Origin of the sequence: Streptomyces sp. CB02009, from assembly GCF_001905825.1 — a bacterium.
Classification (GTDB): domain Bacteria; phylum Actinomycetota; class Actinomycetes; order Streptomycetales; family Streptomycetaceae; genus Streptomyces.
The window spans coordinates 1,027,719-1,084,575 of the sequence record NZ_LIVV01000001.1 but is presented as its reverse complement, the minus strand read 5'-3'; the positions used below and the strand labels follow the sequence as shown (position 1 = coordinate 1,084,575).

50 protein-coding genes (2 of these 50 only partly in view) are annotated in these 56,857 nt (G+C 72.6%); 23 read left to right on the top strand and 27 right to left on the bottom strand.

Annotated elements, in window-relative coordinates; translation table 11 throughout:
• From AMK27_RS04805 to AMK27_RS04760, 10 genes are all read right to left on the bottom strand, one after another.
• Positions 1-903, bottom strand: partial view of an aldehyde dehydrogenase family protein gene (locus tag AMK27_RS04805; protein WP_107425472.1) — the 5' portion only. 483 nt of this gene lie to the left of the window's left edge; only the first 903 of its 1,386 coding nucleotides appear in the window; its start codon is at positions 901-903; its stop codon lies beyond the left edge, outside the window.
• Complete coding sequence (locus AMK27_RS04800) at positions 900-1,904, bottom strand: proline racemase family protein (protein ID WP_073902732.1); 1,005 nt, start codon at positions 1,902-1,904, stop codon at positions 900-902. The genes AMK27_RS04805 and AMK27_RS04800 overlap by 4 nt, the downstream gene beginning before the upstream one ends.
• A 45-nt stretch (positions 1,905-1,949) precedes the next feature.
• Positions 1,950-2,858, bottom strand: coding sequence for a dihydrodipicolinate synthase family protein (locus AMK27_RS04795; protein WP_073902731.1), 909 nt, complete (start codon positions 2,856-2,858; stop codon positions 1,950-1,952).
• Between the two features lie 82 nt (positions 2,859-2,940).
• Complete coding sequence (locus tag AMK27_RS04790) at positions 2,941-4,455, bottom strand: FAD/NAD(P)-dependent oxidoreductase (RefSeq protein WP_073902730.1); 1,515 nt, start codon at positions 4,453-4,455, stop codon at positions 2,941-2,943.
• A complete protein-coding gene (locus AMK27_RS04785) occupies positions 4,436-4,750 on the bottom strand; it encodes a (2Fe-2S)-binding protein (RefSeq protein WP_073902729.1) in 315 nt (104 codons plus the stop codon). Before AMK27_RS04785 ends, AMK27_RS04790 begins: the two co-directional genes overlap by 20 nt.
• A 32-nt stretch (positions 4,751-4,782) precedes the next feature.
• Entirely contained in the window at positions 4,783-5,940 is a 1,158-nt protein-coding gene (locus AMK27_RS04780; protein ID WP_073902728.1) for an NAD(P)/FAD-dependent oxidoreductase, read from the bottom strand.
• 123 nt (positions 5,941-6,063) lie between these two features.
• Positions 6,064-6,999, bottom strand: a complete 936-nt coding sequence (locus AMK27_RS04775; RefSeq protein ID WP_073902727.1) for an ornithine cyclodeaminase family protein — start codon at positions 6,997-6,999, stop codon at positions 6,064-6,066.
• Positions 6,996-7,919, bottom strand: coding sequence for a proline racemase family protein (locus tag AMK27_RS04770; RefSeq protein ID WP_073903953.1), 924 nt, complete (start codon positions 7,917-7,919; stop codon positions 6,996-6,998). Before AMK27_RS04770 ends, AMK27_RS04775 begins: the two co-directional genes overlap by 4 nt.
• A 166-nt stretch (positions 7,920-8,085) precedes the next feature.
• Entirely contained in the window at positions 8,086-10,431 is a 2,346-nt protein-coding gene (locus tag AMK27_RS04765; RefSeq protein ID WP_241847300.1) for a collagenase, read from the bottom strand.
• A gap of 202 nt (positions 10,432-10,633) precedes the next feature.
• Positions 10,634-11,164: a GNAT family N-acetyltransferase gene (locus tag AMK27_RS04760; RefSeq protein ID WP_073902725.1), complete on the bottom strand. Its 531-nt coding sequence runs from the start codon at positions 11,162-11,164 to the stop codon at positions 10,634-10,636.
• A 70-nt stretch (positions 11,165-11,234) separates the two neighbouring features.
• Between AMK27_RS04760 and AMK27_RS04755 the strand changes: the two genes are divergently transcribed.
• Positions 11,235-11,900, top strand: a complete 666-nt coding sequence (locus AMK27_RS04755) for a TetR/AcrR family transcriptional regulator (protein WP_073902724.1) — start codon at positions 11,235-11,237, stop codon at positions 11,898-11,900.
• Positions 11,901-11,980: 80 nt separating this feature from the next.
• Here AMK27_RS04755 and AMK27_RS04750 read toward each other — a convergent pair whose 3' ends face one another.
• The 6 genes from AMK27_RS04750 to AMK27_RS04725 form a co-directional block, all read right to left on the bottom strand.
• Positions 11,981-12,763, bottom strand: coding sequence for an SAM-dependent methyltransferase (locus AMK27_RS04750; RefSeq protein WP_073902723.1), 783 nt, complete (start codon positions 12,761-12,763; stop codon positions 11,981-11,983).
• 165 nt (positions 12,764-12,928) lie between these two features.
• Entirely contained in the window at positions 12,929-13,795 is an 867-nt protein-coding gene (locus tag AMK27_RS04745; protein WP_073902722.1) for a carbohydrate ABC transporter permease, read from the bottom strand.
• Positions 13,792-15,120 (bottom strand): ABC transporter permease, encoded by a 1,329-nt coding sequence (locus tag AMK27_RS04740; protein ID WP_073902721.1) that lies wholly within the window; start codon positions 15,118-15,120, stop codon positions 13,792-13,794. The genes AMK27_RS04745 and AMK27_RS04740 overlap by 4 nt, the downstream gene beginning before the upstream one ends.
• A 12-nt stretch (positions 15,121-15,132) precedes the next feature.
• The gene (locus tag AMK27_RS04735) at positions 15,133-16,464 is read right to left on the bottom strand and encodes an ABC transporter substrate-binding protein (RefSeq protein WP_073902720.1); all 1,332 of its coding nucleotides are present in this window, start codon (positions 16,462-16,464) and stop codon (positions 15,133-15,135) included.
• Positions 16,465-16,571: 107 nt separating this feature from the next.
• Positions 16,572-18,245 (bottom strand): glycoside hydrolase family 13 protein, encoded by a 1,674-nt coding sequence (locus AMK27_RS04730; RefSeq protein WP_073902719.1) that lies wholly within the window; start codon positions 18,243-18,245, stop codon positions 16,572-16,574.
• Between the two features lie 225 nt (positions 18,246-18,470).
• The gene (locus AMK27_RS04725; protein ID WP_073902718.1) at positions 18,471-19,742 is read right to left on the bottom strand and encodes an ABC transporter substrate-binding protein; all 1,272 of its coding nucleotides are present in this window, start codon (positions 19,740-19,742) and stop codon (positions 18,471-18,473) included.
• A gap of 162 nt (positions 19,743-19,904) precedes the next feature.
• Between AMK27_RS04725 and AMK27_RS04720 the strand changes: the two genes are divergently transcribed.
• From AMK27_RS04720 to AMK27_RS04705, 4 genes are all read left to right on the top strand, one after another.
• The gene (locus AMK27_RS04720; protein WP_073902717.1) at positions 19,905-20,411 is read left to right on the top strand and encodes a PadR family transcriptional regulator; all 507 of its coding nucleotides are present in this window, start codon (positions 19,905-19,907) and stop codon (positions 20,409-20,411) included.
• A complete protein-coding gene (locus tag AMK27_RS04715; RefSeq protein WP_073902716.1) occupies positions 20,408-21,175 on the top strand; it encodes an ABC transporter ATP-binding protein in 768 nt (255 codons plus the stop codon). The genes AMK27_RS04720 and AMK27_RS04715 overlap by 4 nt, the downstream gene beginning before the upstream one ends.
• 11 nt (positions 21,176-21,186) lie before the next feature.
• Positions 21,187-23,520, top strand: coding sequence for an ABC transporter permease (locus AMK27_RS04710; protein WP_073902715.1), 2,334 nt, complete (start codon positions 21,187-21,189; stop codon positions 23,518-23,520).
• Between the two features lie 170 nt (positions 23,521-23,690).
• Entirely contained in the window at positions 23,691-24,446 is a 756-nt protein-coding gene (locus AMK27_RS04705) for a DUF4232 domain-containing protein (protein ID WP_073902714.1), read from the top strand.
• Between the two features lie 82 nt (positions 24,447-24,528).
• Here the strand turns inward: AMK27_RS04705 and AMK27_RS04700 are convergent, their stop codons facing one another.
• Entirely contained in the window at positions 24,529-24,876 is a 348-nt protein-coding gene (locus AMK27_RS04700; RefSeq protein ID WP_073902713.1) for a hypothetical protein, read from the bottom strand.
• Between the two features lie 330 nt (positions 24,877-25,206).
• Here AMK27_RS04700 and AMK27_RS43430 point away from each other — a divergent pair, with 330 nt between their 5' ends.
• The gene (locus AMK27_RS43430; RefSeq protein ID WP_073902712.1) at positions 25,207-25,755 is read left to right on the top strand and encodes a rhodanese-like domain-containing protein; all 549 of its coding nucleotides are present in this window, start codon (positions 25,207-25,209) and stop codon (positions 25,753-25,755) included.
• Between the two features lie 24 nt (positions 25,756-25,779).
• On the opposite strand, the gene AMK27_RS04690 is transcribed toward AMK27_RS43430, so the two are convergent.
• Positions 25,780-27,204, bottom strand: a complete 1,425-nt coding sequence (locus AMK27_RS04690) for a uracil-xanthine permease family protein (RefSeq protein WP_079188190.1) — start codon at positions 27,202-27,204, stop codon at positions 25,780-25,782.
• Positions 27,201-28,325 (bottom strand): arylsulfotransferase family protein, encoded by a 1,125-nt coding sequence (locus tag AMK27_RS04685; RefSeq protein WP_073902711.1) that lies wholly within the window; start codon positions 28,323-28,325, stop codon positions 27,201-27,203. The genes AMK27_RS04690 and AMK27_RS04685 overlap by 4 nt, the downstream gene beginning before the upstream one ends.
• Positions 28,326-28,526: 201 nt before the next feature.
• On the opposite strand from AMK27_RS04685, the gene AMK27_RS04680 reads away from it, so the two are divergent.
• The 7 genes from AMK27_RS04680 (at position 28,527) to AMK27_RS04650 (ending at position 34,625) form a co-directional block, all read left to right on the top strand.
• On the top strand, positions 28,527-29,087 hold the full coding sequence (locus AMK27_RS04680) for a helix-turn-helix domain-containing protein (RefSeq protein ID WP_073902710.1): 561 nt from the start codon (positions 28,527-28,529) through the stop codon (positions 29,085-29,087).
• Between the two features lie 242 nt (positions 29,088-29,329).
• A complete protein-coding gene (locus AMK27_RS04675) occupies positions 29,330-29,941 on the top strand; it encodes a histidine phosphatase family protein (RefSeq protein ID WP_073902709.1) in 612 nt (203 codons plus the stop codon).
• 79 nt (positions 29,942-30,020) lie between these two features.
• A complete protein-coding gene (locus AMK27_RS04670) occupies positions 30,021-30,953 on the top strand; it encodes a tellurite resistance/C4-dicarboxylate transporter family protein (protein WP_079188267.1) in 933 nt (310 codons plus the stop codon).
• Between the two features lie 483 nt (positions 30,954-31,436).
• Positions 31,437-32,090 carry an HdeD family acid-resistance protein gene (locus tag AMK27_RS04665; RefSeq protein ID WP_073902708.1) on the top strand — a complete coding sequence of 218 codons (654 nt, stop codon included), beginning with the start codon at positions 31,437-31,439 and terminating at the stop codon, positions 32,088-32,090.
• Positions 32,091-32,259: 169 nt separating this feature from the next.
• On the top strand, positions 32,260-32,673 hold the full coding sequence (locus AMK27_RS04660) for an SHOCT domain-containing protein (RefSeq protein WP_073903949.1): 414 nt from the start codon (positions 32,260-32,262) through the stop codon (positions 32,671-32,673).
• A 44-nt stretch (positions 32,674-32,717) separates the two neighbouring features.
• Positions 32,718-33,137 carry a DUF7144 family membrane protein gene (locus AMK27_RS04655; RefSeq protein ID WP_073902707.1) on the top strand — a complete coding sequence of 140 codons (420 nt, stop codon included), beginning with the start codon at positions 32,718-32,720 and terminating at the stop codon, positions 33,135-33,137.
• Positions 33,138-33,461: 324 nt separating this feature from the next.
• Complete coding sequence (locus tag AMK27_RS04650; RefSeq protein WP_241847299.1) at positions 33,462-34,625, top strand: esterase-like activity of phytase family protein; 1,164 nt, start codon at positions 33,462-33,464, stop codon at positions 34,623-34,625.
• Positions 34,626-34,665: 40 nt separating this feature from the next.
• Here AMK27_RS04650 and AMK27_RS04645 read toward each other — a convergent pair whose 3' ends face one another.
• The 4 genes from AMK27_RS04645 to AMK27_RS04625 form a co-directional block, all read right to left on the bottom strand.
• Positions 34,666-35,046 (bottom strand): hypothetical protein, encoded by a 381-nt coding sequence (locus tag AMK27_RS04645; protein WP_073902705.1) that lies wholly within the window; start codon positions 35,044-35,046, stop codon positions 34,666-34,668.
• 63 nt (positions 35,047-35,109) lie between these two features.
• Positions 35,110-37,497: an ABC transporter substrate-binding protein gene (locus AMK27_RS44310; protein WP_079188189.1), complete on the bottom strand. Its 2,388-nt coding sequence runs from the start codon at positions 37,495-37,497 to the stop codon at positions 35,110-35,112.
• A gap of 112 nt (positions 37,498-37,609) precedes the next feature.
• A complete protein-coding gene (locus AMK27_RS04630) occupies positions 37,610-38,785 on the bottom strand; it encodes a cytochrome P450 family protein (protein ID WP_073902704.1) in 1,176 nt (391 codons plus the stop codon).
• A 143-nt stretch (positions 38,786-38,928) separates the two neighbouring features.
• Positions 38,929-42,612: a S8 family peptidase gene (locus AMK27_RS04625; RefSeq protein ID WP_073902703.1), complete on the bottom strand. Its 3,684-nt coding sequence runs from the start codon at positions 42,610-42,612 to the stop codon at positions 38,929-38,931.
• Between the two features lie 258 nt (positions 42,613-42,870).
• On the opposite strand from AMK27_RS04625, the gene AMK27_RS04620 reads away from it, so the two are divergent.
• Positions 42,871-43,986, top strand: coding sequence for a helix-turn-helix domain-containing protein (locus AMK27_RS04620; protein ID WP_338014283.1), 1,116 nt, complete (start codon positions 42,871-42,873; stop codon positions 43,984-43,986).
• A 708-nt stretch (positions 43,987-44,694) separates the two neighbouring features.
• Positions 44,695-45,066 (top strand): DoxX family protein, encoded by a 372-nt coding sequence (locus tag AMK27_RS04615; RefSeq protein ID WP_073902701.1) that lies wholly within the window; start codon positions 44,695-44,697, stop codon positions 45,064-45,066.
• A gap of 57 nt (positions 45,067-45,123) precedes the next feature.
• Here AMK27_RS04615 and AMK27_RS04610 read toward each other — a convergent pair whose 3' ends face one another.
• Positions 45,124-45,465 carry a DUF5713 family protein gene (locus tag AMK27_RS04610; protein ID WP_073902700.1) on the bottom strand — a complete coding sequence of 114 codons (342 nt, stop codon included), beginning with the start codon at positions 45,463-45,465 and terminating at the stop codon, positions 45,124-45,126.
• Positions 45,466-46,010: 545 nt separating this feature from the next.
• On the opposite strand from AMK27_RS04610, the gene AMK27_RS04605 reads away from it, so the two are divergent.
• From AMK27_RS04605 to AMK27_RS04595, 3 genes are all read left to right on the top strand, one after another.
• Positions 46,011-48,008: an ABC transporter ATP-binding protein gene (locus tag AMK27_RS04605; protein ID WP_073902699.1), complete on the top strand. Its 1,998-nt coding sequence runs from the start codon at positions 46,011-46,013 to the stop codon at positions 48,006-48,008.
• 159 nt (positions 48,009-48,167) lie between these two features.
• On the top strand, positions 48,168-49,688 hold the full coding sequence (locus tag AMK27_RS04600) for an NUDIX domain-containing protein (RefSeq protein ID WP_073902698.1): 1,521 nt from the start codon (positions 48,168-48,170) through the stop codon (positions 49,686-49,688).
• Entirely contained in the window at positions 49,676-50,467 is a 792-nt protein-coding gene (locus AMK27_RS04595) for a methyltransferase domain-containing protein (protein ID WP_241847298.1), read from the top strand. Before AMK27_RS04600 ends, AMK27_RS04595 begins: the two co-directional genes overlap by 13 nt.
• Before the next feature lie 163 nt (positions 50,468-50,630).
• On the opposite strand, the gene AMK27_RS04590 is transcribed toward AMK27_RS04595, so the two are convergent.
• On the bottom strand, positions 50,631-51,464 hold the full coding sequence (locus AMK27_RS04590) for an SDR family NAD(P)-dependent oxidoreductase (protein ID WP_073902696.1): 834 nt from the start codon (positions 51,462-51,464) through the stop codon (positions 50,631-50,633).
• A gap of 176 nt (positions 51,465-51,640) precedes the next feature.
• On the opposite strand from AMK27_RS04590, the gene AMK27_RS04585 reads away from it, so the two are divergent.
• The 3 genes from AMK27_RS04585 to AMK27_RS04575 all read left to right on the top strand — a co-directional run bounded on the left by AMK27_RS04585 (position 51,641) and on the right by AMK27_RS04575 (position 53,970).
• A complete protein-coding gene (locus AMK27_RS04585; RefSeq protein WP_073902695.1) occupies positions 51,641-52,084 on the top strand; it encodes a MarR family winged helix-turn-helix transcriptional regulator in 444 nt (147 codons plus the stop codon).
• A 92-nt stretch (positions 52,085-52,176) separates the two neighbouring features.
• Entirely contained in the window at positions 52,177-52,704 is a 528-nt protein-coding gene (locus AMK27_RS04580) for an NUDIX hydrolase family protein (protein ID WP_073903945.1), read from the top strand.
• A 225-nt stretch (positions 52,705-52,929) separates the two neighbouring features.
• A complete protein-coding gene (locus tag AMK27_RS04575) occupies positions 52,930-53,970 on the top strand; it encodes a vWA domain-containing protein (protein WP_073902694.1) in 1,041 nt (346 codons plus the stop codon).
• 48 nt (positions 53,971-54,018) lie between these two features.
• Here the strand turns inward: AMK27_RS04575 and AMK27_RS04570 are convergent, their stop codons facing one another.
• Entirely contained in the window at positions 54,019-54,510 is a 492-nt protein-coding gene (locus AMK27_RS04570) for a PH domain-containing protein (RefSeq protein ID WP_143204809.1), read from the bottom strand.
• A gap of 112 nt (positions 54,511-54,622) precedes the next feature.
• On the opposite strand from AMK27_RS04570, the gene AMK27_RS04565 reads away from it, so the two are divergent.
• Positions 54,623-55,444: an alpha/beta fold hydrolase gene (locus tag AMK27_RS04565; RefSeq protein WP_073902692.1), complete on the top strand. Its 822-nt coding sequence runs from the start codon at positions 54,623-54,625 to the stop codon at positions 55,442-55,444.
• Between the two features lie 360 nt (positions 55,445-55,804).
• On the opposite strand, the gene AMK27_RS04560 is transcribed toward AMK27_RS04565, so the two are convergent.
• Positions 55,805-56,452 (bottom strand): TetR/AcrR family transcriptional regulator, encoded by a 648-nt coding sequence (locus tag AMK27_RS04560; protein WP_073902691.1) that lies wholly within the window; start codon positions 56,450-56,452, stop codon positions 55,805-55,807.
• A gap of 79 nt (positions 56,453-56,531) precedes the next feature.
• On the opposite strand from AMK27_RS04560, the gene AMK27_RS04555 reads away from it, so the two are divergent.
• A protein-coding gene (locus tag AMK27_RS04555; RefSeq protein ID WP_073902690.1) for an oxygenase MpaB family protein crosses the window boundary here: on the top strand, positions 56,532-56,857 show its 5' end (the start). The gene runs 736 nt beyond the window's last position; the window shows 326 of its 1,062 coding nt (coding positions 1-326); its start codon is at positions 56,532-56,534; the stop codon falls past the right edge of the window.

Genomic DNA, 56,857 nt, shown 5'->3' with positions numbered 1-56,857 from the left:
CGGATCGGCGGGGTCGCCGACCCGGACGGCCCGGAAGGCCTCGGAGAGGGCTTCGCGCAGCGGGTCCAGGGCGGCCCCGACCGCGACGATCCGGCTGGTGGCGGTGCACTTCTGGCCCGCGAACCCGGCGACGGCGGCGGCGATGTGGGCCGCCGCCTGCCCGATGTCCGCGTCGGGCAGGACGATCGCCGCGTTCAGGCCGCCCATCTCGGCCTGGACGGGGACGCCCCGGGCCGTCGCCGCGTGGACGACGGCCCTGCCCACGGGCGTGGAGCCGGTGAAGGAGACGATGTCGGCCGCGGAGACGAGGGCGTTGCCCTCGGTGGGACCGCCCGGCAGGACGGTGAACACGCGGTCCGGCAGGGCCTGTCGGACGATCTCCGCGAGTCGCAGGGCGCACGCGGTGGCTTCGGGGGCCGGTTTGAGGACGACCGTGTTGCCGACCGCGAGGGCCGGGGCCGCCTTCCAGCTCGGAATCGCGAAGGGGAAGTTCCAGGGTGTGACGAGGCCGGCCACGCCGTGGGGGCGGCGCCGGTCGAGGAGCAGTCCGGGGCCTGCCGCGGTCTCGTGGACGGAGCCGGTGGGCTCGAAGGGTGCCTGGGCGTAGTAGCGCCAGATCGCGACGGTGCGCGCGATCTCGGCCCTGGCCTCGGTGAAGGGCTTGCCGACCTCGCGTACGGCGAGGGCGGCGAGTTCGTCGGACGCGGCCTCCAGGGCCGCGGCGACGGCGCCGAGCGCGGCCGAGCGGGCGGCGGCTCCGGCGCGCAGCCAGCCGGGCTGGGCGGCGCGGGCCCGCTCGACGGCGTCGGCGGCCGCGAAGGCGCCGGGGGCCGGGAGGCTGACGAGCACGTCGGTCGGGTCGGCCGGGTTGCGCGAGACGAGGGTGGTCACGTCGGTGATCACAGGAGGAAGCCTCCGGGGAAGGGGTCGTCCGGGTCGAGGAAGTACTGCGCGGTGCCGGTGATCCAGGCGCGGCCGGTGACGGTGGGGACGACGGCGGGCAGGCCGCCGACCTCCGTACCGGCGGTGAGGCGGCCGGTGAACCGGGTGCCGATGAAGGACTCGTTGACGAAGTCGCGGCCGAGCGGGAGTTCGCCCCGGGCGTGGAGCTGGGCCATGCGCGCGCTGGTCCCGGTGCCGCACGGGGAGCGGTCGAACCAGCCCGGGTGGATGGCCATCGCGTGGCGCGAGTGCGTGGCGTCGGAGCCGGGGGCCGTGAGGTAGACGTGCTTGAGTCCGGCGATCTCGGGCCGGGTGGGGTGCACGGGGCGGTCCGGGGAGGCGTTGATCGCGTCCATGATCGAGAGTCCGGCGGCGAGGAGGTCGTCCTTGCGGTCGCGGTCGAAGGGCAGTCCGAGGTCGTCGAGGTCGACGAAGGCGTAGAAGTTTCCGCCGAAGGCGAGGTCGTAGGTGACCTTGCCGAGTCCGGGGACGTCCACCGCGCGGTCCAGGCCCACGCTGAAGGCGGGCACGTTGGTGAAGGTGGCGGACTTCGCCGCGCCGTCCTCCACCTGGACGTCGACGGAGACGAGACCGGCCGGGGTGTCCAGGCGGACCGTGGTGACGGGTTCGACGACCGGCACCATGCCGGTCTCGACGAGGACGGTGGCGACGCCGATGGTGCCGTGGCCGCACATCGGCAGGAGGCCCGACACCTCGATGTAGAGGACGCCGTAGTCGGCGTCGGGGCGGGTGGGCGGCTGGAGGACGGCGCCGCTCATGGCCGCGTGGCCGCGCGGCTCGAACATGAGGAGGGTCCTGAGGTGGTCGAGGTGCTCGATGAAGTGGAGCCTGCGCTCGGCCATGGTGGCCCCGGGGATCACGCCGACGCCTCCGGTGATGACCCGGGTGGGCATGCCCTCGGTGTGGGAGTCGACGGCGTGGAAGACATGACGCGTACGCACGCGGAGTTCCTTTCGGTCCGGTCGGTGGGTCCTTGGGCGGTCCGGTCAGCGGTGACCCTCGGCGACGGCCTTCTCGGTGGCGGTCCGCACGGCGGTCTCGGTCGCCCCGGTGAGCGGGAGGCGCGGGGGGCGGGTGGGGCCGCCGGTGCGCCCGGCGATGTCCATGGACAGCTTGATGCACTGGACGAACTCGACCTTGGAGTCCCAGCGGAGCAGGGAGTGCAGCGAGGCGTAGAGCGGCCGGGCGGTCGCCAGGTCGCCCGCCACGGCGGCCCGGTACAGCTCGACGCAGCTCGCCGGCAGGGCGTTGGGGTAGCCGGCGATCCAGCCGACCGCACCGGCCGTGGCCAGTTCCAGGAGGACGTCGTCCGCGCCGATCAGCAGGTCGAGTTCCGGGGCGAGTTCGGCGATCTCGTACCCCCTGCGGACGTCGCCGCTGAACTCCTTCACGGCGACGATGCTGCCGTCGGCGTGCAGCTTCGCCAGCAGGCTCGGGACGAGGTCGACCTTGGTGTCGATGGGATTGTTGTACGCGACGACCGGGATGCCGACCCCGGCCACGTCCGCGTAGTGGGCGATGACGGAGCGCTCGTCGGCGCGGTAGGCGTTGGGCGGCAGCAGCAGGACCGATCCGCAGCCGGCCTCGGCGGCCTGTTCGGCCCAGCGGCGGGACTCGGCGCTGCCGTAGGCGGCGACGCCCGGCATGACCCTGGCACCGTCGCCCGCGGCCTCGACGGCGGTACGGACGACCCGGGCGCGCTCGTCGGCGGTGAGGGTCTGGTACTCGCCGAGGGAGCCGTTCGGGACGACGCCGTCGCAGCCGTTGGCGATCAGCCAGGCGACGTGCTCGGCGTAGGCGTCGTAGTCGACGGAGAGGTCGTCCTTGAAGGGCAGGGTGGTGGCGACCATGATGCCGCGCCAGGGGCGTTCGGTGGTCCAGGCGGTGGTGTTCATCTCGGCGACCTTTCGGTGGGGTGTGCGGGGTACGACAGGTGGGGCGGTGGTGCGATGGTGCGAGGAGGACGGGTGCGACGGCTCACGAGGCGGCCGGGTCCGTCGCGGCGTCCGGCGCGGGCGTCGGGTCCGACGGCGGACCGTCGAGCGCGGCCAGTGTCGACAGTGGGACGGGGACGGCGAACGGGCGCCGTTCGGCGGGCGGTTCGGGGGTTCCTCCGGCGGCTGCGAGGCACGCCACGGCCGTCCCGCACATCCGGCCCTGGCACCAGCCCATGCCGGCCCGGGTGAGGAGTTTGACGGTCCGGGCGTCACGGGCGCCCAACTCGGCGACCGCCTCGCGGACCCTGCCCGCGGGGACCTCCTCGCAGCGGCACACGTCCGTGTCGTCGGTCAGCCAGCCGGTCCAGCCGGGGCCGGGGGCGTGCGCGGCCGCCATGACGTCGGCGAAGGCGCGCATGCGGTCCCGGCGCCGCCGGAGTCCGGCGGTCGCACCGGCGCGGGCAGGGTGGCCGAGGAGTCGCGCGGCGATCGCCCGGCCCGCCGTCTCGCCCTCGGTCCTGGCGAGTTCGGCGCCGCCGACGCCTCCGGTCTCGCCCGCGGCCCACAGGCCGGGCACCGAGCTCTCCTGGAGGTCGTCCAGGGCCAGGCCCAGGGTGCCGTCGGGCAGCGACCGGGTGGCGCAGCCGACCGCCACGGCCAGCTCGATCTGGGGCACGAGGCCATGGCCGACGGCGAGGGCGTCGCAGGCGATCCGGCGGCCCGTCCCCCGTACGGGCCGCCATGCGCGGTCGAGGCGGGTCACCGTGACGGCCTCCACCCGGTCGGTTCCGTGCACCTCGGTCACCGCGCTGCGCAGCCGTACGGGCACCCGGTGGCGGGCCAGGGCGGCCGTGTGGACGAGGGCCTCGACCGCCTTGCGCGGGTTGGTGACGAGCGCCCGGGGAGAGCGCGCGTACCGCAGGTACCCCGCCGCCTCGACCACCGCGGGCACCCGCGCACCGGCCGCGGCCAGGGACGAGGCGACGGCGAGGAGCAGCGGGCCGCTGCCGGCCACGACGACGCTGCGGCCGGGCAGGACGAGCCCGGACTTGAGCATGGCCTGCGCTCCTCCCGCGCCCACCACACCGGGCAGGGTCCAGCCGGGAAAGGGCAGGTGGCGCTCGTAGGCGCCGGTGGCGAGGAGCAGGGCGCGGGCCCGGATCCGGACGGGCGCGTCCGCGCTTCCGTCCGTGCCGGCGAGGGCGTGGGCCGCCCATGTGCCGTCGTTCTCCTGGACGACGGACCACACATGATGTCCGGTCAGGTGGTCGGCGCCACTCCCGTCCAGGCGCCGGCGCAGGTCGGCGAAGGCGGCCCAGTCGTGGTGGAGGGCCTCGGGCCGGCGGGCTCCGAGGGCGGGTGCGGGGTGCCGGTAGAACTGTCCGCCGGGCCGGGTCGAGGAGTCCAGCAGGGCGACGGAGAGGCCGAGTTCGCCGGCGGCGACGGCTCCTGCGAGCCCTGCGGGGCCCGCACCGACGACGACCAGGTCGTACGGCTCACCCGTCGGCCGGCCAGGGCCGGCCGTGTCGTCGGGTTCAGACGCCGAGGCGGTCATGGCCGTGGCCCTCCTGGGTGGTGATCGCGTCGCCGGGTCGGGCCTCGACCAGGCAGGCGCGGCGGTTGGGCTCGCCGTTGACGGTGGCGAGGCAGTCGTAGCACTGGCCGATGCCGCAGAACGCGCCGCGCGGGCGGCCGCCGTCCCGCGTGGTGCGCCAGGCCAGGATGCCCGCGCCCCACAGGGCGGCGGCGAGGGTCTGGCCCGGCAGGGCGGGGAGGGGCCGGCCGTCGAAGGTGATCTCGAACGGCGGATCGGGTCGGGCCCCGACGAGGTCGATGGGGGTGCGGGCCACGGGCCCTCCTCTCGTGACGGTGGGTGCGCGCCTCAGGGTGCGGTGGCGTCGAAGCGCTCGGGGCGGAACGGGTGGAGGTCGAGGGGAGGTTCGGCGCCGGTGACGGCGGCGGCGATGATCTGTCCCGTCACCGGTGCCAGGCCGATTCCCGCGCCCTCGTGGCCGCAGGCGTGCAGCAGGCCGGGGACGCGCGGGTCGGGTCCGATGGCGGGCAGGTGGTCGGGCAGGTAGGGGCGGAAGCCGGGGTAGGTGCGGATCGCCCGTACGGTGCCGAGGACGGGGAACAGCCCGGTGGCTCCGGCGGCGAGGCGGCGCAGGACCTCGGTGGAGAGGGTGCGGTCGAAGCCGACGCGCTCGCGGCTGGCGCCGATGAGGACGGGTCCGGCGGGGGTGCCCTCGACGACGGTCGAGGTCTGGAGCGCGGCGGAGCCGCTGGCGACGTCGGCCACGTAGTCGGCGGCGTACACCTTGTGGCGGACGACGCGCGGCAGGGGTTCGGTGACGAGGACGAAGCCGCGGCGGGGCAGGACGGGCAGGTGGACGCCGGCGAGGTCGGCGACGGCGCCGCCCCAGGTGCCCGCGGCGTTCACGACGTAGGGGGCGTGGAGTTCGCGGGTGGCGGTCCGCACTCCGCGGACCGCTCCGCCCGCGCCGGTGAGGAGGCCGGTGACCTCCTCGCCCGGCGCGAGGCGGACCCGGTCGCCGGCGGCCCGGAGGAGCTGGGCGGCGGCGTGGGCGGGCATCACCTGGGCGTCCTGGGGGTAGTGGAAGCCGCCGGTGAGGCCCGGCGCGAGGTGGGGCTCCAGGTCGTGGAGCCGGTCACCGGGCACCTCGTGCGCGACGACTCCCGCCTTCTCCTGGCGGGCCGCGAACTCCCGCAGCGCGCGCAGTCCCGTCTCGCCGGAGGCGACGACCAGGCCGCCCTTGGCCTCGTACTCGACGGCGGGCGGAAGCCTGTCGGCGAGTTCGGTCCACAGCGCGGTGGAGAGGAGGGCGAGTTCGAGTTCGGGCCCGGGTTCCTTGTCGGAGACCAGGAGGTTGCCCTCGCCCGCTCCGGTCGTGCCGCCGGCGACATGGCCTCGGTCGACGACGGTGACGGAGAGGCCGGCGAGGGCCGCGTAGTGGGCGCAGGCCGCGCCGACCACGCCGGCGCCGATGACGATGACGTCCGAGGTTTCTCTCGTGGGCACGGCAGTAATATTTCACATTGCACAGTCACTGCCAAGACCTTCGCCGAGATCGCCGGGACATCTCCGGTCGTCCACGCGAACGCCCCGGTCCCGCGTGCGCGCGGGACCGGGGCGCCGGTGGCCTCAGGACGAACAGGCCGCCTCGTAGAGGGCGGTGGCGACGGCGAGATCCTCCCAGGCCATGCCCACGCTCTTGAAGAGGCGCGGGCGCCCGGCCGCCCGTTCCGCGCGACCGGTCACCAGATCGGCGAGGTCGCCGGCGATGTGGTCGGGCCCGATCGCCCCTTCGGCGATCGGGACGAGCAGGTCGCCCGCCTCGCGCAGCGCCGCGGTCCGCGCCTCGACGTGGACCTCGGACCTGACCACGAGCGCCGTGTCGGTCTCGCGGGCCGTCGGCTCGTGCGAGCCGACGGCGACGACGGTGGCGCCGGGTGCCACCAGGGTTCCGTCGAAGAGCGGTTCCCTGGCCGTGGTGCAGCAGACCACGAGGTCGGCGCCGGCGACCTCGTCGGGCGTGCCGGTGCTGGCGAGGACGCCGAGGGTCCGCGCGTACCCCGCGAGGGCGCGCCCGCCGACCGAGGCGCGCGCGACGACCACCGCCTCGGCGACCTCGCGGACGGCGAGGACGGCCTCCAGGTGGCCGTACGCCTGGGGGCCCGCCCCGAAGAGCACGAGGCGCAGGGGCCGCTCGGCCGGGGTGAGGGAGCGGACGGCGAGGGCGGAGACGGCCGGCGTGCGCAGCTCGGTGAGCGCGGCTCCGTCGAGGAGGGCGAGCGGCCGGAGGTCGGCGCCGTCGAGCAGGAGGTAGGAGCCGGTGATGCGGGGCAGGCCGCGCGCCGGATTGCCGGGGGCGACTCCGGCGACCTTGACACCGGCGAAGGAGCCGAAGGCCGCCGGCATCAGGAGGAGTTCACCGGCGTCGACGGACACGGCCGTGCGCGGGGGTCCTGCGTCGGGGTCGAGTCCGGCCCGCAGGACGTCGGCGAGGACGTCGGTCACCGCTGCGGGACCCATGAGGCGGGCCATCGTGGCGGCGTCGAGGAAGCGGGGCGGGCTCACAGGAGGAACCCCGCTCCCAGGTCGTCGTCCGGGTCGAGGACGAAGGCGTGGGTACCGGTGCGGTGGGTGGTTCCGCCGACCTCGGTGATTCCCGCCGGCAGGAGGCGTCCGGTGAACACGGTGCCGACGACGGACTCGTGCCGGAGGGTGTCCCCGGTGGCGAGGCGTCCGTCGTCGCCGAGCAGGGCGAGGCGTGCGGAGGTGCCCGAGCCGCAGGGTGAGCGGTCGATCTGCCCGTCGGCGAAGACGGTGACGTTGCCCTGGTGGAGTCCTTCGGGGGTGTCGGGGAGCTCCTCGTACAGGATGACGCCGTACACGTCGTGTCCGGGGAGCGCGGCGCGGATCTCCCGTCCGGCGCGGACGAGTTCGGGCAGGGCGCGGACGGAGACGTCGAGGCCGAGGTCGCGGGCGGCGACGGAGACGTAGAGGGCGCCGGAGTCGGCGAGGTCGGCGTCGACGGTGCCGAACGTGGTGCCGATCTTCACGGCGCGGGCGACGACACGGGTGGGGACGTTACGGAAGGTGACGCCGGTGGTGCGGCCGTCCGCGCGGTGCACGGTGGCGGTGACCCGGCCGGAGGGCACGTCGATCCGTACGGGGATGTCGCCGTCGTCGGGGGCGGGGACGCGTCCCGTGTCGACGGCCCAGGCGCCGAGGGCCATCGTGCCGTGGCCGCAGGCGGTGGAGTAGCCGTCCTTGTGCCAGAACAGCACGCCGAAGTGGGCGCCGTCGTCGTCGGGCGGCACGACGAAGCCGCCGTACATGCCCGCGTGGCCGCGTGGCTCACGGGACAGGAGGCGGCGCAGGTCGTCGAGGGGGCCGGGGCGCGGGTCCGTCCCGGAGCCGCCGGTCGTGAGGGCGGTGGCCCGGCGCTCGGCGACGGTGTCGCCGGGGATCGGGGGCAGGTCCTCGTCGACGATGCGGAAGGGTTCGCCGGCGGTGTGTAGTCGGTGGTGCGGACCGTGTGCGGGGTGGTGCTCACGAAGTACGGCCTCCGGAAGGGGATGTCGGGATGTGCGCCGGGCCGGTCCCTCCGCGGGGAGGGACCGGCCCGGACTGGACGGCCCGGGGGCGGGCCGGGGCGGGTCAGCTGCGGAGGGGGCCCTCACAGCTGAAGCCGGCCGTGCCGGCGACCCTGGTGGACCAGATGTCGATCGGTCCGAAGGAGCAGTTCATGTCGGCCAGGTTGTTGGAGGCGGCGCCGGCGCGGTCGAGGATGAAGTAGTCGACCGTCTCGGACATGTCCTTGAAGTTCTGGTCCGCGCTGGCCGCGTTGGACAGGTTGGCCGTGATCCGGCCGGTGCAGACGAAGCGGCGCTTGCCCGGCTCGCCGTTCTCGACGCAGTCGGGGGTGTTGTAGGTGGCGGTGGCGAAGGTGGACTTCACCGTGGCCAGGGCCGCGTCGCGCAGCTGGGCGTTGGGGGTGAACGTGGTGTGGGGGACGTACAGCGTGTCGACCTGGGCGATCTGGGTGTCGAGGAAGCGGTTGTAGTCGTTCTGGAGGCCCGTGTCGGCGCCGAGGCGGACACGCCAGGCGTCGTACGCCGCGACGTCGTTGTTCCGCAGGTGGGTGTACATCTCCCGGATCAGGGAGGGCTTCTCGTTCCAGAGGAACTCGAAGAACGTTCCCGCGTAGTTGTAGAAGCGGAAGCCGTCGCCGTCGTAGGTGGCGTTGAGGATCTGCCGGAGGTTCATCCGGGGGCCGCCGCCCGCTGTGTCGTTGATGATGCCGCGGACCAGGGACTTGCGGACCTTGATGCCGTCGCTGCGGGTGGCGCCGTCGAAGAACTCGGCGGTGCCCTCGTCCATGAAGGTGGTGCGGTCGCCCTGGTACCAGGGGCCCTCGCCGAAGAAGCCGGGGACGGCGTAGCGGCCGTTGAGGTAGTGGGTGTACTCGTGGCGGAAGAGCTCTTCGAGCGTCAGCGACGAGTCCTGCGGGACACGGCGCTGGTACGTGTAGAAGGTGGCGCCGCGCTCGATGTAGATGCCGCCGTTGTTGGTGTCCATCCCGGTGAGGATGGGGTGGTAGTTCTCGTAGTCGGCCCGCGAGCCGTACAGGACGATGGTGAGGGTGGTGTTGGGGTCGCCGGCGAGCGGCTGCTCGGTTCCGACCACCCGGTGAAACTGCGCCTTGACCTGCTTGCTCGCGTAGTAGAGCTGGTCGACGGTGGCCCGGTCGAGCCCCGTGCGGACCTTGATCGCGCCGTTGTCGTAGGTGTACGTGTACGGGAAGATCTGAGCTTCGATGTCGGCCTTGCAGACGCCGTACGGCCGGCACGCGTCGAAGTAGTTGAGCCAGGAGACGACCTTGGCCCACTGCTGGCTGCCGCGGCCGAAGGTGGTGACGGTCTGGCCGAGCAGGCCGCCGAGTCCGGCGGTGGTCTCCGACCGCAGGCTCGGGATCTCGCCGAAGCGGCCGTACTCGCCGAGGGCGTCGCGGGCGACCCAGTCGTTGGCGGTGCCCTTCAGGTGGCCGTAGCCGGCGAAGGCCTTGAAGACGGCGCGGTACGCCGGGTCGGCGGCGGCCGCGGCCTGGAAGGCGGCGTCCTGGTTGCCCGGGTAGACGCCGAGGTAGTTGACGGAGAGAGCGGCGAGCGCGGCCCCCGCCCAGGACGGGTCGAGGTGGGTGGCGGTGTGCGAGGGGTCCATGGTGGCGAGGACCCGCTTGATCAGGCCGAGCTGGTGCTGCCGGAGTCCGGGGGCGCTGGCCGCGTAGAGGGCCTCGCGCAGGGTGAGGGCGTTGTTCTTCGTGACGTCGAAGGTGCGGGCCGCGTTGCCGAAGTCGGCGACGGCCTGGCGGACGGCGTTCACGGTGGGCGCGTCGGTGGTGTCGATCTCGTCGCGGGAGTAGTCGTGGTACGCGACGGCGTGCAGGTAGGTGAACATCTCCTCCAGGTGGGAGGAGTTGCGGCCGTCGTGGGCGGCGGCCAGGCCGGATATGCGGCGGGCGACGGCCTGGACGTGGGCGTCGGACATGACGGGCGTGAGCCGGGCGTCCCAGGTCCAGATGAGCCCGCGCAGACAGCCGTCGGCGAGGACCGCGGGGTCGGCGAGGAAGTCGGCGAACTGCTCGGGGCCGAGCCCGGTGATCCCGTCGAGCGTGCAGGGGACGCCGGCGGCGGTCGTCATGCCCGCGGCGGAGAGGGCGGTTCGCGCGGCGGTGGCGGCGACCGGGGCCCGGCCGGGGACTCGGCCGGCGGCGAGGCTGCCGGGGGCGGGGGCGGGCCCGAAGGTCTTGCGGGGAGCGGTGGCGAGGCGCTCCACCTCGTCGAACGGGTTGGCTCCGTGCTCGGCCCGCGGGGCCGGGGCGCCGGTCGACGCGGCGGGGAGCGCGGTGGCGCGGGCGTCCGTGTCGGCCGCGGTGGCTCCGGCCTGGCCCGAGGAGGCCAGGAGGGTCACCGCGACGGCGGAGGTCAGCAGAGACGAACGCACACGTCTGTGGATGGACAACAGAACTCCATGAGTGGTGGGGGAACGTCATTGGGGATGACGAGAACTGTTGTGGTGCGCACGGTGTTTGACGGACGTTCATCGAACCGTGTGCGGTGTAACATAGTAATGTGAAATTGCACTGACAACCCCTGTGCGGCCATGAGTTCGACCTCGGTACGCCATGGCCGCCCGGGGCCGCAGGTCAGTGCGCGGCGTCCACTCCGCCGGCGCGCAGGTCGAGAGTCCAGTTCTGGCCGACGAGATCGTGGCCGTAGCTGTGATGGCGCTCCTCGTCGGCGAGGGTGAAGCCGAACCCCTGGTAGATCCTGCGCGCCGCCCCCAGCACGTCGTTGGTCCACAACGTCACCTGCGCGTAGCCCGCCCCGCGGGCGAAGCCGAGGCACTCCTCGACCAGCCGCGTACCGAGGCCGAGCCCCCTGCCGTCCGGGGTGACGAGCAGGATCCGCAGCTTGGCCACCCCCGGCCGGTCCCCCGCGACGAGGAAGACGCAACCCACGCGGCGGCCGTCGACCTCGGCGATCCAGCCCGCCTCGCGGGCCGGGTCGTGCCGGGCGCCGTAGTCGGCGACGATCCCGGCGACCAGCACCTCGAAGTCGGTGTTCCAGCCGAACTGCCGGTGGTACGACTCCCCGTGCGCCATGATCACCCACCCCAGGTCGCCGGGACGGTCGGCGCGGCGCACCACGACCTGCTTCTGATCCTGCTGCGACATGAGCTGCTCTCCCGGCCCCGCGATCGTTCCACCGCGCCACTGAAACACTTGTTTCAGCTAGGCTAACCGCATGCCCCAGGAAGCGCCAAACCCCTCCGCCCGACAGAACGAGCTGCTGGAAGCCGCGTACCGGTACGCGCTCACCCACGGCCTGACCGACCTGTCCCTGCGCCCGCTGGCCGAGGCCATCGGCTCCAGCCCACGGGTCCTGCTCTTCCTCTTCGGAAGCAAGGACGGCCTCCTCCGCGCGCTGCTCACGCGCGCGCGTGCCGACGAACTGGCGCTCCTGGACCGGGCCGGCGCACCCGTTCGGCCTGATGCATCCGATCCGTCCGGTCAGCCCGGTCACTCCGGTCAGCCCGGTCCGCCCGATCAGTCCGGTCAGCCCCCGGGGCTCGTCCCCGCCGTCCGACGCCTCTGGACCTGGCTCGCCGCGAAGGAGCACCGCCCGCTGCTGCGCCTCTGGGCCGAGGCGTACACACGCTCCGTCGTGCAGCCCGACGGGGCCTGGGCAGGTTTCGCCCGAGCGACGGTCGACGACTGGCTGCGCGTCCTGGCAGCCGTCCAACCGCCCTCGGAGAGGGACAGCGAAGCCGGCGCCACCCGCCGCACCCTCGCTCTCGCCCTGCTGCGGGGCGCCTTGCTCGACCTCCTGGCCACGGACGACGAGCAGCGGCTCACCGCGGCCGTCGAGCACCAACTGACCCTGCTGCACGCGGAAGACGAAGCCGGCTGACGGTCGCGGGATCGAGCAGGCGCCCGCCCGCGTTCACCTCCGTCCGGCGCCTGCGGTCATCCCCGTCCGACGCCCGCCCTTCACTTCCGTCCGACGCCCGCGTACATCGCGACGTCCGGAGTCGCGGTCTCCGGCCGCCACGCCGAGCAGGACACCACTCCGGGTTCGAGGAGCTCCAGGCCGTCGAAGTAGCGCGCGACGGCGGCAGGGGTCCGCTGGGTGAGCCGGGGCGTGCCGTGCTCGTTCCAGAACGCCACCGCGGCGTCGACGTCCGCCATGTCGGGGTGCGTGACCGTGTGGGACAGGACGAGGTGGCTGCCGGGCGCCAGCGCGTCCATGAGCCTGCGGACGATCGCGTACGACTCCTCGTCGTCCTCGACGAAGATGACCACCCCGAGCAGCATCAGGGCGACCGGCTGCGCGAGGTCGAGCGTCTTCGCCGCGGCGGTCAGGATCGTGTCGACGTCCCGGAGGTCGGCGTCCAGGTAGTCGGTGCGGCCCTCGGGCGTCCCGACCAGCAGAGCGCGGGCGTGCGCGAGCACGAGCGGGTCGTTGTCGACGTACACGACCCGCGCGTCGGGTGTGACGCTCTGGGCGACCTCGTGTGTGTTGTCGGCGCTCGGCAGCCCCGTCCCGATGTCCAGGAACTGCCGGATGCCCTCGTGCTCGGCCAGGTGCCGGACCGCCCGCCCCAGGAACAGCCGGTCCGCCTTCGCGTACGCACCGATCCCGGGGTGCAGCTTCCGGATCCGGTCGCCGGCCTCCCGGTCGACGGGGTAGTTGTCCTTGCCGCCGGTCCAGTAGTTCCAGATCCGGGCCGTGTGGGGCCGGGAGGTGTCGATGCGCGATTCGATGTCGGTCACCCCGTCAACCTATCGCGGCACTCCAGCAACTACCGTGCTCAGATGGGTCCTTGACCCCCAGTGTTCACGTCGGCGGGAGCCCGGCGACCAGGTGCCGACCGGCACGCCGCTGCCCGGCCCGGGCAGCGGGACTCCCCCACCGCCCGGGCCGAGGCCTCGTCCTCGCTACTTCACCGAGCCGGCCATCACGCCCTGGACGAAGTGCTTCTGGAAGGCGAAGAACACGACCAGCGGGACGACGAGCGACAGGAAGGCACCCGGCGCCAGGACGCCGATGTTGCTGCCGAACTGCCTCATCTGGGACTGGAGCGCCACGGTCAGCGGCTGCGACTCGCTGTCGGCGAAGAGCAGAGCCACGAGCATGTCGTTCCACACCCAGAGGAATTGGAAGATCGCCAGGCTGGCGACGGCGGGCCGGCCGAGCGGCAGGACCAGCCGCAGGAAGATCCGCCACTCGCTGCCGCCGTCCAGGCGTGCCGCCTCCAGCATCTCCTTCGGGATCTCCGCGAAGTAGTTCCGCAGCAGGAAGACGGCGAACGGGAGACCGTACGCCACGTGGAAGAGGATCACTCCGGCGACCGTGCCGAAGAGGCCGACCGCGCCGAAGAGTTTGGCCACCGGCAGCAGGCCGATCTGGACCGGCACCACGAGCAGGCCGACGACCACGAGGAACACCGCGTCCCGGCCCGGGAAGCTCAGCCAGGCGAAGGCGTAGCCCGCGAGGGCCGCGATGCCGACGACGAGCACCGTCGTCGGGACCGAGATCAGGACCGTGTTCCAGAAGGCCGAGACGAGACCGGAGTCCTCGAAGAGGGCGCGGTAGTTGTCGACCGAGAGCTGGGCGGGGTCGACGAGCGACGTCCACCAGCCGTCCGAGGCGTTGTCCTGCTCCGAACGCAGCGAGGAGAGGAAGAGCCCCGCGAGCGGGGTGATCCAGACCAGGGCGACGAGGACCAGGAACGCCTGGGCCACGGTGCTGCCCAGCCATCGGGTCGGCCCGGTCCGACTGCTCGTTCCGGTGTGGCCGCTCATGATCCGCCCTTCCGGAAGCGCCGGATGTTGAAGATCATCGCCGGTACGACGAGGGCGAGGAGCAGCACGCTGAGCGCGCTGCCGAGGCCCTGGTCGTTGCCGCCGCCGAAGGAGACCAGCCACATGCGGGTGGCCAGGACGTTGGCGTCCTCCTGTACGGGTCCCGGAGCGATGATGTAGACGAGGTCGAACACCTTCATGACGTTGATGACGAGCGTCACGAAGACGACGGTGAGTACGGGGGCGAGCAGCGGAACGGTGATCCTGCGGAAGATCTGGCCCTCGGTCGCTCCGTCCACGCGGGCCGCCTCCAGGGCGTCGCGCGGGATGGCCGCGAGTCCCGCGCCGATCAGGACCATCGAGAATCCGGTCCAGACCCACAGGTACGCGCCGATGATGGCCGCGGTGACCAGGCCGGGTCCGAGCCAGTCGACGCCGGTGTAGCCGGCGGCGAAGTTGGAAGCGGGGATCCGCAGCGTGTAGGCCTCGTCGCCGAGGTCGGCGAAGCGGAACGAGCCGTCGTCACCGGTCTCCGTGGATCCGACGACCGTGCCTCCGCGCAGCACCTCGACCGTCACGCCGGGAAGGCCCTTCTCCTTGGCGTCGATCTGGCCCTGCCGGCCGCCCGTTCCGGGGGTGAAGTCCAGGTAGACGGCTCCCGCCAGGCTTCCCGCCGCCGGCTCCGGCGTCCGCGCGGGTGCCGCCCGCGGTGGCACGGCCTGGGGGGCGACGCCGACGAAGGGCAGGGCGACGCCTCCTCCGGGACGGACCTCGGCGGTCGTGTAGCCCTCGCCCGGGCTGCCGTCGAGGCCCTTGCCCTCACGAGCCCGTGCCGTCGGGTACGGGGACGGTTCGACGAACGCGTCGTGGACGCCGACGACCGCCGCGTTGAGCACGCCCCGGTCGGGGTTCTGGTCGTAGGCGAGGCGGAAGATGATGCCCGCGGCGAGGAAGGACACGGCCATGGGGAGGAACAGGACGAGCTTGAACGCGGTGGCCCACCGCACCTTCTCGGTGAGGACGGCGAGGACGAGTCCGAGCCCGGTGAGGAGCACGGGTGCGACGACCACCCAGATCACACTGTTGCGGAGGGCCTTCCGCGTCGCCGGGTCCTGGAACATCTCCAGGTAGTTCCCGGCGCCCACGAAGCGGTCGCCGCTCGCGTCGAAGAGACTGCGCCCGACGGAGTACACGACCGGGTAGACGACCAGTGCTCCCAGGAGCAGCAGGGCCGGGAGGACGAAGAGCGCGCCGAGGAGGCGCCTCCTGCGCAGGGCACGGCGCCGCGGGTTCGCCGCGGCGCGTGCCTTCGGGGTGTCGGCCATGACCCGGCGGCCTCAGTTCCCGTACGCCTTGGCCGCCGCGGCCTCCAGAGCCGCCGCGGTCCCCTTCGGATTCGAGGGGTCGCGCAGGAAGTCCTGGAGGATCTTCCACTCGCCGGCGCCCTTGGTGCCGCCGAAGGCCGCGGGGGCCTGGTCGGACATGTCGAAGCGGACCGAGTCTCCGGCGGCGACGAGGGACGCGGCCGTGGCGCGTGTGGTGGCGTCGCCGTAGGCCTCGGGCTTGACGTTCTTGTTCGGGGAGAGGAAGCCGCCGGCCCCGGCCCAGACCTCGGCCGCCTCCGGTGTGGCGAGGAACTCGACGAGCTTCATACCGGCCTCGGCGTTCTTGGCGTCCTTGAGGACCACCGCGGCGTCCCCGCCGCTGACCACGGGCGGGGCGCCCGCGCCGACCGCGGGGAACGGGAAGAACTTGGCGTCCTCGCCGGGCTTCTTGCCGAACTCGTCCTTGGCGACACCGCCGACGAAGTCGCCCTCGTAGACCATGCCGGCCTCGGGCTCCGGCCCGAAGACCTTCTCGACGGAGCCGGGGAAGTCGGTCTGCAGGGCCCCCTGGGCTCCGCCGGCCACGAGTTGCTTGTCCTTGAAGACCACGGCGAGCGTCGACAGGGCCGTGACGACGCTCTCGTCCGTCCACTTGATCTTGTGCTGGGCGAGCTGGTCGTACTTCTCCGGTCCGGCCTGGGAGAGGTAGACGTTCTCGAACCAGTCGGTCAGCGTCCAGCCGTCCTCACCGGCGACCGCGAAGGCGGGCCGCCCGGAGTCGGCGAGCGTCCGTCCCGCCGTCAGGAGCTCGTCCCAGCTCTTGGGCTCGTTCACCCCGGCCTGGGACAGCGCCTCGGGGGCGTACCAGATGGTGGATTTGTGGGCGGCCTTGAAGTAGAGGCCGTAGTACTTCCCGTCGACCGTTCCGTAGTTCTTCCAGACGGGCGCCAGGCCCGCGGTGGCGGTCCCCGCGGTCTTCTCGGACAGCGGCCGGAGCCAGCCCGCCTTGGCGAACTGCTGGAGCACGCCGACCTGCGGGACGAGCACCACGTCGGGGGCGTTGCCGCCCTCGATCTTGCTGCCGACGAAGGTGGAGACGTTGTCGCCGGAGGGCACGAACACGGTCTTGGCGCCGGTCTTCTCGCTGAAGGCGTCGAGCACCTTCTTGAAGTTCTTCTGCTCGCTGCCGGTCCAGACACCGGCGACGGTGACGGTCTTTCCGCTGAGTTCGCCGTCGGCGGCGGGTTCGGCGTCTCCGCCGCAGGCGGTGACGGTGAGCGCCAGGGCCAGCACGACGGAGACACTGCCGGCGGTACGGACGGTTGTCGCGGCGGATCGTCTCATGACGGTCCATCCTTCCTTCGGGAGCGGGACGGGGCGGTGCGGTGCGGAGTGGCGCGGGTCGGGAGTCAGGGGTGTAGGGAGTCGGAGGTGTTCGGGAGTCGGGGGTGTCAGGAGTCGGGGGTGTCGGTGGACCACCAGGCGGCCGTCGCCCCGGGGAGTTCACCGGCCGGGCAGGGTCCGCTGGCGAGCAGCGGCGCACCGGGCACCGGGGCGGGGACCGTCTCGGTGCCGAAGTTCACGGCACAGACCAGTCCGTCGCCACGAACCATCGCGAGGACCTGGGGCGGCGCCTCCAGCCAGCGCAGCGGCCCCTCGCCCAACTGGGGCAGCACTCGCCGCAGTTGGAGCCCTTCGCGGTAGAGGTGCCAGAACGACCGGGTGTCGGCGAGGGCGCGGTCGGTGGCGTACTCGGCGAACCACTCCGGCTGCGGCAGCCAGGTGCGCACCCCGGCCGCGCCGTCGCTGAAGCCGAAGGGGGACGCCTGGCCCGACCAGGGAAGCGGGACGCGGCAGCCGTCCCGGATCCTGGCGCGGCTTCCCGTACGGCGGAAGATGGGGTCGGTCAGCACGTCGTCCGGCAGGTCGAGCACCTCGGGCAGTCCGAGTTCCTCACCCTGGTAGACGTAGGCGGCGCCCGGGAGCGCGAGCATGAGGAGCGCCGCGGCGCGGGCCCGTGCGGCGCCGACGTGTTCGGCGCCGGGGCCGCCCGCGTACCGGGTGACGGTGCGGACCTGGTCGTGGTTGTTGAGGACCCAGGTGACCGTCGAGCCCGTGCCGGCGATGTCGCGGAGGGCCTCGTCGATGACGGCGCGGAAGGCGGCGGCGTCCCAGGGAGCGCTGAGCAGGTCGAAGAAGAACGCCTGGTGCAGCTCGTCCGGCCGTACGTACAGGGCGTGTTCACGTGCGGTCGGCACCGACACCTCGCCCACGAGCAGGCGCTCGATGCCGTCGCGCGCGGTGTACTCCTCGCACACGGCGCGCCAGCGGCGCCACACGTCGTGGACCTCGGGCTGGTTCCACGCCAGGGGGTTGACCGAGTCGCGGGTGCGCTCGTCCGCCGTCGGGTCGTCCGAGTCGGGGAGAGCGGGGTCCTTGTAGAGGCCGGCGGCGACGTCGATGCGGAAGCCGTCCACGCCGCGGTCCAGCCAGAAGCGCAGCACCTGCTCGAAGTGCTCGCCCACGCGCGGGTCGCGCCAGTTGAGGTCCGGTTGTTCCGGGGTGAAGAGGTGGAGGTACCACTCGCCGGGAGTGCCGTCCGGTTCCGTGACGCGGGTCCAGGCGGGACCGCCGAACATGGCGTGCCAGTTGTTCGGCGGCTCGTCGCCGTTCGGTCCGCGGCCCGGTGCGAAGTGGAACCGTGACCGGGCGCGGCTCCCGGGTCCTGAGGCCAGGGCCTCGCGGAACCACCGGTGCTCGGCCGAGCAGTGGTTGGGAACGATGTCGATCAGCAGCTTGAGGCCGAGGCGATGGGCCTGGGCCACCAGGCGTTCGAACTCGGCGAGGTCGCCGTACACGGGGTCGACGTCCTGGTAGTCCGCGACGTCGTAGCCGTGGTCGTGCTGCGGAGAGGGGTAGAACGGGCTCAGCCATATGCCGTCGACGCCGAGCTTCCTCAGGTAGGGAAGGCCGGCGCGGACGCCGGCCAGGTCTCCGACGCCGTCCCCGGTGCTGTCGAGGAAGCTGCGGACGTAGACCTGGTAGATCACCGCGTCCCGCCACCAGGGGGCGGTGGCGTGGGCGCGGGGAGAGCGGCCGGCATGGGCCGCAAGCGTGCTGAGCATCTCGCGTCGACCTGTCTGCAGTGAAGGCGGGAGCACCCGGTGGGGGGCCTCTGCTATGCATTCATGTTAAGTAGCAATGACGAGGCCGTGTCAACGATGCTGCAGAACTGGCTTACAAGAAAGCCTCATTGGGGAGGCAACGAGAGGGATGAGCCGTGGCAGAGTGACGGCCGCTATCTAACAAGTAACTACTGCTCGGGTGAGGAAGGAAGGACCTCGGGAGGCTCAGGAACCGCTGGAGATGGCGCCCAGCTCGCGCGTCAGTCGCCGCACGGCTTCCTCAGGCGTGTCGCGGAGCGCCAGCACGTCCTGTCCGATCGCCTGGACGACCAGGCTCACCTGGTCGTACCGCGCGCTCTTGGGGCGGGGCACGGCCGCGAGCACGCTCTCCCGGAGGATCGGGAGATAGGGGTGGGCGGCGACGAGGGCCGGGTCGTCGTAGAGCGAGGCCCGCACCGGCGGCAGGGCGCCCCGGGTCAGGACCTGCCGCTGGACCGGCTCGCTGGTCAGGTACGCGAGGAAGTCGGCGGCCGTGGCGGCGTGCTTCGAGCGGGCGGACACGGCGAGGTTCGATCCGCCGAGCACGCTCGTGCCCAGCCCGTCGAGGCCGGGCAGCGGCACGGCGCCGATGCGTCCCGCGACCTTGGATCCCGGGCCGTTGGCGTCCGTGTAGACGTACGGCCAGTTCCGCAGGAAGAGGAGGCGGCCCTCCTCGAAGGCGGCCCGGGACTCCTCCTCCTTGTACCGCAGGGCCTCGGCGGGTATCCAGCCCTCGCGCAGCCCGTCCGCGAGGAACGCGAGGCCCGCCCGCGCCGCGTCCGAGTCGACCGCGACCGTCGTGCCGTCGTCGCGCAGGACGGTGCCGCCCGCGGACTGGATGGCCTCGGTGACGTTCACGGTCAGCCCCTCGTACGGGAGGAACTGGCCCGCGTACCCCCCGATGCCGTGCCGGGGAGCGAGGGTGCGTGCCTGTCGGGCCAGCTCGGCCCAGGTCCTCGGCGGCTTCTCGCCGGCCGCGTCCAGGATGTCCTTGCGGTAGTAGAGCAGCCCCGCGTTGGTCACGTACGGGACGGCGTACAGCCTGCCCTCGAACGTGGCCGTGTCGACCACGGGGCGTAGGAAGGCGTCGAGTGCGAAGCGGTCGCGGTCCAGGGGCCTGATCAGCCCTGCCGCGGCGAACTCCGAGGTCCAGGCCACGTCGAGGTTGAGCACGTCGAACCGGCTGCTGCCGGAGCGCAGTTCGCTGAGCATCTGCGCGCGGGTCTCGTCGGCCGACTCCGGCAGTTCGACGAGGGTGACCGGCTCGGCCGGGTGCCTGCCGTTCCATGCGTCGACCAGCGGCGACAGATAGCGGGTGAGGTCTCCCGCCGTGACGAACGTCAGCGGTCCCCGGCCTGCGGCCGAGGGCTCCACGGGGCGCTGCGCGACGCCGGAGTACCCGGCCAGCACGATCGCCACCGCGAGAATCCCCCACCTCACGGTCCGTATCCACCGCACAGGTTCCTCCCGGACGTCGTCCCGGACACGACGTGGACCATCGTGGCATAGGTCGAGTCAGGGGAATCGGCGATACTGGACCGCCAGATGACAGCGCCGTCACCTGGTCCTACGGTCTCAGGTCCGGCATCGGGTTCCGGAACGACACAGAAGGGGGAGCGTGTGCGGCAGCAGCTGCTGGCACTCCTCACCCGGGGCCCAGCCCACGGTTACGAGCTCAAGCAGGGCCTTGAACAACTCCTCGGCTCCGCATACCCTCAGCCGAACGTCGGCCAGGTCTACGTGACGCTCGGCCGGCTGGAGAAGAGCGGTCTCATCGAGGGTGAGGATGTCGAACAGTCCGGTCGCCCCAACAAGCGGACGTACCGGTTGACGGAAGCGGGGCGGGAGGCCGTCTCCGCGTGGTTCGAGGAGACCGCCGACGAGCCGAGGGTCCGCGACGAGTTCTTCATGAAGCTCGCGCTGGCCCCGCTGTCGGGACTCGCCGATCCGATCACCCTGATCAACAGGCAGCGGCGCCGGCACCTGAACACCATGCGCACCCTCTCCAGGCTCGCCGCTTCGGAGGACCGCGGCAACAAGATCGCCCAGCTTCTGATCGAGGGTGCCATGCTGCATCTGCAGGCCGACCTCGACTGGCTGGAGCGTTGTCAGGAGGAGCTGGAATGACAGAAGGTCCCACCGCGGCGCCCCCACAGGACGCGATCGTGCGTGCCGAGGGTCTGACGAAGACCCATCACGGCGACAGCGCGCCCGTCCAGGCGGTACGAGGTGTGGACCTGACCGTGCGGCCGGGTGAGTTCGTCGCGATCACCGGCCCGTCCGGAGCGGGGAAGTCGACCCTGCTGCACCTCGTGGGCGGTCTCGAACGGCCCGACAGCGGGCACTTGTGGCTGGCCGGGGAGAAGGTCGACGGATACTCGGAGGCCCGCTGGGCGATGCTGCGCCGACGCCACATCGGCATCGTCTTCCAGTTCTTCAACCTGGTCTCCAACCTCACCGTCGCCGACAACATCGAACTGCCGGCCCTCCTCGCCGGGGTCTCTCCCCGGCAGGCGCGGCGGAGCAGGACGGAACTCCTCCAGGAGCTCGGTCTGGAGGGCAGGGACCGCTCGATGCCGGGAGAGCTCTCCGGGGGCGAGCAGCAGCGGGTCGCGCTCGCCCGCGCCCTGGTCAACAACCCGGCGCTGCTGCTGGCCGACGAGCCCGCGGGGAGCCTCGACAGCAAGGGGACCCGCGACGTCACGCGGCTGCTCTCGCGTTTCCACCGGCGGGGCCAGAGCATCCTCATGGTGACCCACGACGCCCGCATGGCCAGTGCGGCGGACCGGGTCATCAGCTTCTTCGACGGACGGACGGCCGACGACGCGGCCCTCGGCGACGGCGGCACCGCACGTCCGGGAGTGTCCGGCGTCCTCGAACTGCGAGACTGAGGCGGTACGTCGTGCGGGCCATTCTGCGGTGGGCTCACTCCGACCTGCGCGCCCATCGGGGCGAGGCGCTGTTCGCCGTCCTGGCGAGTGCCGGTGTGATCGTCTCGTTGCTGCTGTCCGCGGCGCTGCTCAGCTACGCCGTCAATCCCTGGCAGCGGGTGTTCAACCAGTCCCAGGGCGCGCACATCTGGCTGCACACCCGCGGCGCCCCCGACCCCTCCTCGCTCGGCTCGCTCGCCTCCCTGGACGAGGTCGCCGCTCTGTCGGGCCCCTTCCGGACGGCCGACGCCACCGTCGAGGCGGCCGGCGCGCGGGCGCCGGTCGTCCTGCGGGGCGCGGCGCCCCGACCGTCCGCGGTGGCCCGCCCCCTCGTCACCGAGGGACGCTGGCTGTCGTCGGGGACCACCGGCGGCCGGCCGGGCGAGATCGTGCTGGAGAGCACACTGGCGCGGGCGCTGTGGGCCGACCCCGGCGAGACCGTGACGGTCGCAGGCGACGACGGCGCACCGCTGTCCCTGCGGATCGTGGGCATCGCGGAGAGCGCCGAACCCCTCTACCGGGCCGGCCAGGGAGCGGGCCTCGCCTGGGTGCTGCCCGGAGAGCTGGACCAGGTGGCCCCGACCGGTGCGGGACAGAGCCTCGGGCTGCGGCTCAAGGACCCGGCCGACACCGACTACGTCGTCCAGCGCGCCGTGACGCTCCTCGGCGCCCACCGGGTCGAGCGCGTGACGAACTGGCAGGAGGCCAGGGCGGACAGGGGCGGCGACGACCGGCTGCTCGGGCAGATGTTCGCCGCCTTCGGCCTGGCCGCCCTCTTCGCGGCCGCGGTGGCCGTCTCCGGAGCGGTACGGGCACGGGTGCGGGGCCAGCTCAGGGACATCGCGGTGCTGAAGGCCATCGGCTTCACCCCCGGCCAGGTGACGCTGGGCTTCCTCGTCCAGCACCTGGGCTTCGCGGTCCTCGGCGCCGGGCTCGCCACGGCGGCGACCCTGACGCTCGGGCGGTGGATACCGGGCAGGATCGGGGAGGCCGTGGTCCTGTGGCCCGAGATGCCCTGGCACCGGGCGATCGTGGCCGGGCTGCCCGGCGCCGCGGTCCTTCTCATCGGCGCCGCCACCGGGCTCGCCGCCTGGCGGGCCGGCCGCGTGCCGCCCGTCCCCACCGCCAGGTCGGCGCTGCTCACCGCCGCCCCGATCACGCCCCTGGGCCGCCGCGCCATCGCGCTGCGCCTGTCTCCTGCGCTGGTTCTCGGCTGGCGCTCGGCGTTCTCCGGCCGGGGCCGCGACCTGTGGTCGATCACCAGGCTCGCTCTCCCCATCGCCCTGATGACCGTGGCCCTCGTCGCCTGGTCGACACTCGAACAGTTCCGCAGCGACCACGCCCAGATGGGCCGCGCCGCCGCCCTGACCGTACGCGCCGAGCAGCCCGGCCCCGGGGACGACCCGGCACTCGTACGCGCCCTGTCCTCGGTCCCGGGCGTCGAAGACGTCTTCCCCGGGGCGGAGTTCGTCGCGCTGGTCCCCGGCCAGACCGGGACGATCACCCTGCGGGGTCTGGGCAGCCGGACACGGCCGTACCCGCACACCGTCGTCGAGGGCCGCGCGCCGACCGGCCCGGACGAGGCGGTCGCCGGGCAGGGACTCCTCGACCTGCTGGGCGTACGGGTCGGCGAGTGGGTCCGTATGACGGTCGAGGGGCGTCCCCGGATCCTGCACATCGTGGGCCGCAGCCTCGAACCCGACCAGGGCGGCCGGGTGATCTCCACCCCGCTCGACAGCCTCAGGGACGACGTCCCGGCGATGAGCGCGCGGTTCCACGCGCTCGTCCTCCGGCCGGGGGCCGACCCCCGGGAGGTGGCCGCCACTGTCTCCGGGTCGGCCTCCGGAGCGCTGGAGGTCCGTGAGACCCCCACCCCCGCGGACCGGCTGGACACCCCGCGCGGAGTGATCGCGGCGCTCATCGCCGTGCTCGCGTTCATCGCCCTCGTGGAGCTGCTCACCCTGATCAGTACGGGGGTACGCGCCCGGCTGCGCGACCTCCTGGCCCTGCGGGCCATCGGCCTCACCCCCCGCCAGATCGGCTCGGTGACCGTCACGGCGGCGGCCCTCACGACACTGGTCTCCGCCCTCCTGGGCACCGGGGCCGGAGCGGCGGTCGGCCGGTGGCTCGTCGACGAGGAGGGCCGCTCCAGCGGTATCGGCGCGGGCATCGCCCATGTGCCCTCGCCGCTCGTCCTGGTGGCCCTGATCGCCACGGCGACCGCGGTCGGCGCGGCGGCCGCGCTGGCACCCGCCGTGAGGACCGCACGCCGCCGCCTCACCGACTCGGCGAGCGAGACGTTCTAGGGGGTGTCGGCCTCGGCGATCCTGTTCAGGTCACGCCAAGACGGCTGGTTCGTACGAGGGCTGTAACAGACTCGGGCTGCTGGTGGACCCATCGCTCCTCGCGGCAACAATACCGGTGTCGCTTGCACAGGGACCGGCTTCGGACCGGTCACGGGGGAAGAGAGAACGGAATGAACTCGAAGACAGCCAGGGCCGGTTCACCGCGTCGGGGTCTGCGCGGCGCCGTCCTGGGCGCGGCCGTGGTCGCGGCGCTGCTCACGACCACCGCCTGCCAGGGCGACGACGGCGACGCCGCCGCGAAGGCGTCCGCCTCCGCCCCGTCGAGCGCGGCCCCCTCGGGCTCCGCTTCGGCGGGCGGGAGCACTCCGGAGACCACCGCGCCCACCGGCGATTCCGGGACCGGCAGCGGCAGCCCGACGGCCACCGGGACCGGGGACAGCGGTGAGACCGGCGGCGGCAACGGCACGGCGTACGAGGACTGCACGGCGGACGGGCTCAACACCGAGGTCGAACTCCAGGACGAGCGCGGGAAGACCCCCCGCCACTTCCTGCTGACCGTCACCAACACCGCGAAGACGCCGTGCGTCCTCAACGACGCGCCGATGATCCGGCTCAAGGCGGGCAACGACGCCCCGATCGTCGAGTCGCTCGGGGAGCCGGACACCGAGCCCGTGGTCGTCGAGGGCGGCGGCAAGGCCTACGCCGGGCTGTACGTCTTCGGGAACGACGAGGGGGGCGAGGCGGAGTACGACCAGTCGGACCGCTTCACCGCGACCCTGGTCGCCGGTGAGGGCACCGAGCTGCGGGGCACGCTCGTCTTCGACCTGCCCGGCGGCCTCGGCACGGTCTCGGTCGACGACGCGGCGCGGGTGAACGGCTGGGCCGGCACCGAGGGTCTTGCGATGCGCCCGATCACCCAGCTCTGAGGGGTGGTCCAGGGACCGCCGTCGTACCCACTCGCCGAGGGGTACGACGGCGGTCCCGCGCGCCCACGGGCCGGGGCGCGTGTCAGTGGGTGCCGGACCCGCCGAGCCAACGGCGCAGCGCGATGTGGGTCGTGTCGTCGAGGGCGCACAGCACGTCGATGGCGTCGAGATCGCCCGGCCGGGGCGCGATGCCCGCCGCGGTGAGCGTGGCGTGCAGTTCCAGCCGGCGGCGGTCGGCCGGCTCCAGACCGTGGCGCGACCCGCCCGAAGACGCGGGCTCCGGCTCGGACCAGTCGTCGAACTCCATGATCCCGCGGGTGGCCGACGCCTCCCCGGGCAGGTCGTCGAGGTCGTGCACGGCGGGAAAGCGGTAGGGGTCGAGATCCGACAGTGCGCGGGGACCCGTGGTGAGCGCCTGGAACTCGGTCATGAGCGTCTCCTCAGTCGTCGTGCAACGTTCGTGCAGGGAACGACGACACGGGTGCCGGGGCCCGTTGCGATCCGGCGGGAAACCCACCCGGATGTCCCCTACGCCATCTCGTCACAAGTGAGAAGAGCCGACGAACGCCGGGCACCGCCCCGAGCGGTGTCCTCGCCGACCCGGCGCGCATGTTGCCGGGGTGTGGCGGAGTCATGGCGGGCTCGTGGCGGCCGCGCCCGGTGCGGGGTCCGCGCGGCGGCGCGCGTCTAGCATCCGGGGGACGGTCCCGCCGCTGCCGGTGCGGGGCCGTACCCGGTCACCGCCAAGGGCAGGTTCGTCATGAGTACATCCCGCACCCTCACCGTCGGCGAAGCCGAGGCCCGGCTGGCCGAGCTGAACGTGGTGGACGTCCGCACCCCGGGCGAGTTCGCGTCCGGCCGGCTGCCCGGCGCCGTGAACGTCCCCCTGGAACGCATCGAGGACACGGTTTCCGAACTGCGGGACGCGACCACGAGCAGGCCACTGCTGCTGGTGTGCGCCTCCGGCGCCCGCTCCGAGAAGGCCGTCGCGGCTCTCGCCTCCCACGGGGTCGCCGCGGCGAGTCTCACCGGCGGCACCCGGGGATGGGCCTCGGCCGGCCATCCGCTCGAGTACCCGCAGGGACCCGTGCGCAGGGTCTGGGGGATGGAGCGTCAGGTGCGGTTCACCGCAGGGGCGCTGGTGCTGCTCGGCCTGGCTCTCGGGCTGCTCGTCCACCCCGCGTTCCAGCTGCTCCCGGCGGGGATCGCCGGGGGCCTGGTCTTCTCGGCGCTCACCGACACCTGCGGCATGGCGGTGGTCCTGGGCCGGCTCCCCTTCAACCGGCGCGGGGCGGCATCGCCCGGCTGACGCCCTCCGCCGCGCCCGGCCCGGTCACTGTCGTGCGTGCGGATCGGGCGGGGCGGGCGTCCGGCTCTTGGGGCCGAACCGGCCGAGCAGCGCGGTGAGGAGGACCGCCGTCAGGGTGCCCGCGACGACGCCGCTGCCCAGGATAGTGCGGGCCCAGCCGGGGAACCCCGCGTACAGGTCCGGGGTGAGCAGCGGAAGCAGTCCCACGGTGAGCGCGAGCGCCGCGGTCAGCGAGCCCGTACCGGTGCCGGACAGGTCGGCGCGGCGGAGCATCTCGACGCCCATGACGGCGATCACGGCGTAGACGACGAGGGCGGAGCCTCCGACGACGGCCTCGGGTATGCCCGCGAGCGCGCGGGACACGGGCGTGGCGAGCCCGAGGACGACGAGGAGCACTCCGGCTCCCGCGGTGACGAACCGGCTGCGGACCCCGGTGAGCCGGCCGATGCCGATGTTCTCCGCGCTGGTGACCATGAGGGAGGTGCCGAACAGGCCGCCCGCCAGGGAGACGACGGCGTCGGCGCGGGCGACGCGGGGGACGTCCCGTTCGGGAGCCGGGGTCCGGCCGACGGTCTCGCTGTTGAGCACGGTCTGCCCGGTGATCTCGGCCAGGGTGGTGAGGCTGAACACGAGCAGCGGAAGGGCGGCGAGCAGGTCGAACCTCGGTGTCCCGAAGGGCAGGAACGCGGGCAGCGCGAAGCCGCTGCCGGCCGCGGGGGCGAAGGCTCCCAGGCCGGTCGCCACCGCCACGGCGGTGCCCGCCGCCATCCCGATGAGGACGGAGGTCTGGCGCCAGACGCCGCGGAGGAACACGTACGCGGCGACGGTCGCCGCGACCGTGAGCCCGGCGAGGAGCACCGCGCGGGGCTCGCCCGTGCCGTCCGGGCCGGTGACGAGCCGGGACGCGACCCGGATCATCGCGATCCCGATGAGCAGCACGGTCACCCCCATGACCAGGGGAGGGAAGAGCCGTACGACACGGGCGTACACGGGCAGCACGGCGAGGAGCAGCGCTGCCGCCAGGAGGACGGCGCCGGCCGCGGTCGGCGCTCCGTGTTCCTGGGCGATCTGGAGGAAGAGCGCGGTCGCGGCGCCGCCGGGCAGCATCACGAACGGGAGGCGGCCGCCGATCCGCCACACGCCGAGCGACTGGAGCAGGGCGCCCGCCCCGCACAGCAGCAGGACGGCGCTGAGCAGGGAGGCCGTCGCACCGGGCGGCATCTTCAGGGTTCCGGCGACGAGGAAGACGGTGGAGACCGGGGCGGCGATCATCGCCAGGACGTGCTGGGCGGACAGCGGGACCAGTCTCCGCCAGGGAACCTTCGCGTCGACATCGTCGGCCGTGTCGACAGCGTGCGTCTCGCCGACCGCGTCCGCCGTGCCGACCTCGTCCGCCGCGTGCGCCTCGCTCGCCGTGCTCGCCGTGTCCACAGGATCGGCGGTCGTCATGCCGTCGCCTCCAGCCACGGGATCTCGGCCGCCGTGTAGCGGTAGGCGCGGAAGACCGCGTTGGGCTCGGACGGGAAGAGACCGCGGACCTCGCTCTCGCCGTAGCCTGCGAAGTGCGGGACGACGTACTCCCAGCACAGATAGCCGTCCTCGGTCACTTCGAACAGCCGCCCCGAGGGCGAGTCGGTGACGAGGGTGTTGCCGTTCGGCAGGCGCTGCGCCGAGCCCATGAAGGGCGCGAAGAAGAACTCCCGTGCCGGGTCGTGGTACTCCCACGCGATGTCGCTCGTGGCCCGGTCGATCTCGATGACGCGGGAGTACGGGACGTCGTTCCCGGGCCGGAACACGCCGTTGTCGAAGACGAGCAGCCGGCCGTCGTCCAGTTCGGTGGGGGCGTGCTGCTGGCTGACCGTGCCGGGGCGGCTGCGCCAGAGGATCTCGCCTGTCTCACGGCTGATGACGACGACGGCCGACACACTGCGCAGGCTGGCCAGGATGTTGCCGTCCCGCAGGGGCGTGACGCTGTTGATCAGGGGCCAGTGCTCACGCGCGTAGGCCTCGTGCAGCGGGAAGGAGGCCCGGTCGAGGTGCTCCGAAGCGCTCCAGGACCAGAGGAGTTCACCGTCCGGGCCGACCTCCTTGATGGTGTCGGCCCAGACGACCCCGCCCTCGGCCTCGGAGCCGGGCACGCCGCCCCGTACCGTCGCGGCTTCGGCCCCGGCCAGCGGTTCCAGAGCGGTGTAGAGGATGCGCCCGTCGTCGAGGTGGTGGGCGTCGTGGTGCTGGAGGGGATCGCGGTGTTCCCGCAGGACGGTGCCGTCGGGGGCCGCATGGAGCATGACGCCGCCCCGGTACTTGTGCCACATCGGGAAGAGGGCGCGCTCCCCCGGAAGGACGCCGTTGTAGGCGAGCGTGCCGTCGGCGAGCAGTCGGGCGTGGCGGCCGGGGCGGTACGGAAGGTTCCAGCTGTGCACGGTGTCGCCGTGGAGGTCGATGAGGTAGACCTCCCCGGTGCCGGTGAGGGGTGCGTAGAGGGTGTAGCCGTCGGACACCGCCGCCTCGTCGAGGGCGATGAGGCCGGTGGGACGGCGGCGGCGTGAGTTCTGGTCGACAGAGGGCACGTCGGGACTCCTTGCGTCAAACTTTCTTTGATGAGAACAACCGACTTTGACGTTAGGGCCGTTGTGTGACGGGCGTGTGTCGGGAGTACGAAACCGTCTCCGAGTTCTCGCGTTGCGCCGCGTAAGGTGCCGTCAGGCGCCGTCGGCCAGGGAGAACGGCGCCCCGGGGCGCCTGCGGGGCGGGGGAAGGACGGGACAGCCATGGAGGCCGAGAGCACCAACACCCCACGCGTGGGGGCCGCCGTACGCCGCCGGCGCCGGGCGCTCGACCTGACGCTCGCCGATGTGGCGCGGCTCAGCGGGCTCTCCTCACCCTTCCTCAGCCAGATCGAGAACGACCGGGCGCGTCCGAGCATGCGGTCGCTGCAGCGGATCGCGGACGCCCTCGACACCACGGCGGTGCACCTCCTCGCGACCTCGGACAGGACGCGGACGATCGACGTGGTGCGCGCCGACGACGACAGCGGGCTCGACCGGGAGGCCGGCGTCCGGCCGGTGGTACGGGGCCGCCATCAGCTGCACGCGCTCGAGTTCGTCGGCGAGCACGAGGCGGATCGCGAGTTCCGGCACCGCAACGACGAGCTGATGTACGTGGCGGACGGCTCGGTGGAGGTCGAGGTCGAAGGCCGGATCCACCGGCTGGGACGCGGGGACACGCTCCTGGTGGCCGGTGGCGTCCTGCACCGCTGGCGCACGGTCGAGCCTGGGTCGCGGGTCCTCGTGGTCGCGGTCGGCGACCACGTCGACGTCCTGGAGCTCTGACAAGGCCCGCCCGTGCCTCCGTCCTCCTCGACCTCACGTGCGGGAAGGAGATCGAGGCCGCACGCTGGAAGGCGTGACCTGCCCTTCGGCCGCCTCACACCGCCGGAAGCCTGCGCCGTCGGAAGCCCGGGCCGCCGGAAGCCGGCGCGGTCGGCGGCCCGCGCCGTCGAAGGCCCGCGCCGTCGGAAGCGCACGCCGTCGGAAGCGCACGCCGTCGTGTCGTCGGAAGGAGCACCGCCGCCATGAGCGACCTCATCCTGATCCGTCACGGCGAGACCGAGTGGAGCGCCTCGGGGCGCCACACCGGTCGTACCGATCTGCCGCTCACACCGGAGGGCGAGGCGGAGGCACGCACGCTCGCCCCGTTCTTCGAGGGCCGCCCCCTGGCCTTCGTACGCACCAGTCCCCTGCGGCGGGCCCGGCACACGGCGGAACTCGCCGGGCTGCGGGACGCGGTGACGGACGAGGACCTGTGCGAGTGGGACTACGGCGGGTACGAGGGGCTGACCACGGCACACATCCACGAGACCCGGCCCCACTGGTCGCTGTGGAACGACGGCGTGCCGCCGCATGCCGACGGGCGGCCGGGCGAGTCCGCGGAGGACGTGGGGCGACGGGCCGACCGGGTGCTGGAGCGCGTCCTGCCGCTCCTCGCCGGTTCGCGGGAGGACGGCGTGGTGGTCGCGCACGCGCATCTGCTGCGCGTCCTCACGGCCCGCTACCTCGGCCTGCCGGCGTCCGAGGGGCGGCTGTTCCTCCTGACCACGGCGACGGTCGGCCGGTTGTCCACGGAGCACGGACTGCCGGTGGTCGCGGGCTGGAACCAGCGCCCGCTCCCCCCTGTCCGTACGTGACGCGGACGAGCGTGAGCACGCCGTGAACCGGTACGCCCGGCAGTGGGCGGCGTGGCCTCCGGTGGCCGGGGCCGCGGTCATGGCCACCGGCATCCTGTCGGTCGGGCTGAGCCTGGCCGGCTTCGAGGTGGTGTCCGTCGTGGCGCTGTGGCCGGCCGCGGCGCTCTGGCTGCTGCTGGCGCTCGGCTGCTCGGCCCTGCTGCTGAGGGACCGGCGCCGCTGGGAGACGACCGCCGTCACCCCGCCGGCGCTCACCGCGGTCGCCGCCACGACGGTGCTCGGCGTACGGTTCGAGCTCCTCGGCCTCACTCCGGTGGCCGTGTCGCTCCTGGTGATCGCCGCGCTGGTGTGGCCGGTGATGCTGGTCGCCGTCCTCCGGCATCTGACCCGACGGGCACCGGGCGCCGTGTTCCTGATCAGTGTGGCCACCCAGGGCCTCGCGGTCCTGTGTGCCGTCCTCGTGCCGGAGACCGGTGACTGGCTTGCCCGGGTGGCTCTCGGCCTGTTCCTGCTGGGACTCCTGTTGTACGTCGACGCCCTGGCCCGCTTCGACGTACGCCAGGTGGTGACGGGCGCGGGCGACCACTGGATCGCGGGCGGAGCCCTCGCGCTCTCGGCACTCACCGGTTCGAAGCTCCTCGCGTCGGGCGTCTGGTCGGGCGACGCGGCCACGGCCCTGCGGACGGCCACGCTCGTCCTGACGGCGCTCGATCTGGCCTGGTACGCCGTGCTGCTGTGCGGCGAGTGCGCCCGTCCACGCCTCGGTTACGACGTCCGTCGCTGGGCGACGGTCTTCCCGCTCGGCATGACGGCGGTGGCGGCCCTGTCCGTCGCGGCCGCCACCGGAGTCGCGTGGCTGGAGACGCTGGGCCGGGTGCTGCTGTGGATCGCCGTCGCCGTGTGGCTCCCGACCGCCTACGGCTTCGCCCGCTCGCTCACGGGGCACGCCGTCGACCGGCTCTCCCCCGCGGTCGGCGGCTCCCGGCCGGTGCGGGCCCGCCGACGGCGCTGACGGCGCGCGCATGCCGGCCCGGACGGCGTCGACGAGCGTGCGGAACCGCCGCGGCCGACGAGCCGCCAGAAGCATCCGGAGCCGCGCTCCCACGAGCCTCCAGCAGCATCCGGACCCGCCGCTCCCACGAGCCTCCAGGCCGCTTCCTGGCTGTTCCTCACGCTGTGAGGCGGGCGGCAGGCGATGGGTGCACACTGGTCCTGGAGCCCCGCACGCTCCCGTTTCTGACCCCTCCGAGAGACACCTCATGCGCTACGAGACCTCCGAGGAACACGTATCGGGAACGCCGGCCACGGCGTCGCCCCTGGCCCCACGCGTGACGACGGCCGGACCGACCCTCCTGTTCGGCCCTGTCATCGTCAAGGCTCTTCCGTACGGACTGCCGACCCGCTCACCCCGCTCGATCTGAGCGTCGTGGGACGTGGCGACTCCCGGCCCCGAGAGGGTCAGGGACGATCCACCCGGGCGGCGGGAGGAGGACACATGGCAATGTCACAGGGTTCCGCGCCCCGTGCCGGACCGGAGGACGGGACAGGCACGGCATCGCCCGCTCCCGCGGCCGACCCGGAGGATCAGCTGGCGCGTCTCGGCCGCTCGTGGATCTGGCTCCTCTGCGCCGCGATGGCCACGCTCATCCCGGGCATCCTGGCGCTCGTGTGGCCGGATGTCACCCTGCACGTCCTGGCCGTGCTCATCGGCGTGTACCTGCTGCTGACCGGCGCCTTCCAGTTCGTGACCGCGTTCGGGCGCAGCAGCGACCGTGTGCCGGGACTGATCGTGGCCGTCCTGTGCGTCCTGGGCGGAGTGCTCTGTCTCAGGAACCCGCTCCAGACGATCGCCGCGCTCTCCCTGATCGTCGGCGCCGTCTGGCTGGTGTCCGGCATCGTCACCCTCTACACGGCCATCGCCACCAAGAACATGCCGCACCGCGGTGTCGTCATGGCCGTCGCGGCCCTCGGCATCGTCGCGGGAATCGTGGTGCTGGCGCTGCCGACGGAGTCGGCCCGGGCCCTGACCAGGCTGCTCGGCCTCTGGCTCGTCCTCCTCGGCCTGGCGGAGACCGCCGTCGCGCTGGCGTGGCGGTCGGCACTGCGCAGGGCGGGCGTCACGGGCCACGACTCGCCGGGGCCCACCTGACAGCCGCGTCGCAGACGCAGCCTCGCGCCCGGCCTTCGGAGCGAGGCTCCCCCACCCCGCCGCGCCCCGCGCACGAACCGAGGTACGCCACGGATGCCCGGGCGACCGCGGAAACGGAGGAATCGTGTACCTCGCCTACGACTACCCGCTGCTCAACGTCTTCTGGACCATGTTCTGGTTCTTCCTCTGGATCCTGTGGTTCATCCTGCTCTTCCGCCTCCTCACCGACATCTTCCGCGACAAGGAGATGAACGGATGGGGCAAGGCCGGGTGGCTGGCCTTCGTCATCCTGCTGCCCTTCCTGGGCGTCCTCGTGTACGTGATCGCCCGCGGCAAGAACATGGGCCGCCGCGAGATAGCCCAGGCCCGTGACCAGCAGCGGGAGTTCGACGCGTACATCCGCGAGACCGCGTCCGGTGCCGCCCGCCCCAGCAGCGCCGAGGAACTGACCAGGCTCTCCGATCTCCGCTCCGCCGGGCACATCACGGACGAGGAGTTCGAACGGGCCAAGGCGCTGGTCCTGAGCGACGACAAGCCGGCCGCGAGCCCCGCGCCCGGTGAGCCCCCCACCCCCGGACGCTGACCGCGCCCGGCACTGTCGATTCGACCGAGAAGCGAGGGATCGCGATGGCCTCCACTCACACCACAAGGTCGGGAGACACGACGAGACAGGCCTGGGCCGGCGGACTGACCGTGTTCGCCGCCGTCATGCTCGGCATCACCGGCCTCGTCGGCATCTTCCGCGGCATCATGGCGATCGCCGAGGACGAGGTCTTCGTCAACACGCCCAACTACGTCTTCAAGTTCGACCTGACCTCATGGGGCTGGATCCACCTCATCCTCGGCATCATCGCGGTCCTCGTGAGCTTCGGGCTGTACCGGACGTCCACATGGGCACGCGTGGCCGGCGTGGGCATCGCCGCGCTCGTCATCATCGCCAACTTCCTCTCCCTGCCCTACTACCCGGCCTGGTCGATCCTGATGGTCGCCATGTCCGGGTTCGTCATCTGGGCCCTGTGCGCGGTGAAGCGCGAGGAGCTCATCTGAGGAAGGGAGAAGTGCCGGGCCCCCTGCCCGCCGTCGTACGCACGGCGGGCAGGGGGCCCGGCGGCGTCACGGCACGGATGCCGTCGGTGCCCCTTGGGCCTGTTCGCCCGCGCAGAGCGTCCGGGGCCGTGCGCACTGGTCCGCGAGTCGATCGACTTGACCGGCACGGTTCGTGCGCCGCGCTCGCCATGCGCGCCGTGCTCGCCGCCAGGAAGCTGAGGCACCCTCAGCCGCACCCATCATCCGACCATCGGTCCGGCCGACGGAAGGAACACTCGCCTGGGTGACTGCGGGGCGGGTGAGGCCCGGGTCATGATCATCGGCATGAGTGCCTCCCTGATCCGCCGCGCCTGCGCCGCGGCCCTGCTCGTCACGTCCACGCTCGCCCCCGCCGTGGCCGCCGCACCCCAACCGGCCCCGTCCGCACCGGAGTCGAAGCGTGCCGTGCAGGCCCGTCTGCTCGGCGAGAAGACCGTCCCGCACAAGCTCGACTTCCAGGGGACCACGGTCGGCGGCCTCTCCGGCATCGACCGCGACCGGTGCACCGGCGAGTACGTCCTCATCAGCGACGACCGCTCCTTCCTCCAGCCCGCGCGCTTCTACACCGCGAAGCTCGACATCGACGCGGCCGGCGTGCACGCCGTCGACTTCACCTCGACCCACCCCCTCCTCCAGCCGGACGGCTCGGTCTACCCCTCCCCCGCCCTCGGCGACGGCAAGGCGATCGACCCCGAGGAGATCCGCGTCGACCCGCGCGCATGCCGGTACTGGTGGGGGCAGGAGGGCGACCGGCCCGCCGTCGCCGGCGCGCCCGTGATCCAGCCGTCGATCGAGATCTCCGAGCCCGACGGCACCCACCACGGCCGCCTGCGGCTGCCGGAGAACTACCTGATCACGGCCGAGCGCGGGCCGCGCCGCAACCAGGCCGTCGAGGCGCTCACCTTCGGCGCCCGCGGCACCGTCGTGACCAGCGCGATCGAGGGCCCGCTGCTCCAGGACGGCCCGGTGCCGGACCTGACGCACGGCGCGCTCGTCCGCGTCACGCGGCAGACCCGCGGCGGCCGGGTGCTCGGGCAGTTCGCGTACCCCATCGAGAAGATCTTCGCCGTGTCCGACCCGACCAGCCCGTGGGGCCCCGACACCGGTGTGCCGTCCCTCCTGGCCTTCCCGAACGACCCCGAGCGCTACCTCGTCCTCGAGCGCACCTGGGTCGCCGGCTCCGGCTACAAGATCCGCCTGTACGACACCACGACGCGGGGCGCCACCGACGTACGGTCGCTGGACTCCCTGGCCGGACAGCCCGTCGCGCCCATGCGGAAGCGGCTCGTCGCGGACTTCCACACCCTCGGCCTGTCCACCGTCGACAACACCGAAGGCATGACCTGGGGCCCCACCCTGCCGTCCGGCGAACGGTCGCTGATCCTTGTCAGCGACGACAACTTCGACAAGGAAGCGGTCACGCAGATCGTCGCGCTGGCGCTGCGCTGACCCTGCGCGCGAGGCGGCCCGCCCGGCGCGGGCGGGCCGCTCAGGCCCCCTCGTCGAAACGGCCCGCCTCCACCTGGAGGGCGAGGGACTGCAGGACTTCGGCCGAGGAGACGTCGGTCCGTCCCTCGTCGTGCGCCACGGCGAGACTGGTGAAGGCCAGGGTGAACCCGGAGACCATGGTGTACAGCGCGGGTCCGAGAGCCGCAGCGAGGAGGTGGGCGACCTCCTGCGGGGCGGCGTCGGCAGGCACGCTGATGTGGGGCAGCATCTCGTTGAGCATCTGGGTGACCACCCGCGGCTCGATCTCGGACGCGGCGTCGAAGGCCTCGTCGCCCTCGCCCTCGTCCTCCACGGCCTTGCGGATCTCCTGAGCCTCCGTCAGGATGCCGATCACTCGCTTCAGAACCTCAGCTCGCTCCATTCCACGGAGCCTAGCCGCAGGTCGGCGGGAGCGGTGGTGCGGGGAGCCCGCCGTGGGGCGGGGTCAGGGACCGGTGGGACCGCCCGGGTCGGCGATCCTCCAGGTCCCGTCGTCCGCCGTGTACACCGTCAGCCTGCGGTTGACCGTGTCGCCTTCCTTGTCGAAGGCGACACGGCCGGTGACACCGTCGAAGGCCACTCCGGCGACGGCCGGTGAGAGCTTCGCCCGGGCCTTCTCCGGGAGCGTGCCGCCGTTGTCCGTCACGAGGGCCTTCACGGCTTCGATGAGGGCCCAGGTCGCGTCGTAGGCGTACGGGCCGTACCAGCCGGGCGGTTCCGGGTAGCCAGCCTTCCGGTACCGGTCGAGGAACTCCCGCCCTGCCGCCGACTCCTCGGCGGGTGCGCCGATCTGCGTCGCGAGGTCGCCCTCGGCCTGCGGGTTCTCCGTGAGGTACTGCTGGTCGAAGATGCCGTCGCCGCCCATCAGGGGCACGTTCACCCCCGCCTGCTTGAGCTGCTGGGACAGGGGCGCCGCGGTGTCGTAGTAGCCGCCGAAGTAGACGGCGTCGGCGCCCGAGGCTCGTACTCTGACGGCGAGTCCCGCGAAGGCGCGTTCCGCGGGGTCGACCTGCTCGGTGCCGACGACGGTCCCGCCGAGTCCGGTGAACTCGGCCCTGAGACCGGCGCTGAGCGCGGTGCCGTGGGTGCTCTTGTCGTCGATGACGTACAGCTTGGTCTTCTTCGCCCTGTGGAGGTACCGGGCGGCGAACGGCCCCTGGTCGACGTCCGTGGCGATGGTGCGGAAGTAGGTGGAGTGCGGGCGGGACCCGGTGCTCGCGGCCCAGTCCTCGCCCAGGGTCAGGGTGGGGTCGGTGTTGCCCGGTGACACGTTGACCAGGTCCGCCCCGGCGAGCGGGGGCACCAGTGACCGGGCGACGGCGGAGGTGAGGGGGCCGACGACGCCCAGGACCTTCTCGTCGGACACGAACCGGGGGGCGTTGGCCGCCCCCTTGGCGGGGTCGGCCGCGTCGTCCAGTGCCTTGATCTCGAACGTCACGCCGGGGACGTGGCGGGACTCGTTCGCGGTCCTGGCCGCCAGGTCGGCGGCGTTCTTGATGCCGACGCCCATGGAGGACAGTCCGCCGCTCAGCGGTGCGTCCACACCGATCACCACAGTGACGGAGGGGTTCCCCGCTCCGCTTCCGGCCGCCCCGCGCCGCGGGGCGTCGTCGTCACGGGTGAGGGCCCAGGTCAGGAGGGAACCCGAGGCCAGCACCGCCAGCGCGGTGCCGAGGACCGCGGAGCGCCGGGTGAGTCCGGGCCGTCGGGCGGACGCGGGGCCTCGGCGTTCCGGGGCGACGGTCGCGTCGAGCGTGACCGGGCCCTCGCCCCGGGGTACGGGCAGGGGCGGGTGGGTCGGGCGGTCAGGGACGGGAACGCGCGGAGGGGCGGCGGCGGACCCGGAGTCCAGGACGGTGGGCGTGGGCGTGGGTGACGGCGGAGTCGGCGCGGGCGGCGCCTGCCGGGGCGCGGGCGGGACTGCCGTGTCCTCCGCCGGAGCGTCCGGTACGGGTCCGGTGCCACGCTCGCGCTCCGGCCCGCGCTCGGCGGTGACGTCAGGACCGCCCGAGGACCGCAGCACGGACGCCAGCATCTCCGCCGCCTCCGAGGCATCCACGCGCTGAGCCGGGTCCTTGGTGAGGAGCGCGTCGAGGACAGGAGCCAGCGGGCCGGCATGGACCGGCGCCCGGTGCGGGCTGGTGAACACCGCGACGGCGAGGGCGTGGAGCCCCTCGGCCTCGAACGGCGGGTGTCCTTCGACGGCGTGGTAGAGGGTCGCGCCGAGCGCCCACAGGTCGTTGGCCGGAGTGGGACGCTTGCCGTCCAGTTGCTCCGGCGGCATGTACTGCGGGGTGCCGATCACGATTCCGCTGTGGCTCAGCTTGGTCGTGGCGTCGGCGAGGTGGGCGATGCCGAAGTCGGTCAGGACGACGCGGTCCCTGGTCAGGAGCACGTTGTCCGGCTTGATGTCCCGATGGACGATGCGGGCCCGGTGCGCCTCGGCCAACGCGTCCAGCATGGCGGCGCCGATCTCGGCCACCCGCCGTACGGGCAGCCTGCCGTGGCTCCGGATGGCGGCGGCCAGGGATTGCCCGCGGATCAACTCCATGATGATGACGGGGGCTCCGCGATGCTCCACGACGTCATGGACGGTGATGACCCCGGGGTGGCTGAGAGTCACCGCTGCGCGTGCCTCGCCGGTGAACCGCCGGAGCAGTACGGCTCGGTCGTCGTCGTCCATGCCCGGCGGGAACAGGATCTCCTTGACGGCGACCTCGCGCCCGAAGAGCTGCTGGTCGAGGCCACGCCACACCCGGCCCATGCCGCCCTGGCCGATGCGTTCGACCAGCTGGTAGCGGCCGGCGATGAGTTCGGGATTCTGCTCGGTCACGCGCACACTCTAGGACGTACTGGTCCGATCAGGTGACGGAACGGCGGCTGGAACACGCCTTCGGGACCGGGCACCGGCCGCGTCCGGCGGCGGCGCGGCGACCCGGCCTCCGTCAGGCCAGGACGGGCAGTGAGACCAGTCCACGGACGAGGCGGGTGTGCCGCCACTCCAGCCGGTCCGCGGGGACGCCGAGGCGTACGCCGGGGAATCGGGTCAGGACGGCTCGCAGGGCGATCTCCGCCTCCGCCTTCGCCAGGGGCGCGCCGACACAGCGGTGCACGCCGTGGCCGAAGGCGAGGTGGGCAGCGGCGTTCCGGTCCAGGTCGAGGCGGTCAGGCGACGGGAACCGCGCCGGGTCCCGGTTGGCCGCCCCCAGGGCGATCGTGACCGGGACCCCGGCCGGGATCTCGGTGCCGCCGAGCTCGACGGCTTCCGTGGTGAACCGGAACGTGGCCGTGCTCACCGCCGAGTCGAAGCGGAGCAGTTCGTCCAGCGCGGCGGGGACGGCGTCGGGCTCCGACCGGAGCCGGTCCAGCGCGGCCGGGTTCCGGAGCAGTGCCAGGAGGGCGTTGCCGAGTGCGTGGGTGGTGGTCTCGTGGCCGGCCACGAGCAGGAGCACGGCCAAGGAGACCAGCTCCGCCTCGCTCAGGCGATCGTCTCCGTCGCGAGCGGCGATGAGCCGGTCGAGGAGGGCGCTGCCGGGATCGTGGCGCTTGGCGGCGATGAGGGCTGTCATGTAGTCGGCCATCGCGTGCGAGGCGGCGTCGACGACCTCGGGCTCGCCTGCCGCGAAGAGTTCCGCCGACCAGCGCCGGACCTGGGGCCGGTCCGCCCGCGGGACTCCGAGCAGCTCGCAGATGACGACGACCGGCAGCGGCACCGCGAGACCGGCCACGAAGTCGAACGGCCCGTCGGCGGGCCACTGGTCGAGGAGCTCGTCCGTGACGCGGGCGATGAACGGCCGCAGCCGCGCGACGGCCCCTGTCGTGAACGCCTGGGTCACCAGTCTCCGCTGCCGGGTGTGCTGGGGCGGGTCGGCGGCCAGCATCGTGCGGGCGATGGCGGGGTGCAGTCGGCGCCCCGGCTGCCTGCCCGCGAAGAACGCGGCCGTGTCCTTCGAGAGGCGGGCGTCGCCGAGGGCTTCTCTGGCCTCCTCGTAGCCGGTGACCAGGTAGCCGGGGCGCCCTCCGGGGCCGGAGACGGGCCGCACCGGGGATATGGAGCGCAGGGCGGCGTAGGCGGGATAGGGGTCCTGGAGGAAGCGGGGTTCCTGAGTCGGGTCGGTCATGTCCCCAGGCTCCAACGGGCTCCGGCCGGCCACGGGCTGCGACACGCCCGACCCGGCCGGCGACGACCGGTCCGCGGCGCGCCGGGACGCCGCGAACGGCCGGGGCTCCCGCGCGGGAGCCCCGGCCGTTCGGCTGCGGTCGGTCAGCGGCGGACCTGGTAGGCCCGCGTCACCGTCTGGTCGACGGAGTTCCCGTCGGCGTCGGTGGCGGTGACCCTCAGCGAGACGAAGCCCGCGGTCGCCGGGTTCTCGATCGTGCCGTTGAGACGGCCGTCCAGGCGGATCTGCCGCCAGGAGGCGCCGTCGTCGTACGAGGCCCACAGCGTGACCCCAGTGACGGCCGGGCCGACGAAGCCCTTGGGGTGGCGTACGCCGAGGCCGACGCTCGTGCGGGACCTGGCCCGGGCGCTGTTGGCCAGGTCGGTGCCGAGCCGGTAGTCGACCGACAGGACGGGCAGCAGTGTCCGCCCCTCGCCCTGCGCGGAGTGGAAGCGCCAGTCGGTGCGTACCTTCGTGGAGGTGTTCCAGCCGGCCTCGTCCCGCTGTACGTCGGTGACCACGCGGTACTCGGCGCGCTCCGGCACCACGGGGAAGGCGACGGCCGCGGCGGGTGCGGTGCCGAGGAGCGTGCCGTCCCGGTAGACCGTGGTCAACTCCTTGTCGGTGCCGTTGCGCACGACGGCCCACTGCCCCTGGCCGCTGTCGAGGAGTCCCGCGGCGGTGATCCCGGCGACGGCGGCCTCACGGGCCGCCGCCTGGTCCAGGCTGCTCGGGAGCGCGGTGCGGACGACGGCCTTGTTCCAGTCGCGGCGGACCTGCTGGCCGGGGGTGAACGTCGTGGGGGCCGTCACCTGCCAGGTGCCGCCCGCCGTCCACACGGGACCGAGCTTCATGGCCTCGTAGGTGCGCACGCCCGTGGTGACGTACTCGGTGAGGGTGCGCTGGAGCGGCATCCGGCCGAAGGCGAAGTTCCCCACCGTCTGCATCGGTGAGTGCGTCAGACGGCTGTATCCGGCCTCGGCGCCCGCGGTCGTACCGTGGAACCGCGATTCGACCGTGGCGAGTTCACCGGTCCGGACGCGGTGGCGCTGGTCGGCGGGAATGCCGCCGGCGCGGTAGGTGAGCAGTTCGTAGGAGTACGGGCTGACCGCCGTGCCGGAGAAGGTGATGCGGGCCCCGGTCAGCGCCAGCAGCCGCTCGCCCTCGGTGCCGGAGACGGTCATCGCGGGGATGCGGGTCTCCTTCTGGCCCCAGTTGCCGGCCAGCCAGCCGCCGGGGGTGTCGTTGTAGACGAGCACGGCCAGGGCTCCGGCGTCGGCCGCCGCGTCGACCTGCGCGTACGTCGTGGTGCCGGAGTCCCGCTTCACCAGCGCGAGCTTGCCCCTGACGTCCTCTCCCGGCCTGGCCACCCGCAGGGTGCGGCTGCCGTCGAAGCGTGCCGAGCCGGTCCAGCCCTGGAAGTAGGAGACGTCGAGGGCTCGGCCGCCGTGTCCGGCGAGCCGGGCCGACAGCGCGGGGGCGCTGAGCGACCAGCCGACCCGCGACTCGAAGAGGGCGGGGTCGGTGGTGGCCGACGGCACGGAGTAGACAGCCGTCTCACCGCCGAGCCAGACCTCGCGGTTGTGGACCAGGACCCGCGAGGAGGGGCTGGACGCGATGCCGACCCGCAGGCGGTTCGTCTCGGACGGCCGGGGTGTGGCCATGGTGACGCGGCTCGCCCTGGAGCCGTCGAAGGTGAAGGTCCGGTCGGAGTCGATGAGCGTGCCGGGCTGCGCCCCGTAGGTGTACTCGTGGAGCATGCTCCAGTCGGGGCTGTAGTGGGAGATCTCCGTGATGAAGGAGTGCTCGCCGCGCGGCACCCGCAGCACGACGGTCCCGTCCTCGCCGACCGGGTACGTCTCCGGGAGCACCGCCTTGTCCAGGGAGGTGTCGGTGATCGCGGCGATGCCGCGGGTCGGCTTGCCGTCGCGGTCGAGGACCTTCAGCGTCACGTCGAAGCGCTGCACGTCGCGGCCGAATCCGACGGCGGTCGCCACCGTCGTCCCGTCGGAGGCTCGGGCGGTGACGTGCGCGCCGTGCGATCCGGTGGTGAGCCTGCCGCTGTCGAGGGTGACGGCGACCGCGGCGGTGCCGTGCGCGGGGACGGTGACCGAGTCGGCGCCCAGGGAGAGCGTCCCGGCGGGCAGCGTCTCGCCCGCGCTCCGCAGGTTCAGCGCCAGCGTGACCGGGGCGTCGCCGTCGTTGACGTACGCGATGCTCTTCTCGACCGTGGCGGAGTCGTCCCAGCCCCGCAGGCCGAAGTCGACCGTGCCGTCGGCCGACACCGGCTGGCGGACCGCGCGTGCCACGTCGACGCGGCCGGCGCCCTGCGCGTACACGGAGGTGTCGGCGGTGGTCTTCGCGGTGCTGACGAGGTGGCGCTTCAGCTGGGCGGGCGTCCAGTCGGGGTGGCGCTGGGCGAGGATCGCCGCCGCGCCCGCCACGTGCGGCGTCGCCATGGAGGTGCCGCTGGCGGCGGTGTACAGCTCGCCGGCCGGCGCGCCCATCGTGGTGCCCGCCGCGCGGGCTGCGACGATCCGGACGCCCGGTGCGGTGATCTCCGGCTTGAGGCCGCCGTCGCCGCGCGGGCCGCGGCTGGAGAAGCTCGCGACGGCGTCGTCCGCGTCCACGGCGCCGACGGTCAGGGCCGCGGCGGCGGCTCCGGGTGAGCCGACGGTCTTCGCTCCGGGGCCGCTGTTGCCCGCGGCGATGGTGAACAGGACGCCGGTGCTCGCGGTGAGTTCGTTGACCGCGAGCGACATGGGGTCGGTGCCGTCGGCGCCCTCCTGGCCGCCCAGGCTCATGGAGACGACCTTCGCGCCGGAGTGCGCGGCCCATTCCATGCCCTCGATGATGCCGGACTCCGATCCGGAGCCGCCGTCGTCGAGGACCTTGCCCACGAGCAGCTCGGCGCCGGGGGCGACGCCCCGGTACCTGCCGTCGGAGCCGGCGCCGCTGCCCAGGATCGTGGAGGCGACGTGGGTGCCGTGGCCGTGGCCGTCGCGGGCGGTCTCGCCGGGGACGAAGCTGCGGCTCTCGACGATGCGGTCGACGAGGTCGGGGTGGGTGGCGTCGACGCCGGTGTCGAGCACGGCCACCTTGACGCCGGCGCCGTCGTATCCGGCGGCCCACGCCTCCGGCGCGCCGATCTGCGGGACGCTCTTCTCCAGGAGCGCGTCGACCTTGCCGTCCAGCCAGAGGCGCTGGACGCCGCCCGCCAGGCGGGCCTTGGGGGTCCCGGCTCGGGCGCTGTCGTCGTCGACCGCCTCCCAGAAGGTGTCGCCCTTGGCCTTGTCGGCGGTGACGGCGGCGCCGCGGACGCCGGGGAGCTTGCGGGTGAGGCGGGCTCCGCCGGGGGTCGGGGTGCCGGTGGAGTCGTAGCGCACGATCAGCGGGGTCGACGCGCGGTGGGCGTCGTCGAAGCCCTGGGCGACGAGCTGGGTGACGTTGAACAGCCGCTTGTCGACCCGGCCGTTGTGGACCAGCGCCTCGACGTCGCGGGGAACGACGTACACGTCGGTGCCGACCGTGTACGTCCGCAGTCCGGCGGCGCTGCCCCGGTACGGGACGACGTTGACGGCCACGGTCCTGCCCGCCCTGGTGGCCACCGTCACCTTGTCGCCGGTCACCAGGGTGACCGTTGCGGTGCGGACGGCGTCCTGGGGCGCGGCGGTCACCGCGTCCTCCCCGGTCGCGGGGAGAGGGCCGGCGGCGTACACCGTGCCGCCCGCGGTCATGGTGGCTGCCAGGGCGATTCCGAGCAGTGCGGTTCTCCGTCTGCTGCGCATGCTGAGGGCACTCCTTCCGCCGGCGGAGGGGGATCCGTGTCCGGCGGAAACAAGACTCAACAGGAACGATCACCTTCGCTACGCCCTTCGGCTGTCGAAGAGGCGACATGTCCACTCGCCGCCAACATGCCTGCGCCGCAGGCCAATTGCCTGACCGGCGTGGTAATGCGCGCTCTCGTTTCCGACGGTCCTGTTGTGATTTGATCACTCCGAAGACGGGGGGAGTGATCACGTCGACCGGGGTGGGGGGAAGGCGTCATGGGCGCAGGGCACATGCTGGAGGCGGCAGGGCTCGACGCCGAGGAGGAGCGGGTGTACCGCTTCCTCCTCGGGGTCCGGGAGGCCGACACCGGCGGCATCGCCGCGCAGTTGGGGTGGGACGCGGCACGGGTCGAGTCGGTACTGGCCGCCCTCCACGGGAAGGGCCTGGTCGGCCGGGCCGCCGAACCACCGGCAGGCGGTCCCGAGCGGTACGTGCCGATGGCTCCCGACGCGGCGCTGCGCCCCCTGCTGCTGCGCGGGCACGAGGCGCTCGAATGGGCGCGTCGGGGCGTGGAACAGCTTGCCGAGGAGTACCGGGCCGGCGGGCGGCGGCACGACGCCGAGCAGCTCGTGGAGGTGATCACCGGGGCGAGCGTGATCCGGCAGCGGCTCCGGCAGATGGCGTACGGGGCCGGCGAGATGCGCTGGCTCTGCAAGGCCCGCCCGGTCGCTCTGGCGGCGGCGGAGAACGACGAGGAGTGGGAACTGCTCGCCCGGGGGGTGCGCTACAGGACGATCTACGAGCGCGAACTCCTGGAAGGACCGGGGATGGTGGACAACGTCGCCCGGAGCATCCGGGCGGGCGAGCAGGCGCGGGCCGCCGGAACGCTGCCGGTGCGGCTGGTGATCGCGGACAGCTCGATGGCCATCTGCCCTCTCGTGTACGAGAGCGGGGACGTCCTCGACGGTGACGGTTACGGTGCCAGTGACGGTGACGGTGACGGTGACGGTACGGAACGCGCGCCGGGGCCCGCCGACCGGGCGGGCGAGCCGACGGCGGCCGTGATCCACAGCAGCAGTCTGCTGGACGCGCTGATCGCCCTCTTCGAGAGCCAGTGGGCGGCCGCGACCCCGCTGCACGTCACGGACTCCGGCGAACTGGCCGACTTCGAGGACGGCCAGAATCCGGCGGTGCACCTCGCCGACGACGAGCGGTACCTGCTCTCCCTGATCGTCGCCGGGGTCGCGGACAAGGCCATCGCCTCCCAGCTGTGGGTCAGTCAGCGCACGGTGCAGCGACGGATCCAGGCCCTGATGCAGCGCGCCGGGGCCCTGACCCGGACGCAGTTGGTGTGGCAGGTGGCGCAGCGGGGGTGGCTGACGAACGGCTGACCAGACGCCCGTTCAGGACGACCTCCAGCCAGGTGTAGCAGTCACCGATCCACAGACCGACCTCCGCCCCGCACTCCGCGCAGGCAAGGTTGGGCCCGTCCTGCCCGGCCGGCCCGCAGCAGCCGACCCAGCGAGCGGGGATCCTCGTGGTGCCGACCACGTCCCCCGGACTCAGCAGCGGGTCCACCCCCGGCGCGTGGCCCGCCCTGGACTTCCCGAAGCCCTTGGGCGGCGGGCCCCAGGTGATGCGCCCCGGCTCCGGGTCGTAGGCGAAGGTCCCGGGCGCCATCCTGGGCGGGCAGGGATCCACGGGGGAGCTGAGCGGTGTCCAGGCCTCACTCTCCGTCGGCGGCCGCACCTCGCGCACGGGCGCGGACAACCGGGCCCGGCACACGGCACAGGAGAAGACCTCCGCACCAGCGATCCGCACGACGACTCCCTCCCCCGGTGGTGCGGACGAAGGTACCCCACCACCAGGCCATGTGGTGCTGGAGGGCTCGTCGTGCCTGCGGGTCGCCCGTTCTTCCGCAGCTCAGGGGGCTGACGGCCGCTTCCGGCGGATCGTCCGCCCCGACCGGGGCGCGGAATACTCCCCCAGGACTCCCCCAGACATACTTACCGGCCGGTAAGGTGTGCTCGTCCTCCTCCTTCTCCCTCTCTTCCTCCTCCTTCTCCTCGACATCACTCCGCCCCCTCCGAAGGAACCCGATGCCCCGGTCCACGCGCTCCGCCCTTCTGCTCGCCGGCCTGCTCGCCTCGGCGGGCGTCGCCCATTTCGTCCGCCCGAAGCAGTTCGACGCCATCGTGCCGGAGTCGCTCCCTGGCAGCCCGGGGACCTGGACCAGGGCCAGCGGGGTGGCCGAGCTCGCCCTCGCCGCCGGCCTCGCCCTTCCGGCGACCCGCAGGGCGAGCGCCCGCGCCTCGGCCCTGTTCTTCGCCGGCGTCTTCCCCGCCAACGTCAAGATGGCCTACGACTGGCGACACCGCTCGCCGAAGGCGCAGGCGATCGCCTACGGCCGCCTCCCCCTGCAGATCCCGCTGATCCTGTGGGCGCGCAGCGTCGGCCGCGCCGACTCCTGACGCCCCGGCGACCGCGGTCTCGGGCGCGGTTCCCGGCACGCTCGCCGGCGTCTCGGATCACCACTCCCGGGTGGCGATGAGCTCCTCCGCATCCGCGTCCGCGAACCCGTAGGCCGATGCCACACGCCAGAAGTCCTCGGCGATGATCTCCCGTGCGACCGTCTCGATCTCGCTCCCCGCAGCGTCGAACTCCGCCTCCAGGAGGTTGAACTCGTCCGTCGCGGCCCACGTCAGTGCGTACAGAGCCGTCAGGTCGGCCGGTCGCTCGGCCTCGATGCGTTCGCACAGCCGCAGCAGGATCGCCCGGCCCTTGTCGACGACGTGGTCGGGGAAGTACGTGTCCGCGTACATCTGTCGGAGAAACGCGTGTCCGGCCATCTGCTGGTTCGTGATCGGCATGATGCCTCCGTTCTAGAAGGGGATGAAGAGACAAGAGGGTGAAGAGGGAACGACTCCCCCATCGTGAACGGGACCACTGACAACGCACCTCGTCAGGCACCCCAGCAGCCTCACGCCCGTCGCTCCGTCCCCACGCCTTTCACTTCGCCTCACGTCTTTCACTCCGCCTCACGTCTTTCACTTCGCCTCACGCCGCCCTGCTCGCATGCTCAGGGCGGCGTCGGCGTTTCGGCCATCGCCACATCGACGCCTGGACCAGCCCGGGCAAGGGTCGATGTACCGGGAACGAACGAATTTTCGCCTGGAGTCGGGGTTCGCAGCACGTCCAAAAGTCATGTGTTCGAGAGGGCGGGGGTCGTCGTTGAGCCTGGCAACACGGCACAACACCCTTTCCCGGAGGCCGACATGCACCCCCTGCCGCATCCCCGGACCGCCCTTCCCCCTGCCGCCGCACCCGTGCCCGTCCGCCTCCCGACCGCTGCGACGCGGCCCCGGCGTACCGCCGGTCCCTCCTGCCCCGCCCGACCGGACACGAGGTGGTGGGGATGACCGACAGCGACGTCACCGCACCTTCCTCGGCGGACGGGCCCTCGCTCTCCGAGCAGTTGCTCTTCGGCGGCGAGCTCACCTACGACTACGGCTGGGGCAGCCACGACGGGGCCTGGCTGAAGCTCGGACTGCGCCAGATGGCCGGCGCGCTGCCACGGCAGGTCGCGGTCGCGATCCGGCTGGCGCGCGAGGCCGACCAGCGGGCGTTCGTCACGGTCGCGGTCTGCGAGATCGCCCGAGGAATCGCGCAGGCCGTCTCCCTGATCGCGGTCAACTCCCTCCTGGTCGAACTGCTCGCGTCCGGCGACATCACCGGAAGGCTGCGTGCCGCGCTGCCGTCGCTCGCCCTGGTCGCCGTCCTGGCGGTGGTCGGCTCGGCGTGCGCCTCGGCCTCGGCCGCTGCCACCGGGATTCTGGAGCCCAAGGCCCAACGGGTGGCGACCGAGCGCTATCTCGGGCTCGTGGCGAAGGTGGAGCTGGAGGCGATCGAGGACGACGCCTTCCACAAGCTGATGGACTCCGCGCAATGGGGCGCCGACGCGGCCCGGCGGATGGTCGGCTACTGCACCGCCGTGGTCACCTCGGCGATCTCCCTGGTCGCCGCCGCCGGCGTTCTCGCGGTGCTGCACTGGACCCTCCTGCCGCTGCTCGCGTTCATGGCGCTGCCCAGCGCATGGGGCTCGCTCACCATGGCCAGGCACCGGTACGTCAGCTGGCACCGCTTCGTCCAGCATGTACGGGCCGCCAAACTGATCAGCCAGCTCCTCATCAACCCGCAGGCCGCGGCCGAGATCCGTGTCCACGACGTGGCGCCCTTCCTCCTCACGCACTTCCGGGAGATGGCGCGGACGAGCGAGCGCGAGCAGACCCGGCTCGCCTGGACCGGCGCGCGCACCCACGTACTGGCCGAATCGGCCCGCGGCCTCGCGACCGTCGCCACCTACGGGGTCCTCGGACTGCTGCTGTGGAACGGACGCATGGACCTCGCGGTGGCCGGCACGGCGGTACTGGCGATCCGCACCGGCTCGGCCAGCATCACCGACCTCGTCCTCCGTGTCACGGACGTGCAGGAGGAGGCCCTGTTCGTCGCCGATCTGGAGACCCTGTGCACGGAAGCCGTCCGGCGCGCCATCCCCACCGGTGGGCTGGACCTGCCCGAGGAGGTGGACGAGGTCCGCTTCGAGCGGGTCACCTTCACCTACCCCGGCAAGGACAAGCCGTCCCTGTCCGAGGTCGATCTGGTCATCCCCCGAGGCAAGACCGTCGCCCTCGTCGGGAGCAACGGCGCCGGCAAGTCGACCCTGATCAGCCTGCTGAGCGGTGCCCGGCTCCCCGACAGCGGACGAGTCCTGTGGGGCGGGGTGAGCACGGCGGAGGCCGACCGGGCCCAGGTCTTCGCGCGCGTGGCGATGGTCGCCCAGGACTTCTTCCGCTGGCCGTTCACCGCCCGCGTCAACATCGGCATCGGGCGTACGTCCGGTCCGATGGACGACACGGCCGTCGCGCCGGCCGCCGGGTACTCGGGGGCCGACAAGGTCGTCACGGAACTCCCGCGCCGCTGGGACTCCCTCCTCACCCGCGGCTACAAGGGCGGTCAGGAGATCTCCGGCGGCCAGTGGCAGAAGTTCGGCCTCGCCCGGGCCCGGCACCGCGACGGCGCCGTGCTGATCGTCGACGAGCCCACCAGCGCCCTGGACGCGGCCGCCGAGCAGCGGGTCTTCGACCAGATCCACCAGCTGGCCGACAAGGGGCAGACCACCGTGCTGATCACCCACCGCCTGGCGAGTGCCCGCCACGCCGACGTCATCTACGTGCTCGACGAGGGCAGGGTCGCCGAGCAGGGGACCTTCGCCGAGCTCATGGACCCGGCAGGCGGCACCAGGGTGTTCAGAGAGGCGTACGAGCTGCAGGCCCGCCAGTTCGTCCAGCCGGTGTCCGTTCCGGCGCAGCCCCTTCGGGACACCCCGGCGGGTGCCGGGGAGGCCACGTCATGACGTGCCTCCTCGAAGGGGAGCCTTCCGTGGTGGCGCGCCCTGCTGAACTCCCGACGCCGGGCGCCCCTGCCGCCCCTGGCGCCCCCGCTGTCCCTCCTCCTTCTCCTGCTTCTCCGCCCTCTCCGGCTTCTCCAGACCAGTTCTCCGTGAGGTGCTGACATGCCGCCGTCCCTCTCCCCCGTACGCGATGTACTCACCGCATACCTCGCCGAGTACCCCAACGAACGACCCGCGCTGTCCGGTCTGCTCGACTCCCTGGACACGGGCGGAGACCCCACCAGCCGTGCCACGCTTCCCGGACACATCACCTGCAGCGCGGTCGTCATCGACCGCGCCCGGCGTGTCCTGCTCGTACGGCACAAGGCCTCCGGGCTGCTCCTCGCCCCCGGTGGCCACGTCGAGGCCTCCGACGCGTCGCTGCTCGCGGCGGCCCTGCGGGAAGTGGAGGAGGAGACCGGGCTCCCCGCCTCGGCGCTGGCTCTGACACCCGAGTTCCGCGACCGCCCCATCGACATCGGCGTCCACGACATCGACGCACGCCCGTCCAAGGCCGAACCCGCCCACCGCCACTACGACGTGCGCTTCGTCTTCTGCCTCGCCGACGACGCGCTCTCCCCCACCCTCACGCTGCAGGCCGAAGAAGTCGGGGAGGCCACCTGGCTGTCGTTCGACGAGGTCTGCTTGCCCGCGCTGCGCGCCAAGCTCGCCCGATCAGGACTGGACGGCGCGATCGTTCCCATGAACGCCGCTGCGGTCGTGCACGACGGCCGGGGCCGCTACCTGTTGCACCTGCGCGACGCCAACAAGCCCGAGATCTGGCAGCCGGGAGCCTGGTCTCTGCTCGGGGGCGGCCGGGAGCCGCAGGACGTCACCCTGCTGGACACCGTCCGCCGCGAACTCCGTGAAGAGGCAGGCCTGGAGATCACCGACCTGAGGCTGTACGCCGTGGAGCACGCCATCGGTACGGAGGGCATGACCGTGCCGATCCAGGTCTTCACCGGCACGTGGAGCGGCGACCCGTCCGCCCTGCGGCTCACCGAAGGCGTGATGCTCGCCTGGATGGACCCGGGCAGGCTCCCGTTCCTGACGATGGCGGCGTCCACCAGAGAACTCCTCGAGCGGCACGCGACCGAGCACGCCGCACCGGCCGCTGGCCTCACAGCGAGAGCCGAACCGGGAGCACAGGCACCGGAGCCGCCCGGCACCGTCCCGCACATCGTCGGCGTCCACCTCTACCTGGAGCACGAGGGCCGGATCCTGCTGGGCCGTCGCCACCCGGACTCGTCGTACGCGGGCGGATCGTGGCATGCGCTCGCCGGCCACTGCGAGGCGGAGTCGGCGACCGCGTGCCTGGTCCGTGAGGCGTACGAGGAGGCCGGTCTCGTGATCGACCGCGACGACCTCGAACTGGTCCACACCGTGCACGTGGTCGACCGGGCGGCGGAAGGACATGCGGAGGGGGCCGGGGGCCGGTCGGGGTGTCGGCCACCGAGGATCCAGCTCTTCTTCCGGGCCGGCCGCTGGGAGGGCACGCCCGAGCTGCGGGAGCCGGACAAGTGCGTGGCGTGGCAGTGGTGGGATCCCAAGGACCTGCCCGAGCCGATCGTCCCGTACGCACGCGCGGCGATCGAGGGAGTCCAGGCCGGCAGGCCCTACACGGAATGGGGGTGGACGCGTTGACCGACTTCGCCACCGTCGGCGCCGCGTACTCCGCTCACTCCCTCAGTGCCCGGGGCCGTCTGCGCCACGACCTCGTCGCGCGCCGACTTCTCGCCGAGCTGCCCACCGGGCCCGCACGCGTCCTGGACGTCGGCTGCGGAGACGGTGAGATGACGCTCCGGCTCGCCGCGGCCGGGCACCAGGTGACAGCCGCCGACCCGTCCGCGGAGATGCTCGCGGCAGCGGCCCGCCGATTGCGCGCGCGGCCCGACCTCGCCCCGCAGATCCGGCTCGTCGAAGCGGGCGTCGACAGCCTTCCCTTCGAGCGAGAGCGGTTCGACGGCGTCTGCTGCCACGGGGTGCTCATGTACCTGGACGACGCCGCCGACGCGGTCGGCCGCCTCGCGGGCCTGGTCGCCCGTGGCGGGGTGCTGAGCCTCCTCACGAAGAACCGGGCCGCCACCGGCTTCCGTGAGGCCCTGCGCGGTGAGTACCGGGCGGCGCGTGACCTCATCGAGCACGGCGTGGCGACGAGCGTGGGGAACCTCGGCCTCCGGACGCGTGGGGACACGGCTGAGGCCCTCGACGCGCTCGCGGCCCAGCACGGGCTCGCCCCGCTGCCGTGGCAGGGAGTGCGGGTCTTCCACGACCACCACGTGGACTGGGACCCGGGCCCCGAGGAGTATGTGCAGGCGCTGCAGACGGAGTGGGCCGCCTCGACGCGGGACCCGTACCGGCAGCTCGGCCGCCTTGTGCACACCTTGGCCCGTCGCGGGGCGGAACGACGGAGGACTGCTTGACGGGAACGGGAGCGGGAACGGCACCGGGACCGGGATAGGGACCAAAGCCGGGAACGGGACCGAGTCCGGGGCCGGACACGGAGCCGGGCAGGAGCACGGTGTCGGGCACGGGCACGGACGCGGAGAGGGAGGCAGGGGCGCAGGAAGGGCGCAGGGGCGCGGCTCAGGCCACCCAGGCCGAGGTGGCCGTCTGGACCAGGGAACCGTCCAGGTCCGCCAGCTTCGCCCCGACGAAGGTGCGGGCCGCGTCCGAGGTCTGGATACGGAAGGCCGGTCGATCGGTGGTGAGCGCCTCGGTGATCGCCTCCCCCACCGCTTCCGACGTCTGGGCGGAGGCGAAGGCGCCCCGGGTGCGGCCGAGGTAGTTCGCCAGCGCCGGACCGTAGACGCCGGCCTCGGCCACCGCGCTCTCCCGGATGCCCACGTTCGCGACGAACTCGCTGGCCACGGCGCCGGGCTCGATCACCGCGACCGTGACACCGGCCGTGGCGGCGACCGGGGCCAGGCTCTCCATGAAGCCCTCGGCAGCGAACTTGGCCGCGCAGTAGGCCTCGTTGAACGGCTGGCCGATCACGCCGCCGACGCTGGTGACGGTGAGCAGGCGGCCGCCGGTGGCGCGCAGGTGCGGCATGACGGCCTTGGTGACGGTGACCACGCCGAAGAAGTTGACCTCCATCACCTGGCGGACCTCGTCCACCGACTCGTTCTCGATGGTGCCGACGTGGCCGGCACCCGCGTTGTTGACCACGGCGTCCAGGCGACCGTGGTCGGCGACCACTCCGGCGACGCATTCCTCGACCGAGGCGGCGTCGGTGACATCGAGGCGGCGGATGTCCAGCTCGACCCCGGCCAGCTCGGCCGCCTTCCGCAGGGCGTCGGCTCGGGCCGGGTCGCGCAGCGTGGCGACCGTGGTGAAGCCCGCGCGGGCGGCGGAGACGGCGGCGGCGAGGCCGATGCCGGAGGAGGTGCCGGTGATCAGGACGACCTTGTCGGACATGGAGAAACCTCTCTGCGGTGGTGCCGGTGGCAGGTGGCACCTGGCGGTATGCGGTGGCCCCCGGCGGCGCTCAGCGGCGCACACGGAGCCAATTACTTATGTACCATAATTACCATGCTCCATAACTATGGGCGCCGATATTTGCGACTGTCAAGCACCTGGCTACAGTGGACGGCATGACCTCTCCCGCAGACGAGCTCGACGCGCGGGTGGTCGGCCTGTTCGCCGTCGTGAACCGCAGGTACGCGCGCGAGGCCGAGGCCGCCGCCACCGCGCAGGACCTGACCCCGCTCCAGGCCAAAGCGCTCCTGTACAGCGCCGAGCCGGTACCGATGCGGGCGCTCGCCGAGCGGCTGCACGCCGAACCGTCCAACCTCACGACCCTGGTCGACCGGTTGGAGGAGCGCGGCCTGGTCGAACGGCGCTCGGGGGCCGCGGACCGCCGGGTCAAGCTGGTCGCCGCCACCGAAGCGGGCCTCCGGGCGATCGCGGAGCTGCGGACGGCGATGCCGTTCGCCACCGACCCGCTCGGCGCGCTCGACCGGGAGCAGCGCGAGACGCTCGGCCGGCTGCTGGCACTGATCGCCGACGAGCCGTGGCCGAACGGCGCCACCTCGTAGGCTCACGGGCCCGCGGGAACTCCCACCCGCCTGGCAGACACGCGGCCTAGGCCGGGGCACGGTCGGGAAAGTATGATCAAGCGATGTCCGACATGACAGAGACCACGCCCGGCTGGCTGAGCACGGACGAGCTGAACAGTGCTCGGTCCCAGATGCCGATCCTGTACGTCGAGGCCGTACCCGTGCGCGTGGACGACAGCGGCGAAGTCACCAGCATCGGTCTGCTCCTGCGGATCGGCGCGGACGGAACCATCAGCCGCACCCTGGTCTCCGGCCGGGTCATGCACCACGAACGAGTCCGTGACGCACTCCTACGCCACCTGGAGAAAGACCTCGGCCCCGTGGCCCTGCCACGTGTCCCTCCCTCGCCGCAGCCCTTCACCGTCGCCGAGTACTTCCCCACGGCCGGCATCACGCCGTACCACGACCCCCGCCAGCACGCGGTCTCGCTCGCGTACGTCGTGCCGGTGAGCGGCGACTGCCGCCCACGGCAGGACGCCCTGGACCTCGTCTGGTTCAGCCCGCAGGAGGCTGCCTCTCCCGCCGTGCAGAACGAGATGCCGGACGGCCGCGGGGCGCTGCTGAAGCAGGCCCTCGCGCACGTGGGACACGCGTACTGAGAACGAGGCCGCCGAGGCCGACGAAGACGGCCGCCGTGCTGCTGCCGCCCGGGAAGGGGCGGCAGCAGCACGCGCACGCGTAGCGCCGAAGAACCACGCCCGCGACGGGACTTCCACTGCCTGGCGCTCCCCCGACCGACCAACCGCACCCCCTCGAAGCCACGTTCGATTGTCAGTGGTGGGTGAGACGGTGGATCCATCGAGTCGGAACGAGGGGGAGCTGTCATGACCCGAAGCCAGAACTACATCAACCACGTCGCCCTTGTGCTGGACGCCAGTTCGTCCATGTCGCACCTGAGCCGCAAGGTCGTCGAGGTCGCCGACCAGCAGATCGCGTACTTGGCCCGCCGGTCGAAGGACCTGGACCAGGAAACCCGCGTCACGGTGTACGTCTTCGCCGACAAGGTGGAGTGCGTCATCTACGACAAGGACGTGCTGCGGATGCCGTCCCTGAAGCAGCTCTACCGGGTGGGTGGCATGACGGCGCTGCTCGCGGCCGCGCTGAAGTCCCAGCGGGAGCTGGCCCAGACGGCCCAGCTGTACGGCGACCACAGCTTCCTGACGTTCGTGCTCACCGACGGCCAGGAGAACGCGAGCCATCGCTGCCCGGACGCTCCGAGCAAGGATCCGCGTCGACTCGTCGAGTCCGTGGCGGAGATGATCCGGACGCAGGAGGACAACTGGACGCTGGCCGTCCTGGTCCCGGACCAGATGGGCAAGCACGAGGCCATGCAGGGCGGCTTCCCCAAGGACAACATCGCCATCTGGGACGCCACGAGCACGCAGGGTCTGGAGGAGGCCGGCCAGGTCATCCAGGAGGCCACCGAGAAGTTCATGGTCGGGCGCAGCAAGGGCATCAGGGGATCGCGGGCCGTGTTCTCCGTGGGGGCCGAGGCCGTGAACATGGACACCGTCGCAGCGGCGGGCCTGACCCCCGCGGATCCGTCAGGGTACGCGCTGATCGCGGTGGCCCGGGATGCGGGGATCCGGGACTGGGTCGTCGAAAGCGGGCACACCTACCGGACCGGTGGCGCCTTCTACCAGCTGAGCAAGTCGGAGAAGATCCAGGCGCGGAAGCAGATCGCGGTCCTGGAGAAGAAGACGGACCGGGTGTACACGGGACCCGAGGCCCGATCGCTGCTGGGTCTGCCGGACGTCGAGGTACGCGTCAAGCCCGACCACAACGACGAGTTCACGATCTTCGTGCAGAGCACCAGCGTGAACCGGAAGCTCGTCCCCAACACCCGCCTGCTGCTGATGCACTGACGTCCCGTCTGGGGACCGGCCGGTCGGGGGTCCCTGGTGGAGCTCGGGTCAGCGCTCGCCCGAACCGGTCGATGCGCAGGCGCCACACGCGCCACGGTGGGCCGTGTGGGCGGACGTGAGCAGGGCGAGGTCTGCCTGCACGGTGCGGCTGGAGTACGAGGCGATGGCGGTGAGCGGCAACGACGTGCCGTCCTTGAGGACGAGTCCGGGACTTCCGCTCTGCGCCGGGCCAACGCCCTGCGTACTCACGACGACCTCACGGACGGCGCACCACGACACGGTCCGCGATCGACCGAGCCCTCGTTCCGTGACGCCCGAGGCGTCTACTCGGAGTCCCACAAGACTGCCGCGAAAGGCGAGCCAGAGTCCGGCGGCGAGGACCACGGAGTAGATGACGACGCCGGCGAGGTCAGCCGCGCCGGTCAACCCCATGGCCCCAAGCAGCCCGAACACACCGCCCACCAGGCTCAATGCGATGCGCTGGCTCGCGCTGCCAAGGGTGTGCGCGGGCACCTGTCGAGGCGAGGAGCGAATCGTCATGACGCACACTAACGCCCCCACTCGCCTGTACGAACGGAGAACGAACAACCTTTTGATGCAAGGCCGGATCAGTCCTCGGCGGCCCTGGACAAGGCGCTGAGGTGATCACTTCATGAGATCGCACACCGGCAGGCCGATCCCCCTCGACGCGTTCGTCGTCGACGTTCCCGCTCCGGATGGCGGGCTGCTGCGGGCGGAACGCAGCGGTGGCGGCAGCGGCAGCCCGGTCGTCCTGCTGCACGACGCCGGGATGGATGCCCACCTGTGGGACGACGTGGTTCCGAAGCTGGCCCGCCACCACGACGTCGTCCGCTACGACGCACGCGGGCTGGGCAGTTCCAGCCTGCCGGACCGGCCCTTCGACGACGTCGAGGACCTGGCCGCCGTTCTCGACCACTTCGGCCTGGGCCGTGCCGCGCTGGTCGGGCTGAGCATGGGCGGGGAGACCGCGCTGGACTTCACGCTGGCCCACCCCGGGAGGGTCGGCGCACTGGCCCTCGTCGGTGCGTCGGTCAGCGGACACGACTGGCCGCAGGACCCGCAGTCCTCGGCCTACGCCACCGCCCGTCGGCAGCGGGACGCGGCGGCCCTGGCCGCGTTGGAGCTCTCGGTCTGGGCTTCGCTGGGCCGCACGGCGCCCGGCGGGGAGCTCATCGAGGCGATGGTGGCGGACAACGCCGAACGCCGCATCGCCGGCGAACCGCTCCTCGCCCACTTCCCGGACCGCGACGCGGAAGCCCGTCTGCGCGAGATCACCGTCCCGGTCCTGGTGGTCCACGGCGACCAGGACCATCCGGAGATCGCGGCCATCGCCGAACGACTCGTCGCCGACATCCCCGACGCCCATGGCGTGGTGGTCCCGGAGGCCGACCACTACCTGCCGCTCCGCACTCCCAAGCGGCTCGTCGCACTGCTGCTCGCACATCTGGCCTGACACGGCCCTTGCGCTGCGTGAACGCCCAGGTGGTGTGCGGCCGGTCCCTGAGAGGCAACGTTCTGGCGGGCTTGGGCGTCCATGGCAGTGGTGCCGGAGGCGGCTCGGCCAGGATGTGTGGGAGGGGACACGTGGTGAGGGATGCGGAGGAGGTCGGTTCGGGGCGGGAGCTGAACGCGCATGAGCGGGTTCTCGCCGAGGACCGCCGCGTCGTGCACGAGAGGCCGTGCGGCAGCGACTGGGTCTCAGTCTGCGGTGTGGTGCACGACCACGTGCCCGAGGATGTCGTTCAGCAAACGCTGAAGTCCTTCGGTGTCCATGCCGCCCATCTCTCTCTCACTCCGCGAGCTCGTCGACGGATCATCCGGCAGGCCACAGTGCGTGGATCAGCAACTCCACCTGCCGGGCCACGTGTTCCGGGGCGAACCTCTGCGGGTCGGTGAGTGCGGTGCGGCCGAACTGTTCGGCGCAGGCGACGAAGGCGTGGGCCAGGATCTGGGGGTCGAGTTCGGAGCGGCCCCGGTCTGCGAGGACGGCGGCGATCCAGTCGGCGACCCGCCGACGGAACCGCTCCCGGTCCGCCTCGACGCGGTCGCGGACGACCGCGGGCATGTCCCCCGGTGTGAGCAGGATCAGCCGCCAGGTGTCGGGGGCGGTGCGGAGCATCGTGGACATCCTGCGGACGCTCTCGGCGGCGAACGCCGCGGGCTCCCGCGGGTCCACCCCTTCGGGAACCGTCTCCAGCAACTGCCGGAAGGCACGGGCCTGCTCCCGGTCGAGCAGGGCGCCCAGAAGGTCGCCCAGGTTCTCGAAGACGCCGTAGACCACGGAGCGGGCGACGTCGGCCCGTTTCGCGATCGCGTCGATGGAGACGCCGGCGTATCCGTCGCTGACGATCACGGCCAGCGCCGCGTCGAGCAGTTGCTCGCGGCGTTCCGCGAGCGGGACGCGCGGTGCGTAGGGGCGCCGCTTGCGCGGCGTGGCTTCCGAAGCGGCGTGGGCAGACACCTTGGCAGTTTACGACATCCGTGTCTTAAGACAGCCCTGTCGTAATGGCGTGAGCGGGCATGAGACGAGGAGCGGGACGATGGCGTTGCTGAAGCGGAGCGAGGTCGAGCCCCACGAGGACTACGGCTTCTTCGGCCCCGGGTCGGTGGTGTGGAAGGTCTGGAGCTATCCGACGTCACTGACCGTCGGCTTCCAGCGGTCCGTGGTGGTCGAGGAGCTCGACCCGCCCCTGGTGGCCGCCGTCCACGGAACCCAGGGCATCTACCGACGTCCCCGCACACGCTACGACCGCACCCTGCGGTACTTCGCGATGGTGGCCTTCGCCGGCTCGCGGGAGGTGTGCAGGGCGGCGGACGTCCTGGTCAAGGTCCACTCCAAGGCCGTCGGACGGCTCCCGTACGGGGA

Bases quoted from the DNA above. Each gene is read 5' to 3' on its own strand.
- AMK27_RS04690 (WP_079188190.1), bottom strand. From the start codon at position 27,204: ATGACGACCGCCGATCCTGTGGACACGGCGAGCACGGCGAGCGAGGCG.
- AMK27_RS04730 (WP_073902719.1), bottom strand. From the start codon at position 18,245: ATGCTCAGCACGCTTGCGGCCCATGCCGGCCGCTCTCCCCGCGCCCAC.
- AMK27_RS04655 (WP_073902707.1), top strand. From the start codon at position 32,718: ATGGCCTCCACTCACACCACAAGGTCGGGAGACACGACGAGACAGGCC.
- AMK27_RS04680 (WP_073902710.1), top strand. From the start codon at position 28,527: ATGGAGGCCGAGAGCACCAACACCCCACGCGTGGGGGCCGCCGTACGC.
- AMK27_RS04645 (WP_073902705.1), bottom strand. From the start codon at position 35,046: ATGGAGCGAGCTGAGGTTCTGAAGCGAGTGATCGGCATCCTGACGGAG.
- AMK27_RS04740 (WP_073902721.1), bottom strand. From the start codon at position 15,120: ATGGCCGACACCCCGAAGGCACGCGCCGCGGCGAACCCGCGGCGCCGT.
- AMK27_RS04650 (WP_241847299.1), top strand. From the start codon at position 33,462: ATGAGTGCCTCCCTGATCCGCCGCGCCTGCGCCGCGGCCCTGCTCGTC.
- AMK27_RS04605 (WP_073902699.1), top strand. From the start codon at position 46,011: ATGACCGACAGCGACGTCACCGCACCTTCCTCGGCGGACGGGCCCTCG.
- AMK27_RS04615 (WP_073902701.1), top strand. From the start codon at position 44,695: ATGCCCCGGTCCACGCGCTCCGCCCTTCTGCTCGCCGGCCTGCTCGCC.
- AMK27_RS04630 (WP_073902704.1), bottom strand. From the start codon at position 38,785: ATGACCGACCCGACTCAGGAACCCCGCTTCCTCCAGGACCCCTATCCC.
- AMK27_RS04600 (WP_073902698.1), top strand. From the start codon at position 48,168: ATGCCGCCGTCCCTCTCCCCCGTACGCGATGTACTCACCGCATACCTC.
- AMK27_RS04755 (WP_073902724.1), top strand. From the start codon at position 11,235: ATGCCCCAGGAAGCGCCAAACCCCTCCGCCCGACAGAACGAGCTGCTG.
- AMK27_RS04790 (WP_073902730.1), bottom strand. From the start codon at position 4,455: ATGACCGCCTCGGCGTCTGAACCCGACGACACGGCCGGCCCTGGCCGG.
- AMK27_RS04700 (WP_073902713.1), bottom strand. From the start codon at position 24,876: ATGACCGAGTTCCAGGCGCTCACCACGGGTCCCCGCGCACTGTCGGAT.
- AMK27_RS04705 (WP_073902714.1), top strand. From the start codon at position 23,691: ATGAACTCGAAGACAGCCAGGGCCGGTTCACCGCGTCGGGGTCTGCGC.
- AMK27_RS04670 (WP_079188267.1), top strand. From the start codon at position 30,021: ATGGCCACCGGCATCCTGTCGGTCGGGCTGAGCCTGGCCGGCTTCGAG.
- AMK27_RS04570 (WP_143204809.1), bottom strand. From the start codon at position 54,510: ATGACGATTCGCTCCTCGCCTCGACAGGTGCCCGCGCACACCCTTGGC.
- AMK27_RS04590 (WP_073902696.1), bottom strand. From the start codon at position 51,464: ATGTCCGACAAGGTCGTCCTGATCACCGGCACCTCCTCCGGCATCGGC.
- AMK27_RS04735 (WP_073902720.1), bottom strand. From the start codon at position 16,464: ATGAGACGATCCGCCGCGACAACCGTCCGTACCGCCGGCAGTGTCTCC.
- AMK27_RS04660 (WP_073903949.1), top strand. From the start codon at position 32,260: ATGTTCTGGTTCTTCCTCTGGATCCTGTGGTTCATCCTGCTCTTCCGC.
- AMK27_RS04610 (WP_073902700.1), bottom strand. From the start codon at position 45,465: ATGCCGATCACGAACCAGCAGATGGCCGGACACGCGTTTCTCCGACAG.
- AMK27_RS04580 (WP_073903945.1), top strand. From the start codon at position 52,177: ATGACAGAGACCACGCCCGGCTGGCTGAGCACGGACGAGCTGAACAGT.
- AMK27_RS04585 (WP_073902695.1), top strand. From the start codon at position 51,641: ATGACCTCTCCCGCAGACGAGCTCGACGCGCGGGTGGTCGGCCTGTTC.
- AMK27_RS04625 (WP_073902703.1), bottom strand. From the start codon at position 42,612: ATGCGCAGCAGACGGAGAACCGCACTGCTCGGAATCGCCCTGGCAGCC.
- AMK27_RS04795 (WP_073902731.1), bottom strand. From the start codon at position 2,858: ATGAACACCACCGCCTGGACCACCGAACGCCCCTGGCGCGGCATCATG.
- AMK27_RS04715 (WP_073902716.1), top strand. From the start codon at position 20,408: ATGACAGAAGGTCCCACCGCGGCGCCCCCACAGGACGCGATCGTGCGT.
- AMK27_RS04675 (WP_073902709.1), top strand. From the start codon at position 29,330: ATGAGCGACCTCATCCTGATCCGTCACGGCGAGACCGAGTGGAGCGCC.
- AMK27_RS04565 (WP_073902692.1), top strand. From the start codon at position 54,623: ATGAGATCGCACACCGGCAGGCCGATCCCCCTCGACGCGTTCGTCGTC.
- AMK27_RS04745 (WP_073902722.1), bottom strand. From the start codon at position 13,795: ATGAGCGGCCACACCGGAACGAGCAGTCGGACCGGGCCGACCCGATGG.
- AMK27_RS04760 (WP_073902725.1), bottom strand. From the start codon at position 11,164: ATGTCGCAGCAGGATCAGAAGCAGGTCGTGGTGCGCCGCGCCGACCGT.
- AMK27_RS04575 (WP_073902694.1), top strand. From the start codon at position 52,930: ATGACCCGAAGCCAGAACTACATCAACCACGTCGCCCTTGTGCTGGAC.
- AMK27_RS04620 (WP_338014283.1), top strand. From the start codon at position 42,871: ATGGGCGCAGGGCACATGCTGGAGGCGGCAGGGCTCGACGCCGAGGAG.
- AMK27_RS04665 (WP_073902708.1), top strand. From the start codon at position 31,437: ATGGCAATGTCACAGGGTTCCGCGCCCCGTGCCGGACCGGAGGACGGG.
- AMK27_RS43430 (WP_073902712.1), top strand. From the start codon at position 25,207: ATGAGTACATCCCGCACCCTCACCGTCGGCGAAGCCGAGGCCCGGCTG.